Origin of the sequence: Bacillus sp. SA1-12 (assembly GCF_000981385.1) — a bacterium.
Classification (GTDB): domain Bacteria; phylum Bacillota; class Bacilli; order Bacillales; family Bacillaceae; genus Metabacillus.
The window spans coordinates 1-57,671 of record NZ_LATZ01000009.1; the positions used below are offsets into that span (position 1 = coordinate 1).

Below are 57,671 nucleotides of genomic sequence, written 5' to 3' on the forward strand. Positions count from 1 at the left end.
CAACAGTTCCAATAGTCCCTCTGTAAGAACTGTACTTCCGTGATTTTCTTTTGAACTTATCTCCTTTGAGTCCGAGTTTATTCATGATGCGTTGCACCTTTTTATGATTCACTTTAGAACCGCGATTTTTCAATTCTAGCTTGATACGACGATAACCATAATTGCCATTATTTTCATCAAAAATAGATTGAACAGTTTCCTCAAGTACGTGATCTGGATTTTTTTTCTTCATTACTTTTATATGATAATGATAGGAAGACTCCGGAATACCGACTATTCGTAAAACATCCTTTAATTTGAAGATTTCTTTGAGTTCGAATGATAACGCTGCTTGTGCTTTTCGAGATAGCCTTCCGGATCCATCTGAAAAGCTCGCAACTTTTTTAGGTATTCTACCTCTAAACGCAGAAGTTCGTTTTCTCTCTCCAATTTTTGTTCGTACGTCATTTCCTTTTCTTCTGCAACTTTTTTATTTCTTTTGTTCTTATTAAGATCAGACATGGATTGCCGTCCTTTCGGTCTATCCAGGGCCTCAGGACCACCCTCCAAAAAAACTTTCTTCCAAGAAGCTACCATAGAAGGGTTGGTTAGTCCAAATTGAAGGGCTGTATCAGTCTCTGAAGAACCTGTTCTTTTCATAAAGCTTAATACATCTAGCTTAAATTGAACAGAATAAGTTTCCTTGTTCTTCTTTCTCATTAACCCTTTCTCCCCAAATTTTTCGTAAGCTTTTACCCATCTCAAAATACGTGTAGAGTCTTTCATATTATACTTTTGTGCTAATAATCTATATCCCAATTTACCTTCTAAATACTCTTTTACAAGCTTTAACTTAAATTCTTCACTATATTTAGCCACTAAAAAACACCCCAATAATTAGATTTCACTCTAACTTTTGGGGTGCAGTCCACAGCACAGTTGCTTTTTCATTCATTCTGATTTATCCCTTTCGTAAGCGGAAGACTAAATCTTCATCAGGCGTTACATAGACAGTTTGCTGATTTTCGTATATTACGTATCCAGGTTTTGCACCGCTTGGCTTTTTAACATGCCTGATGGCTGTAAAATCTACAGGGACTGAGCTTGAATTTTTAGCTTTACTAAAATAAGCAGCAAGATTCGCAGCTTCCAAGATTGTCTCATCTGTTGGATTTTTACTTCGAATCACAACATGTGAGCCTGGAATATCTTTTGTGTGAAACCAAATATCATCCCTTGCAGCCAATTTGTTCGTCAAATATTCATTTTGCTTATTATTTTTGCCTACAAGAATCTCCGCACCATCACTTGAAAGATAATTCTCCAAACTCGGCTTTTGCAATTTTTTCTTTTTAGGATTTCTCGACTGCCTTTGTTTTAAATAACCGCCTTCTATTAATTCTTCACGGATTTCTTCTAGATCCTTAGGAGAAGCGGATTCGATTTGCTGAATCAATCCTTCAAAATAATTGATTTCCTCGTGTGCAATTTTTATTTGCTCTTGCACAACTTCAACTGAATTTTTAGCTTTTTGGTATTTTGAAAAATATTTTTGAGCATTTTCTGATGGTGTTTTTTGAACATCTAACGGAATGGTGATAGTTGGACTGTTTTCATCATAATAATTGATAACTTCAGCCGTTTTATCTCCCTTTTTCAGGGCATATAGATTTGCTGTTAATAGTTCACCATATACCCTCAACTGATTTGCTTTTTCGGCTTGATCAAGAGTAGTCTCTAATTTCTTGATTTTATTTTCATTTTTTTTCTTTTCATTTACAATAAACCGTTCTAAATCATTTCCCTGTTGCTTTACACGGTCTCTTTCCGCTTTTCCATAATAGTAACGATCAAGTAATTCTGAAATTGTCGGGAACAATTTGTTCTCAACCGATTCCAGGTGTGTGAGATTCAAGATATAAAAAAGTTCGCGATTATGCGGGTAGAAAATCTGTGGTTGAATCTGATGATTATTAAGTTCTCCTATCATCGATAAAAATACTTTTGGAATGGTTGTCCGATTGACCAACCCCGCACGATAAATCACTTCTTTTGCAAATAAAGGGGAGACACCAGCAAACTGCTGAACAAGCTGACTGTCAATTTTTCCGGAATTAAAGTCTAGTTTTTTCAAAACTGTTTCTTCATCTGCGTCAAATGGATTTACTTTTCCCTGACTTGGGGGTAATACGTACTCGTTACCTGGCAACACAGTTCTATGTCGATTAACAGCAGGTGAAATATGCTTCACACTATCTAAGATTATATTCCGTTCTTTATCAACGAGAATAATATTGCTATGTCGCCCCATTATTTCTACCATTAATCGCTTCTCTGTTAGATCCCCGAGCTCATTGCGACTTTTTATATCAATTATAATGATTCTTTCCATTTCGAGCTGTTCAATATTTTCAATCACACCGCCTTCAAGATGTTTCCGCAAAAGCATACAGAACATAGGGGGCTCACTAGGATTTTCATAACTCTCATTTGTCAAATGAATTCTTGCATAGCTGGGATGTGCGGAAAGAAATAAACGATGATTTTTCCCTCCTGCCCTAATTTGAAAGATGAGGTCATATTTATATGGCTGATAAATCTTTGTAACTTTTCCATTAGTAAGTGTATCTTTTAATTCTTTCGTTATGGCATATGTAAATAAACCATCAAATGACATGGCATAAACTCCTTCTGACAACGTGCATCGTTTGTATACGAATGAGCGTGTATCTAACAAAATTTTAGTTTCTTAATTATAGCATGTTTTTGGACGAGTCTGAATAAGTTGTGTTATAGCGGTAAAGAGCGACTGAACTCTAAAGCTGCCATAGCATCTCAAAAAGCTAAAACCAAAAGGAGCAAGACTTATAGCGAGATATAGCTGTAATCAAAGGCAAAATTTTTTTGTTTAAGGGGTGTGTAAAGGATTCATGAAGTGGCATGAAATGAGATCAGAAGAGGTAATCAATTCTATTGATACGGATGGTGAATTAGGACTTACTAGCAAGGAGGTTCATAAAAGGGAACAGAAATTTGGTTACAATGAATTAAAAGAGGCTGACCGCCCTTCGGCAATTATTGTGTTTTTAAGTCAATTTAAGGACTTTATGGTTTTAGTTTTATTAGCAGCAACACTAATCTCTGGATTACTGGGAGAATATATTGATGCTATTGCAATCATTGCTATTGTAATTGTTAATGGCATACTAGGATTTTTTCAAGAGCGAAAGGCGGAAAGGTCACTTGAAGCCTTAAAAGAGCTTTCGGCGCCACAGGTAATGGCTTTAAGAGATGGAGAGTGGATGAGAGTTCTCTCAAAGGAGCTTGTTCCTGGTGATGTTGTAAAATTTACAAGTGGTGACAGAATTGGTGCAGATATGCGTTTAATCGAATCAAAAAGCTTAGAGGTAGAGGAATCTGCTCTTACAGGTGAATCACTTCCTGTTCAAAAATCAACTCAGCCCATTACTGGTAAGGATGTTGGGATTGGTGACCTAACAAACATGGTCTTTATGGGGACTCTTGTAACAAGAGGGTCAGGCCTGGGAATTGTTGTAGGTACAGGGATGAATACTGCAATGGGCCAAATAGCTGATCTTCTTCAAAATGCCGAAACAATGGAAACACCTCTGCAGCGCCGTTTGGAGCAGTTAGGAAAAATCCTGATTGTTGTAGCCCTTTTCTTAACGGTGCTTGTTGTAGGAATTGGCGTACTTCAGGGCCATGACCTTTACAATATGTTTTTGGCGGGGGTATCATTAGCCGTCGCTGCAATTCCAGAAGGTTTGCCTGCCATTGTAACAGTCGCTCTTTCACTTGGAGTTCAGCGGATGATTAAGCAAAAATCAATAGTTCGTAAATTGCCAGCTGTAGAAACATTGGGCTGTGCGTCCGTTATTTGTTCTGACAAAACAGGAACGATGACGCAAAATAAAATGACAGTTACACATGTTTGGTCAGGTGATAGGCAATGGAATGTAAGCGGTACGGGCTATCATCCGCATGGAGAGTTCCTCCATAATGATCGAGCTGTGGATGTAGCTAAAACGAAAACCTTACAGCAAATCCTAACATTTGGCGCTCTATGTAATAGTGCATCCATCATTGAAAAAGAAGGAGATTACCGATTAGATGGTGATCCGACAGAAGGGGCTCTATTAGTTGCTGCGATGAAGGCCGGCCTTCATAAGGAAGTATTGTTGAGAAATTTTGAAGTAATTGAGGAGTTTCCGTTTGATTCAGCACGAAAAATGATGAGTGTGATAATTAAAGATAAAGCTGGCAAGCGATTTGTTGTAACAAAAGGAGCACCAGATGTTCTCCTTGGCTTATCAAAAGACATCTTATGGAATGAAAAACAAGAAAAGCTAGATCGAGAATACGACACAAAGGTAAAAACAGCTATAGAGTCTCTTGCTTCTCAAGCGTTAAGAACTATCGCCATCGCGTTTAAACCACTGCAAACAACTGACAAGGTAAATACAAGTTTTGAAGCAGAAAAAGATTTAGTCTTTATTGGTTTACAAGGTATGATTGATCCACCGCGTCCTGAAGTAAAACAAGCAGTAAAGGAATGTCGTGATGCAGGAATAAAGACAGTCATGATTACTGGTGACCATGTCATAACAGCAAAAGCTATTGCAAAACAATTAAATATTCTTCCCGCCAATGGCATGGTGATGGAAGGAAAGGATTTATCAGCACTATCCGTTGAGGAGCTGGAGGAAGTTGTTGATGATGTCTATGTATTTGCACGGGTTTCACCTGAGCATAAGTTAAAAATCGTCAAAGCGCTACAAAACAGAGGCCATATCGTCGCAATGACAGGTGATGGTGTCAACGATGCACCAGCTATTAAAGCAGCAGATATCGGCATATCTATGGGAATAACAGGAACAGATGTTGCAAAAGAAGCATCTTCGTTAGTATTGGTCGATGATAATTTTGCTACCATTAAGTCAGCGATTAAAGAAGGCAGAAATATTTACGAAAATATTCGTAAATTTATTCGTTACCTGTTAGCTTCTAATGTTGGTGAAATTCTTGTGATGTTATTTGCTATGCTTCTTGCCCTACCGCTGCCTCTCGTTCCTATTCAAATCCTTTGGGTGAATTTAGTGACAGATGGGCTTCCAGCGATGGCTCTTGGCTTAGATCAGCCAGAAGGCGATTTAATGAAACGAAAACCGCGTCATCCAAAAGAAGGTGTATTTGCTAGGGGGCTAGGCTGGAAAGTAGTATCCAGAGGATTTTTAATCGGTATTGCAACATTAGCCTCCTTTATGATCGTGTATTACCGTAATCCAGACGAGCTTGCTTATGCTCAAACCATTGCCTTTGCAACTCTAGTTATGGCACAGCTTATCCATGTATTTGACTGTCGTAGTGAAAAATCTATTTTTGAACGAAATCCCTTTGAAAATATATATTTGATTTGGGCGGTTATTTCTTCGATTCTCCTAATGCTTGTAGTGATCTATTATCCACCGTTGCAACCAATCTTCCATACGATTCCGATATTGCCTAGAGATTGGTTATTAGTTTTAGGATTATCCGCTATCCCAACTTTTTTACTTGCAGGATCACTTTTAACAAGAAAATCGGCATAGAATATGATATAATCCTCTAGGGGGTGACCCGAAAAGTCATCCCCTTTGCTAGTTGGCTAAAAAACATGATATTTTATTAATAGGTAATGTTAGTGGTTTTGGACAACAAAGGCGCTTGCGCTTTTCTTATAGAAAGTGATGTGGTACATAATGGTAGTAAGTATGACTGGTTTTGGCCGTTCAAGCAAAGAAATCGATTCATGTCTTGTTACGGTTGAAATCAAGTCAGTTAACCATCGTTTTTTAGATATCAGTCTAAAAATGCCGAAACAGTTCATGAGCATGGAAGATAAGATAAAAAAGCTTATCTCTAAATCAGTGAATAGAGGACGGGTTGAAGTTTACATCAATTTTGAAGGCGAATCTCTTGCACATCGGTCTATTCAAATTGACTGGGCCTTGCTAACACAGTATAAGCAATCATTGCAGCAATTGAAGGAACGGTTTTCTCTGAATGATGAAATTACGTTAAGTCAGATTCTTTCACTAGGTGAGGGAATTGACGTTCGTGAAGAAGCAACGATAAGTGAGAAAATCGAATCTGTGCTTTTACAAACTGTTGAGGAAGCTGTTAAACAGTTATCCGATATGAGACAAATTGAGGGTGAGCAACTTGCGTTCGATGTTAAAAAGCGACTTGCGGCTATGAGAGAAATCGCAGCTAATATTGACAAATTGGGACCAAAAGTTGTCGATCAATACCGGGAACGAATTGAAAAACGTGTAAAAGAATTTGTTGCTGGCAAGATTGATGAAAATCGAATTTTAACAGAAGTGGCTCTTTTTGCAGATAAAGCAGATATAAGTGAGGAAATAACGAGAATACATAGTCATATCCATCAGTTTCATGAATCATTACAAGAAGAAGGCCCCATTGGCAGAAAACTTGATTTCCTTGTTCAGGAGCTGAATAGAGAAGCAAATACAATCGGTTCCAAAGCAAATGATGGAAAAATCGCAAAAGATGTTGTCGAATTAAAAAGTATTATTGAAAAAATAAAAGAACAAGTCCAAAATATAGAATAGGTTTATTCTATCTTAACTGGCAGTTAATCTCTCTTTTTATAGATAAAGAAAAGCTTTGAAGTTAGAGAAAACATACTGCCTGTAAAGATCGGATAAGTTTCGCTAACCATCAGTGGGGAGAAACCTACTGATGGAAGTCTCACTTTATAAACCTTTGATTATAAATGGGCTAATAAGGCAAAAATAGATTTGTCCTTAAGTAGGGGGAGCATACATATGAGCATTAAACTAATAAATATCGGGTTTGGAAACATTGTTTCAGCAAACCGTATCATTTCGATTGTTAGTCCTGAATCAGCCCCAATTAAAAGAATTATTCAAGATGCCAGGGACAGAGGGATGTTAATAGATGCAACATATGGACGCCGAACTAGAGCTGTTGTCATAATGGATAGTGATCATATTATACTTTCAGCGGTACAGCCGGAAACAGTTGCACAAAGGCTATCTAATAAAGATGAGCTATCAGATGAAGGGTAGGGAGTAGAAATTTGATAAAAGAAAGAGGATTATTAATCGTCCTATCAGGACCTTCTGGTGTAGGAAAAGGAACGGTTAGAAAAGAGTTATTTTCACAAGAGGATACTGCATTTGAATATTCCATTTCAATGACAACAAGAAAGCCCCGTGAAGGAGAAGTTGATGGTGTCGATTATTTCTTTAAAACTAGAGAAGAATTTGAGAAATTGATCGCTGAAAATAAACTGTTGGAATGGGCGGAATACGTTGGAAATTATTATGGGACACCTGTTGATTATGTAGAGAAAACATTAAGTGAAGGGAAAGATGTGTTTCTTGAAATAGAAGTACAAGGTGCCCTGCAGGTTCGAAATTCATTTCCGGAGGGGTTGTTTATTTTTCTTAGCCCTCCCAGCTTAAATGAATTGAAAAACCGGATTGTGACAAGAGGAACAGAATCAGAGGAATTAATTAACAATCGTATGAAAGTAGCTAAAGAGGAAATTGTCATGATGGATGCATATGATTATGTTGTAGAAAATGATAATGTCTTATTAGCTTGTGATCGTATAAAAGCGATCGTGACAGCAGAGCACTGTCGTCGTGAACGTGTAGCTCCGCGCTATAAAAAAATTCTGGAGGTTGAATAATATGTTATATCCATCTATCGATGTCTTAATGAATAAATTAGATTCTAAATATACGCTTGTAACTGTAGCTGCTAAACGTGCGCGGGAAATGCAGGAGCTAAGTGATCAGCAAATAGCAAAGCCTGTATCATATAAATATGTTGGGAAAGCTTTAGAAGAGATTAATGCAGGACTTTTAAATTATCAAAGACCAGAGAAATAAATCTTTAAAAAAATAACAACCTTATTATAGGTTGTTATTTTTTTCAGGAAGCGAAAAGGTTTGAAAATATGATTAGGGAATCCGTTATTAAAGTAGGTGGAGAGAATGATAGCTGGAAAGAAAATTTTATTATGTGTCAGCGGGGGAATTGCTGTATACAAAGCCTGTATCCTAACAAGTAAATTAGTGCAAGCTGGCGCTGAAGTGAAGGTTATTATGACCGACTCTGCGATGGAATTTGTTTCACCGTTAACCTTTCAGGCGCTATCACGGAATGATGTTTTTTTTGATACATTTGATGAAAAAAATTCAAAGGTCATCGCACATATTGATTTAGCCGACTGGGCAGATATCGTCATAGTTGCTCCTGCAACGGCGAATACGATCGGCAAGCTTGCAAATGGCATTGCTGACGATATGCTGACAACGACATTGCTGGCAACAACTGCAAATGTATGGATCGCACCAGCTATGAATGTACATATGTACGATCACCCAGCGGTAAAGAAAAATATCAGGACACTTTTTGATTATGGTTATCAGTTTATTGAGCCAAGTGAAGGCTACTTAGCTTGTGGTTATGTTGGAAAAGGAAGACTTGAAGAACCTGAGAAAATTGTTGCCCTCCTAAATAGGCATTTTGAAAAACTCGATTTAGGCATGCCGTTAAAGAATGTAAAGATATTGATTACTGCAGGACCTACAAGAGAAAAAATTGATCCTGTACGGTATTTTACAAATCATTCTTCGGGAAAAATGGGATATGCCATTGCTGAAGTAGCTGAAATGCTCGGAGCAAATGTTACATTAATTACCGGTCCTACTAATCTTGTACCTCCAGAGAATGTAACAACGATTCAAATTGAATCTGCAAAGGAAATGTATGAAAGCGTGATGGCATACTTTCCGCATACAGATGTTGTAATCAAATCTGCTGCAGTTGCAGATTATCGTCCACGTTATACCTATGATCAAAAACTAAAAAAACAACAGGATAATCTTGAGGTTGAAATGGAGAGAACAACTGATATCTTAAAAGAATTAGGAAAGCAAAAACAACATCAGCTTTTAGTAGGATTTGCTGCAGAGACGAGCAATATAGAAGAATATGCAAAGAAAAAGCTCGAAACAAAAAATCTTGACTTAATTGTGGCAAATAATGTAACCGCTAAGGGAGCTGGCTTTGGAACAGACACAAATATTGTAACAATTTTTGAGAGAAACTTAGGAAAACTTGAGCTTCCGCTAATGTCAAAGCATGATGTAGCAAAAAAGCTGTTAGAAAAAATAGATATGCTTTTAAGGGAGCAAGTTAGATGAAATATGCAAGTGTCATTGTTGATGTTCCAGCCATGCAAACAGACCGGGCATTTGATTATAAAATTCCTGATGAGTGGCAAGAGCTAGTAACACCAGGGGTAAGAGTCATCGTTCCCTTTGGTCCGAGAAAGGTTCAAGGATTTGTCATTGAGACAAAGGCCCATTCAGATTTCAAACGGATTAAAGCTATTTCCGAACTATTGGATTTAACACCATGTTTAACAACTGAGCTCCTTCAACTTGGCCAATGGTTAACGGAGAAAACATTATGCTTTAAAATTTCTGCATTTCAAGCCATGCTGCCTGCTGCCATGAAAGCGAAATACGGTAAGGTTTTAAGAGTTATGGCAGAGGATGTATCCAATTTAGCAGAAGACCTTCAGCCATTTTTTCTAAGAAGTATGCAAGTTGATTTAAAAGAAATCGAACAAGCGGTTCCGCTCAAAATCATTCAAAAGGAAATTGCACTTGGGCATGTTGAGGTTTTTTATAAGGTTAAACAAAAAGCGAATAAAAAGACCATAAAGCATATCAAACGCAATGAATCTTTCTCCAAATTAGCTGAAATTGTGAAAGAACTTCCTGCTAATGCGAAAAAACAAAGCGAAATCATTGCCTATTTCGTTGAAAATCAAATAAATGAAATCCCATTGCAAGACTTATTGACAGAGTTAAATACGTCAGATAGCTCAGTAAAAGCTCTTTTAAAAAAAGGGATCCTTATTGAAAAGCATAAAGAAATTTACCGTGACCCGTTTCAAGATAAAGTGTTTAAAAAAACAAGCAGCTTGCCTTTAAATCTTGAACAACAACAGGCAATAACACCAATCTTAAAAACAATTAAAGAGAATAGCCATGATGTCTTTCTAATGTACGGAGTTACAGGAAGCGGAAAAACAGAGGTGTATTTGCAGTCAATTGAAGAAGTGCTTAAAAACGGCAAAGAAGCGATTGTTCTTGTTCCGGAAATTGCCCTAACCCCGCAGATGGTGGATCGATTTAAAGGCCGCTTTGGATCAAAAGTGGCAGTCCTTCACAGCGGACTTTCTACTGGTGAAAAATATGATGAATGGAGAAAAATTCAACGGAAAGAGGTTCAGCTTGTAGTCGGGGCACGATCTGCCATCTTTGCCCCATTTGAAAATCTCGGAATGATTATTATCGATGAAGAGCATGAATCAAGTTATAAGCAAGAAGAAAATCCGCGCTACCATTCCCGTGATGTTGCCATATATCGTGGACAGCTTCACAACTGTCCAGTTGTGTTAGGCAGTGCAACTCCGACTCTAGAATCCTTTGCACGAGCAAAAAAGGGTGTTTATAAACTCCTCTCCTTAAAAGAGAGAGTAAATAAACGATCAATGCCAAGTGTTGAAATTGTCGATATGCGGGAAGAATTAAGAAATGGCAATCGAAGCATGTTTTCAACAGCTTTAATTGATAAATTAACCGATAGGCTGAAAAAGGGAGAACAATCAGTGCTATTTCTTAATCGAAGAGGTTATTCCTCCTTTGTCATGTGCCGTGATTGCGGCTATGTTATTCAATGCCCGCACTGTGATATCTCCCTCACCTATCATCGGCATGGACAGCAGCTAAAATGTCATTATTGTGGGTATGAAGAACAGATGCCTTCGGTTTGCCCAGAGTGCCAAAGTGAGCATATTCGTTTCTTTGGAACGGGAACACAAAGAGTCGAGGAAGAACTAGTCAAGGTTTTACCGCAATCGCGTATCATTCGAATGGATGTGGATACAACAGTAAGAAAGGGTGCCCATGAAATGCTATTAACTCAGTTTGGTAATAAAGAGGCGGATATTTTATTGGGGACACAAATGATTGCAAAAGGTCTTGATTTTCCTGATGTGACACTTGTTGGTGTTTTAGCTGCAGATACAATGCTTAATCTTCCCGATTTTCGTGCAGCCGAAAAGACCTTTCAGTTGTTAACTCAGGTGAGTGGCAGGGCAGGAAGACATGAACTGCCTGGAGAGGTCATTATTCAAACATATGCACCTGAGCATTATAGCATTCAGTTAGCAAGCCAATATGATTATGATTTGTTTTATCAGCAAGAAATGCTAACTAGAAAAAATCTTTCCTATCCGCCGTATTACTATCTTGCTCTTTTAACTATTTCTCATCCGGAAATAACTAAAGTTGTAGCTGTCACTGAACAAATCGTTCAGTTTTTAAGAAGGAATGTTGAAAACGAAACGAAAATACTTGGACCGGTTGCTTCACCTATCCCGCGGATCAAAGATAGATATCGATACCAATGCATGGTAAAATACAAGCGGGAAAAAAACTTATATGAAACATTAAGAAAAATCATTGAACACTATCAGCAAGAAATGAGTTCAGATCAATTAATTATTTCCATCGATTTAAGCCCTAATACAATGATGTAACGATAGTCTGAAAAATGATCAATCGCTTTTGCGACTAATTTACGATGTACATGAACAGTTATGAAATAGATTCTGATTCAAAAAAGTACAATGTATTTGTAGCTGAACAATTTGCTTATGCTTTTAAATAGTTTGGAGGAATTTTTTTGGCAGTGAAACCTATTGTTATGTTTCCGGCAGAAGTTTTAGAAAAGCCCTGTGAAAAGGTAACGATTTTTGACCGGAAGCTGACAAAGCTTTTAGCAGATATGTATGATACGATGATTGAAAATGATGGTGTTGGATTGGCAGCACCCCAAATAGGAAATTCAAAACAAATTGCCATCGTTGATATTGATGATCATCATGGAACAATTGAATTAATTAATCCCGAAATTCTTGAGGAGCACGGGATACAGACAGGCCCAGAAGGATGTTTAAGCTTTCCTGGATTATTCGGGGAGGTTACAAGAGCGAATTATGTAAAGGTAAGAACGTTTACCCGCAAAGGAAAAGTTAAAATTATTGAAGCTGAAGGGTTTCTTGCTCGGGCCATTCAGCATGAAATTGACCATCTTAATGGAGTATTATTCACATCAAAGGTAGAAAAGTATTTAGATGAAAAAGATTTGGAAAGTACGGAAGGATGAATAGGATGACAAAAATTGTATTTATGGGAACACCTGACTTTTCAGTGCCGATTTTACGCAGGCTTGTGAAAGAGGGCTATGACATTGTTGGAGTCGTTACCCAGCCTGACAGACCAAAAGGGCGAAAAAAGGCATTAACTCCTCCGCCTGTTAAGGTTGAAGCAGAGAAACATCAAATTAAAGTGCTGCAGCCCGAAAAAATTCGGGAGGAATTAGATGATGTCCTTTCATTAGAACCTGACCTCATCGTCACTGCAGCATTTGGACAGTTATTACCAAAAGAACTACTAGATGCACCCAAATATGGCTGTATAAATGTTCATGCTTCATTATTACCAGAATTACGCGGTGGAGCTCCGATTCATTATTCTATTCTGCAAGGGAAGACTAAAACAGGGATCACGATCATGTATATGGCTGAAAAGCTTGATGCAGGTGATATTTTAACACAGGTTGAGGTAGAAATTGAGGAACGGGATACAGTAGGTACTCTGCATGACAAGCTTAGTAAAGCCGGAGAAAATCTGTTATCAGAAACAATTCCGTTATTACTCGACGGCAAGCTCACCCCGCAAAAACAGGATGATTCTAAAGCGACATTTGCATCAAATATTAAACGGGAACAGGAAAAGGTTGATTGGACAAAGTCTGGGGAGGAGATTTATAACCAAATCCGTGGATTAAACCCTTGGCCTGTTGCGTTTACTACACATAACAAGCAAACGATGAAATTGTGGTGGGGCGAAAAAATGCCAAATAAAAATGATTCTGAGCCTGGAACAATAATTGGGATGGACCATGATGGTTTTGTAGTAGCAACAGGAAATCAAACTGCGATAAAAATCACTGAACTTCAGCCATCAGGTAAAAAGAAAATGAGCGGAGAAGATTATTTGAGAGGTTCGACAATTTCCGTTGGGGAAAAGTTAGGCGATGACAATGAAAAAACAACAAACTAATGTCCGTGATGTAGCAGTCGAAACTTTATTACAAATAGAAAAAAATCAAGCTTATAGCAACTTGCTTTTAAATACCATGATTAATAAGTATAAAGTTAATGAGAAGGATATCGCCTTATTAACGGAACTTGTTTATGGGACCCTTCAAAGACGCGAAACATTAGACTATTTTTTAGCCGGTTTTTTAAAAAAGGCAAAAAAAATAGAGGTATGGGTACAGATTTTATTACGAATTTCTATCTATCAAATGGTCTATCTAGATCGTATTCCTGAAAGAGCAGTTTTATTTGAAGCAGTTGAAATAGCGAAAAAACGCGGGCATAAAGGGATCGCTTCATTTGTTAATGGTGTGCTTCGGTCTGTTCAACGAGAAGGCATTCCAAACCTTGAAGAATTGAGAGATCCAATTCTGAATCTTTCAATTAAAACAAGTCATCCATTATGGATGGTGAAAAAATGGGTAGAACAATTTGGCTATGAAGAAACAGAAAAAATGTGTGAAGAAAATTTAGTTCCTCCATCACAAACAGCTCGTGTAAATCAAACAAAAATAACGGTTGAAGAGCTGTTGGAAGAGTTACAAAATAAAGGGATCGGGATTGAGCGCGGCGACCTATCAGAAGATGCAATAAAAGGTCTTAAAGGTAATCTTGCTTTAACGGAAGCATTTAAAGAAGGAAAACTTACTATTCAAGATGAGAGCTCCATGTTAGTAGCAAGGGTTCTGAACCCTCAACCCGGAGAAAAAATTTTAGATGCTTGTGCTGCACCTGGGGGGAAATCCACACATTTAGCGGAACGTATGAAGGGAACGGGAATCGTACATTCTCTGGATTTACATGAACATAAAGTTAAGCTGATTAAACAGCAAGCTGACCGATTGCAATTGCAAAATATTGAAGCAGAAGCTTTAGACAGCAGAAAAGCGGGAGAACGGTTTGAAAAAGAGAGTTTTGATCGTATTTTAGTCGATGCCCCGTGTTCAGGATTCGGCGTAATCCGAAGAAAACCTGATATTAAATATACGAAAACTGGTGAAGATGTTAATAGGCTTGCTGCTCTGCAACACAGTATATTACAAGCTGTTGCCCCTTTATTAAAGAGGAATGGTGTGTTAGTTTATAGTACATGTACAATTGATCATGAAGAAAATACTGATGTTGTTCAAAAGTTTTTAGAGGATCATCCAGACTTTGAACGTGATGAAAGCATAACAGATACCTTGCCGAAAAGGCTTCATCCATATATCAAAAATGGTGAGATACAGCTGCTGCCGCATTATTTTGGATCAGACGGTTTTTATATAGCATGTTTACGAAAGAAGGGTTAAAATTGGATCAGATAAAAGCAACAAGAATGAAAAAAGACAGCAAAGAAATAAGCAATAGTCCCTCGATTTATTCACTTGAATTGCATGAATTAGAGGAATGGTTAAAAGAGAAGGGGGAAAAAGCTTTTCGCGCGAACCAAATCTTTGATTGGCTTTACATCAAACGAGCGTCAAGCTTTGAAGAAATGTCGAACCTTTCTAAGAGCTTAAGGGCGTTATTAAGTGAACATTTCACATTAACAACATTAAAAACCCTTATTCAACAAACGTCTAAGGATGGTACAATAAAGTTTTTATTTGAATTGCATGACGGCTATTCAATTGAAACTGTATTAATGAGACATGAATATGGCAACTCAGTTTGCGTTACCACACAAGTAGGCTGTCGAATCGGTTGTACGTTTTGTGCATCCACACTTGGAGGACTTAAAAGAAACCTAGAAGCAGGAGAAATCGTTGCTCAAGTCGTAAAAGTACAACAAGCGCTTGATGAATTTGACGAACGAGTTAGCCATGTTGTCATAATGGGGATTGGTGAACCATTTGATAATTACGATGAAATGATGTCCTTCTTAAAAATAATCAACCATAATAAAGGATTAAATATTGGCGCTCGCCATATTACCGTATCAACAAGCGGTATTATCCCTAAAATTTATAAATTTGCTGATGAAAAGCTGCAAATTAATTTTGCTATTTCGTTACATGCACCAAATACCGAATTACGTACAAAGTTAATGCCGATTAATAAAGCATACAAACTTCCTGATTTAATGGAAGCTGTAAGATACTATATTGATAAAACCGGAAGAAGGGTCAGTTTTGAATATGGTTTGTTCGGCGGTGAAAACGACCAGGTTGAACATGCTGAAGAGTTAGCACGTTTAGTAAAAGGTTTGAAGTGTCACATAAACTTAATTCCAGTTAACTATGTACCTGAACGAAATTATGTTCGTACACCTAAAGAACAAATTAAATTATTTGAGGATACGCTAAAAAAGCATGGTGTAAACGTAACAACAAGAAGAGAACAAGGTCATGACATCGATGCGGCTTGCGGACAACTTCGAGCTAAGGAGCGTAAAGAGGAGACGAGGTGACCATGGTGGAAACTTTTTATTTGTCTGACAGGGGAAGGGTTAGACCGCATAATGAAGATTGTGTTGGAGTTTTTGAAAATGAGGCTGGTGTTTTAGCGATTATAGCTGATGGTATGGGAGGTCATCTGGCTGGTGATATTGCAAGCCAAATGACCATCTCATGCTTTAAAACCTTATGGGAGCAAGCTGAGTCTATTGCAAGTCCACAAGATGCTGAGGCTTGGTTTGCTGACAAAGTTTTGGAAGTAAATAAAGCTGTTTATGAACATTCAATATCAAATCCGGAATGTCAGGGAATGGGCACTACGATCGTTGGAGCGATTGTTACTTCTAGCTTTGCCACAATCGGACATATTGGGGATAGTCGCTGCTATTTATTAAATAATAGCGGCTACAAACAAGTGACACAAGACCATTCACTGGTAAATGAACTAGTAAGATCAGGTCTAATATCAAAAGAAGATGCAGAACATCATCCGCGAAAAAATGTCTTGTTACGATCTTTAGGCACCGAACAAACGGTTGAATTAGATGTATTTACAATTGAATTTGAACAAGATGATGTGCTTCTATTATGCTCCGATGGATTATCGAATAAAGTAACTGATCAGGAAATGCAGCTTGAGCTTTCAAATAGCCAACCACTTCCAGAAAAGGCGAAAACGTTAGTGGAATTAGCAAATGAAAATGGCGGAGAGGATAATATATCTCTTGTGATTGTAAGAAAGACGGCAAATCATGAATTAGGTGAAAAGCCGTGCTAATAGGAAAAAGAATTAGTGGTCGTTATAAAATTCTGGAAGTCATTGGCGGAGGCGGGATGGCAAATGTTTATCTGGCCAAAGACATGATTCTGGAAAGAGAAGTTGCAATGAAAGTGTTGCGATTTGATTTTTCTAACGATGACGAATTTATTAAAAGGTTTCGAAGAGAAGCGCAGTCTGCAACAAGCTTAGCCCATCCTAATGTGGTTAGTATTTATGATGTCGGTGAAGAAGATGGTATATATTACATTGTGATGGAGTATGTAAAAGGTCAAACCTTAAAGCAATACATACAACAATTTGCTCCGATTCACCCAAGAGAAGCAGCGAATATCATGGTACAAATTGTTTCGGCCATTCAACATGCGCATGACAATCATATCGTTCACCGTGATATCAAACCGCATAACATTCTAATTGATCATCATGGCAATGTAAAAGTAACCGACTTTGGAATTGCCATGGCGCTTAGTTCAACCACAATCACGCAAACAAATTCCGTGTTAGGTTCAGTTCATTATTTATCACCTGAACAAGCACGAGGTGGTTTAGCAAATAAAAAATCGGATATTTATTCTATTGGAATCGTTTTATTTGAGCTTTTAACTGGAAGGCTGCCATTTGATGGTGAATCTGCTATTTCCATAGCCTTGAAGCATTTGCAATCAGAAACACCGTCTCCAAAAAGATGGAATCCTGATATCCCGCAAAGCATCGAAAATATTATATTAAAAGCCACAGCGAAAGATCCCTTTCATCGATATGATTCGGCTGAAGAAATGGAAAAGGATATTGAAACTGCATTTGACGTAAGCAGATTGTCAGAGCCTAAGTTCACCATACCTGATGATGATGAAGCAACAAAGGCTATACCTATAATTACAAATGAAACAATGGAAAAGCATAAGGCAGATGATACGATAGTTCATACACCAAATGACGAACAAAAGCCTGAAGTGAAGCAGGATAATAAGCAAAAGAAGCATAAACAGAAAAAAGAAAAGAAGCCGAAAAAAAGAAAAAGCAAGCTTGCCATTTTTATTATTACCACTTTTATCGTTTTAATAATAGGAGGTATTGCTGCTTTTACGATCCTTCCTCCACTCCTGCTGCCTAAAGATATTGAAGTGCCTGATGTAACCGGGGAAACCTATGATGAAGCAGTAAAAACCCTTCGTGAAGAAGGATTTGAAATAGCAGAGCCTGTCCAAATATCAGATGAAGAAATTCAAGAGGGGCATGTAATAAAAACAAATCCTGAAGCGTCTGAAATAACAAAGGAAGGTTCAATGATTACGATTTATGAAAGTACTGGTAAAGAAAAAGTTATGCTTGATGATTATGTAGGAAGAAATATTGACCGGGTAAAATCAATTCTTGAAATGAAAGGTTTTACAAATATTGACGTTAAAGAGGAACCAAATGAAATCCAGCCTGCAGGAACAATATTAGCCCAATCTCCTGAAGTAGGAGATGAAGTGATTCCATCTGAGGACTCAATAGAATTTACGGTAAGTTCAGGACCTAAACTTTTGAAAATCGATAATCTTGTCGGTAAAAAGAAGGATCAGGTTGATGAGTATATAAGTTCAAATGGGTTTTACTCAACTGAAACTGAAAGCTATTCACCTAATGTTCCACAGGGCCATCTCATTTCACAAACTCCTAAAGCAGGAGAAGAGGTTGTTCCAAAGGAGACCACGCTGCAGCTAGTCTATTCATTAGGCCCGGAACCGGAACCGCCAAAAACGGTATCAGAAGTTGTTGAGATTCCATACGAGCCTGAACAAGAAGGACAGGAGCTAGAAGTTTCTATTTATATTGATGATGTGGACCATTCCATTTCAGATCTATATGAAACTTTTAAAATTACAAGCCCGCAAACGAAAAGATTAGAATTAAAAATAGCTCCGGGTGATGAAGGATACTATCAGATATTAATTGACAGTAAAGTTGTGACCTCTAAAATTATCCCATATCCAGCAGAATAATAATGTTATTATCTTACGGAAAAGCGATGGTTTTAGGTATAGCAGTATCATTTATATCACAAACTTTTACTATTGAATTTTAAATAAAATTAAAAGATTATCTATTTGCCAAGGAGGTTATTCATGCCACAAGGGAAAATTGTGAAGGCTCTTAGTGGTTTTTACTATGTCCAGGACAACGATCGATTAATCCAATGCAGAGGAAGAGGTGTATTTCGCAAAAATAAAATCACTCCCTTAGTAGGAGATGAGGTTAAATATCAGGCCGAAAATGATCAAGAGGGATATATTCTCGAGGTTTTTGATCGTAAAAATGAACTTGTAAGACCGCCGATTTGTAATGTAGATCAGGCCATTCTCGTTTTCTCAGCAGTTGAACCGGATTTTAGTCCATCACTGCTTGATCGTTTTCTGGTTTTGATTGAAGCAAATGAAATTGAACCAATAATTGTTATCAGTAAAACAGATTTAATTCAAACGAAAGATGTAGAAGAGAAAGTACTGAACTATGCTAACGATTATCGTAAAGCAGGATATAAAGTTTTACTCACATCAACGAGTGAATCAAATGCCAATCAAGAGCTCCAGCCAATTTTAAATGAAAAAATATCTGTTTTTGCAGGACAATCAGGTGTAGGTAAGTCTTCTTTATTAAATGTATTAAGACCTGATCTGGATCTAAAGACAAATGATATTTCAACACATTTAGGACGGGGACGTCATACAACAAGACATGTTGAGCTTATCGCAGTAGGCTCGGGTTTTGTTGCTGATACACCTGGCTTTAGTTCCTTAGATTTTACAGGTATTGAAGTGGAGGATCTGACCTACTGTTTTCCTGAAATGAAGGAAAGAAGCAGTGACTGTAAGTTTCGTGGCTGTACACATGTTAAAGAACCTAAGTGTGCAGTTAAAAATGCTGTTGAAAATGGGGAAATACCTAAATATCGTTATGAGCATTATTTAACTTTTATTGAAGAAATTAAAGATAGAAAGCCGAGGTACTAATTATGATAAAAATTGCACCATCTATCCTATCGGCAAATTTCGCTAAATTGGGAGAAGAGATTACAGATGTAGAAAAAGGAGGGGCTGATTACATTCATGTCGATGTAATGGATGGACATTTTGTCCCTAACATTACCATCGGACCTTTAATTGTCGAAGCCATTCGCCCAGTTACAAAACTGCCGTTAGATGTTCATCTTATGATTGAGAAACCTGACCTATATATTCAAGACTTTGTTCGTGCAGGCGCTGATATCATAACTGTACATGTTGAAGCATGCAAACATCTTCACCGGACTATTCAATTAATAAAATCACTGGGGATAAAAGCTGGGGTTGTCTTAAACCCCCACACACCGATTGAGTCAATCCAGCATGTGCTGGAGGATATTGATATGGTTTTACTTATGACGGTAAATCCAGGTTTTGGAGGACAAGCTTTTATTCCGCAAGTATTGCCTAAAATCAAACAGCTTTCTGCTATCATAAAGGAAAGGCAACTTTCCATCGAGATCGAGGTTGATGGCGGTATTAATGAAGAAACAGCTAAACTCTGTGTAGAAGCAGGTGCTACCGTACTTGTTGCAGGATCAGCCATTTACAACAAAGCTGACCGCCATCAAGCGATTCATAGTCTAAAACAAGCTATCCATTCTTAAAGTGAGTCTTCCATTAGTGGAGAGACTTTCCCCCACTAAAGGCTGGCGAAACTTATCGCGCTTAAACTGCCATGGTCTTATGTTTCGCCTGGCTTTGACAACAATCATTATCGGTTCTTTATGGGCTCTTCATCATCATTCTAATATCTGATTAGAAAGTGTTACTGCCCAGTTAGGATGGGATAATCGAATAATCATCTATGGATAAAAGTCTAAAAACCTACTCATTCTAATAAAGTCTAGATTTACTTTATTGAATGGAGGGGTTTATCATATACGTTTTCATTGATGATATTGCGATTATTGAACGTGCGTTACATGCAGCCATTCTAAATAGTACTGATTATGAAGAAATCGATCAATTTGAATCAGTCCTAAAAAAACTTAAAAAAAATCCAACTGCAGCACAACAGGATGGCTTCCGCTATGATTATAATGATAATTCATATTATTAATTCTTAAAGACTATGTTCCGTAATACAGGGAAGGTGATAGGTGATATGCCGGTTCCATCACTTCACACTTATCTTTTACAAAACAAAATGGGGCTGTCTCAAAGTGTATCCTTTTGAGACAGCCTCACTTTTTTATATACATATAAACAGGCACAACCAACATGGGGATGACCAACTGCTTCTTCACGTCCTGTAGCAATGTCAGCGCGTGCACATCTGTACTTCGAGACAGTCCAATTGTTTTGTCGCATTTTATCATATTTATATAAAACGTTTTTATTAAAGGAGCAAATATGAAAACCATAGCACTTGTTGCCGGGGGACCAAAAGAATACCTCCCGAAATTAACCGACTATCATCACCAAAATGTTACTTGGGTAGGGGTCGATAAAGGAGTTTTATACTTAAAGAATTCAGGTTTACCAATAGCGTATGCTTTTGGAGATTTTGATTCGATATCTGATCGCGAAAAAAAGGAATTAACAAGCAGCTTACCAAATATATCTTTGTATTCTGCTGAAAAGGATAAAACGGATACAGAGCTTGCCTTAGATTGGGCGTTGCAGCAACAACATGAGAAAATTCTTCTATTTGGGGTAACTGGCGGAAGGATTGATCATCTGCTTGGAAATATCCATCTCCTTATAAAAGCAATAAGCTGTAAGACCAATATTGAAATAATCGATCGTCAAAATCATATCACCCTCTTCGCTTCTGGAACATATACAATAAAGAAGCACAAGGATTTGAAGTATGTCTCCTTTATTCCGATCAGTCATGAAATAAAAGGTATGACACTGGAAGGGTTTAAATATCCATTGAAAAATTGTCATATTGCCTTAGGGTCAACATTATGTATTAGTAATGAACTCATAGATGAACTAGGTACTTTTTCATTTCATGACGGCATATTATTAATGATAAGAAGTCGAGATTAAGCCTTGTGGACTTTAGGTGAGGAAAGGTTTCAGCGTCATTTTTTTTCCACAGACTGAATATAATGCTACAGAACTGATTTTATTTATTGTACCTTGGCGCATTAGCACCTTTAAACAAGTATGTTTAATGATTTGGTTGAGGAGGGAAACAATGAAATTTTATACGATTAAGCTGCCGAAGTTTTTAGGAGGAATTGTTCGGGCGATGCTCGGTTCGTTTAAAAAAGATTAAGAAAAAAGCACCGTCATTTCGGTGCTTTTTTCTTAGCTTATTCGTTTTATATTTAATGAATATGAAACATAGCTGCTTTGAAAGCAGACTAAGATAAGCTATCATTTCATGTTTTGTGACTTTTTGAGAGAGCTTAATAGTAATTAAACTCGCTCAACTTTACCTGATCTTAAAGCGCGAGCAGATACATATACTTTTTTAGGTTTACCGTTAACTAAGATGCGAACTTTTTGAAGGTTTGCGCCCCAAGTACGTTTGTTAGCGTTCATTGCGTGTGAACGTGAATTACCTGAGCGAGTTTTTCTACCAGTAACAACGCATTTACGTGCCATGTTATTCCCTCCTTACTACAAAAAAACCTAACGAATTTTACATGAATCATGTACATAGTCATGAGATACTTTAATAATTTATCATAACTGTTTCAAGAATGCAATACTTCTGAAGAAAGCTTTCAAGAATTTTTCCTTGACATCGTAATTCTAAAATAGGTTGTATATAATAATAAGTGACTAGAACTGCCAGTTGTCAAAATCGCTGCTTCTTTTCATTTGATCATGCTTATAGTAAAATAAATAAGAATAGCCAGTGCGAACAATTCCAAGGGGGGAACTGATCATGTCCATTGAATTAAAAACGAAGTACGGACAAATTGATATATCAAACGAAGTCATTGCAATAGTTGCAGGTGGTGCAGCAATTGACTGCTATGGTATTGTTGGAATGGCATCAAAGAATCAAATAAAAGATGGTCTTACAGAAATTCTTAGAAGAGAAAACTTTAGCAGAGGCGTAATTGTGCGTCAAGATGACGACTCCATTCATATTGATATGTATATTATCGTCAGCTATGGTACAAAAATTTCTGAAGTCGCTCATAACGTTCAGACGAAAGTTAAGTATACGTTAGATCAGACGGTCGGACTTGCTGTAGATTCGGTTAATATTTTTGTTCAAGGTGTTCGTGTAGCGAACCCGTAGTTAGGAGGAAATGACCTGTGTCAATAACAACTTTAGATGGTAAGCGTTTTGCTGAGATGATCTTGCAAGGTGCAAACCGCCTGTCAATGAATGCAAAATTAGTCGATGCATTAAACGTTTTCCCAGTTCCTGATGGTGACACTGGAACAAATATGAATTTATCAATGACATCAGGGGCAAAAGAAGTCGAAAATAATCAATCAGATCATATCGGGAAAGTTGGCCATGCGCTTTCTAAAGGGTTGCTGATGGGAGCACGAGGAAATTCGGGCGTCATCCTATCTCAATTATTTAGAGGTTTCTCAAAATCAATCGAATTGAAAACAGACATTAATAGCATTGAATTTGCAAAGGCGCTTCAGGCAGGTGTAGATACAGCTTATAAAGCCGTTATGAAACCAGTGGAGGGCACAATTTTAACCGTTGCAAAGGATGCTGCGAAAGCAGCGGTGCTTGCTGCAGAAACAGAGTCTTCCATCGACAAGTTAATGGAAGTAACGTTAAAAGAGGCGGATGCTTCATTAAAGCGTACTCCTGACTTGCTCCCTGTACTCAAGGAAGTTGGTGTTGTTGATAGTGGAGGTCAAGGTTTAGTCTTTGTTTATGAGGGTTTTTTAGCTGCTTTAAAAGGAGATAAGCTTTCCGCCACAACAGTATCAACACCATCAATGGATGAACTAGTAAACGCGGAACATCATAAAAGTGTACAAAGTCACATGAATACAGAAGACATAGAATTTGGCTATTGCACAGAATTTATGGTCCGTTTTGAAGATGGTAAAACACCATTCAACGAAGAAAAATTTAGATCTGATTTAAGTAAATTTGGCGATTCTTTACTTGTTATCTCCGATGATGAGCTTGCAAAAGTACATATACATGCAGAATATCCAGGTGAAGTTCTTTCATATGGTCAAAAATATGGAAATTTAATCAATATGAAGATCGAAAATATGCGGCAACAGCATATTAATATTGTTGGAGAAAAACCAAAAGCTGCTCAAACAACAGAAACGAAGCAGGAAAAAATGAAATATGGCGTCGTAACTGTTTCAATGGGCAAGGGGATTGCTGATTTATTTAGAAGTATCGGTGCAAATGAAGTAATTGAAGGTGGTCAAACGATGAATCCGAGTACCGAGGATATCGTACAAGCCATTAAAGACGTACATGCGGAAAATATTATCATCCTTCCAAACAATTCAAATATCGTAATGGCTGCACAACAAGCAGCAACTGTTGTTGAGGAAAATGTGATAGTGATTCCTTCTAAATCAGTGCCACAGGGTATGGCCGCGCTGCTTGCCTTTAACCCAACGGCAGAACCAAATGATGTTTCAGCGGTCATGAATGATGCATTATACAGTGTAAAAAGCGGTCAAATTACCTATGCAGTACGTGATACAAATATTGAAGGCCTTGATATTGCAAAAGGTGATTTTATGGGAATATTGGATGGAAAGATTGTCATTACGGATAAAACCCAGCTATCAGCTTCGAAAAAGCTTTTAACAGAGATTGTCACAGATGAGGATGAGATTTTAACCATCATTCAAGGTGAGGATGCGAGTGAAGATGAACTCGAAGAGCTCGTTCAGTTTGTTGAAGAACAATTTGAAGATATCGAGGTTGAAACACATAAAGGTGATCAGCCTTTATACTCTTATATCTTTTCAGTAGAATAATGAGGATCAAAAACCCGGCGAGTTGCCGGGTTTTTGATATTTCAAAACAGAAAGGTCCATCATTTTTTTATTTTAAGAAATTCCAGGAAAACGAATCTAGTACTGCATATACGAAAATCTGTTAAACTTATAGCAAAGTGTATGGACAAACATAAATAGAAATCGTACAAGGAGGTAAGCTGTCTTCCACAGAAAAAATCCATAAGCTGCATGTACTGGGAGGCAAATATGATCGTGAAAAAAAGACTAAAAGACCCTGTATCAGCTATAAGAGGGGTTGGAGATGAAACGAGGGACCTCTTAAATGATATGGGAATTAATACAATTCATGACCTGCTAGAGTATTTTCCATATAGATATGATGATAATAGTTTGAAAGATCTTGCAGATGTCAAGCATGATGAGCGGGTAACTGTTGAAGGAAAAGTACATAGTGAGCCTTCTCTTACGTATTTTGGAAAAAAAAGGTCCCGTCTGACGTTTCGTTTATTAGTGGGCCGTTACTTAGTTTCAGCCGTTTGTTTTAATCGCCCGTATTATAAAAATAAATTAACGATTGATTCCACTGTTACCGTTACAGGTAAATGGGATAAACATAGACAAACGATATCTGTTCAGGAATTGGGATTTGGACCAAAGCAAGCAGTGACAGGGATAGAACCAGTGTATTCAATTAAAGGAAAACTGACAGTTAAAGGAATGAGAAAATTTGTCTCCCTTGCTTTAAAGGAATATTTTAATGATGTAGAAGAAATGATACCTGGTGAGCTATTGCAAAAATATAAGCTGCTAACGCGAAAGGAAGCTCTAACGGCCATTCATTTACCCGATGGTCCTGAGATATTAAAGCAAGCAAGAAGACGTTTTGTATATGAAGAATTTCTCCTTTTTCAATTGAAAATGCAAGCATTGCGTAAAGCCCAAAGAGAGCAAGTAAGCGGGATATCCCATTCTTTTTCAAAAGATAAGCTTGAACGGTTCATTCACGCTTTACCATTTCCGCTTACAAATGCACAAACACGAGTGATCAATGAAATTATTACAGATATGCAGTCTCCTTATAGAATGAATCGTTTGCTCCAAGGAGATGTTGGGTCTGGCAAGACGGTTGTTGCAGCAATAGCCATCTATGCGGCAGTCCTATCAGGCTATCAAGGTGCGCTAATGGTTCCAACCGAAATTTTAGCAGAGCAGCATGCAGAATCATTGCTAACCATTTTTGAACCATTTAATGTAAATGTCGCATTGTTAACAAGCTCAGTAAAGGGCAAGAAACGCCGTGAACTGCTGGAAAAAGTAAAAAATAATGAAATTCAATTATTAGTAGGAACCCATGCCCTGATCCAGGACGATATTGAATTTCATAGACTTGGCTTAGTCATTACTGATGAGCAGCATAGATTTGGTGTTGAACAAAGGAGAATGCTGAGAGAGAAGGGGGAGAATACAGATGTGTTATTTATGACCGCAACTCCGATTCCCCGCACATTAGCCATAACTGCATTCGGTGAAATGGATGTTTCCGTTATAGATGAACTGCCAGCGGGTAGAAAAGCAATCGAAACCTATTGGGTAAAGCCATCTATGCTTGAAAGGATTTTAGCTTTTATTGAAAAAGAGGTTGCTAAGGGGCGGCAAGCCTATGTCATTTGCCCGCTAATTGAAGAATCTGATAAGCTGGATGTACAAAATGCCCTTGATGTTCATAGTATGCTCACCCATTATTATAAAGGAAGATTTAAAGTAGGGCTGATGCATGGAAGACTTACCTCAGATGAAAAAGATGCGGTTATGCGAAGTTTTAGCCGAAATGAAGTGAATATTTTAGTCTCTACTACGGTGGTTGAGGTAGGGGTAAATGTCCCGAATGCCACGACAATGGTAATCTATGATGCAGAGCGCTTTGGCTTGTCCCAGCTTCATCAGCTGCGCGGCAGGGTAGGAAGAGGAAGCGAACAGTCCTATTGTATTTTATTGGCTGATCCTAAATCGGAAACTGGAAAAGAAAGAATGACCATTATGACAGAAACAAATGATGGGTTTGTCTTATCTGAAAGGGATTTAGAGTTAAGGGGTCCAGGCGATTTCTTTGGAAAGAAGCAAAGCGGCATGCCGATTTTTAAAGTTGCTGATATGGTTCATGATTACCGGGCACTTGAGGTTGCAAGGCAGGATGCTGTTGAACTAATTCAATCAAATGCCTTTTGGAACGAGGATAAATTTGAAGGGTTAAGAATGTATTTACATGAAACAGGTATTTTAGATGGAGAAAAATTAGATTAATAGAAAATTGAAGAATTGATTATTTATTATCAAATGATTTCTAGCCATTTCTTAATAAGACGTCCATTGAGGGGAGATAAAGCACCCATATAATGGGCGTCTTATGCATTTTATCCTAGCATTTACTCCTGCATTTCTTTCTTGCAATCTGTTTTCTTTCTCTATATACTACTATTAGTACCTAGTCTTAATAGTTCGGATGGTGTCTTAGAAATTATGAGAAAGAATAAAAAAGAGAGACAGCGGTTATTACAAGAAACAATAAGTGAAACACCATTTATAACAGATGAGGAATTAGCAGATAAATTTCAAGTAAGCATTCAAACAATTCGATTAGATCGGTTGGAATTATCCATTCCGGAATTAAGGGAACGAATTAAACATGTTGCGGAAAAAAGGCTCGACGATGAAGTGAAATCGTTGCAAATTGAGGAAATTATTGGGGAAATAATCGATCTTCAGCTAGATGAATCGGCAATCTCAATTTTAGAGATTAAAAAAGAGCATGTTTTTAGCAGAAATCAAATTGCTCGTGGACATCATTTATTTGCTCAAGCGAATTCATTGGCAGTTGCTGTTATCAACGATGAACTAGCTTTAACAGCAAAAGCGAATATCCGATTTACAAGACAAGTAAAAGAAAATGAGCGTGTGATTGCAAAAGCAAAGGTTGTAAATGGCGATTCTGAAAAAGGGCGTACAATTGTAGAAGTTAACAGTTATGTAGGTAATGAATTAGTATTTTCCGGTGAATTTGACATGTATCGCTCAAATCTGGCACAAAGGTAGGTAACATAAAATGAAGCTAGCGATTGATGCAATGGGTGGAGATCATGCTCCTAAATCAGTAGTTGAGGGGGTTATAAAGGCTATTTCCGCTTTTCCTGATTTAGAGGTAACACTTATTGGCCAAGAGGATAAAATTAAACAGTACTTAACAGAGCAAACGAGAATTAATGTGATACATACAGATGAAGTCATTGAAGCGACAGACGAACCGGTACGAGCAGTAAGAAGAAAAAAGAACGCGTCAATGGTGCTCATGGCTAACGAAGTAAAGGAAGGTCGTGCAGACGGGTGTATATCTGCTGGTAACACTGGTGCATTAATGACTGCGGGATTATTTATAGTCGGACGAATCGAGGGGATTGAACGTCCGGCCTTGTCACCGACATTACCAACCTTGGATGGAAAGGGTTTTTTATTTTTAGATGTCGGTGCGAATGTAGATGCAAAACCAGAGCATTTATTTCAATATGCACTGATGGGTTCGATCTATGTTGAAAAGGTGCGGGGAATTCATAATCCGCGTATAGGGTTATTAAATGTTGGAACTGAAGATAAAAAAGGGAATGAATTGACAAAACAGACATTTGAGCTTTTAAAAAGCTCGCAGTTAAATTTTATTGGGAATGTGGAATCAAGAGATTTAATGGAATCAGTTGCAGATGTTGTTGTAACAGATGGTTTTACAGGTAATATCGCCTTAAAGTCAATTGAAGGAACGGCTTTATCCGTCTTTTCGATGATGAAATCGGCGTTAACAAGCAATCTTAAGTCGAAAATTGCCGCAGGAATGTTAAAACCTGAATTTAAAGGGATAAAACAAAAAATGGATTATTCGGAATATGGCGGTGCCGCATTATTTGGCTTAAAGGCTCCTGTAATAAAAGCACACGGCTCCTCCGATGCGAATGCAATTTATAATGCAATCCGTCAAACTCGTGAAATGGTATCGTACAATGTTACGGAAACTATTCATGCTTCGCTTAGGAGCACAAAGTAAAAGTTAAAAGTGATAAGGAATAAAAGAAATGGGAGGGAAGCTTTATGACAAAAATAGCATTTATTTTTCCTGGACAAGGGTCGCAATCAGTAGGAATGGGGAAAGAGCTATTTGATCATGTTGAAGAATCAAAAGATATTTTTGAACAAGCTGATAATCGATTAGGGGAAAAGCTTTCAGAGCTTATTTTTGAAGGCCCTCAGGATACATTAACATTAACATATAATGCGCAGCCCGCTTTGCTCACCACGAGCATTGCGATTTTAGAACATTTTAAACAGTATGGGATTAAGGCTGACTTTGTTGCAGGACATAGTCTTGGCGAGTATACAGCACTTGTTGCAGCTGGTGTTTTAAGCTTTGAGGATGCAGTATATGCTGTGAAAAAACGCGGAGAGTTTATGGATGAAGCTGTTCCAGCCGGTCAAGGTGCAATGGCAGCAATATTAGGCTTAGCTTCTGAAGACCTTGAGGCTGTTACTTCTGAGGTAACGAATACAGGTCATTCTGTTCAATTGGCGAATTTGAATTGTCCTGGGCAAATTGTTATATCAGGAACAGCTGAAGGTGTGGAACAGGCGTCGGCAATTGCAAAAGAAAAGGGAGCAAAACGTGCCATCCCTCTTGTTGTAAGCGGGCCGTTTCATTCAGAATTAATGAAACCTGCAGCTGATCAGTTGCAAAACGTATTAAGTGAATTAAACTTTCAGGACGCAGTCATTCCAGTTATTGCGAATGTAACAGCCGATCAAGTAACGAAACAAGAAGAAATTAAGGAATTACTTGTAAAGCAGTTATACTCTCCAGTAAGATGGGAAGAATCTGTAAAAACAATGATTGAAAATGGCGTAACCACGTTTATTGAAATTGGCCCTGGTAAAGTATTGTCAGGTCTTGTGAAGAAAATTGATCGTTCTGCTGCCGTTTATGCGATTTCAGATCTAGAAACAATGAAATCAACTGTTGAAAAGCTAAAGGGGGAGTAAATATGCTAGAGAACAAAGTAGCGTTAGTTACAGGGGCATCACGTGGAATTGGCAGAGCAATTGCTCTTGATTTAGTAAAAAATGGCGCAAGTGTTGCTGTCAATTATGCAGGAAATGAAGCGAAAGCTAATGAGGTTGTTGATGAAATTAAAGCAGGTGGCGGAAACGCATTTGCTATAAAAGCTGATGTGGGTAATAGTGAAGAAGTCACTCAAATGGTAAAAGAAGTAATTAACCAATTCGGACAATTAGATATCCTTGTTAATAATGCTGGTATCACTCGTGATAATTTATTAATGAGAATGAAGGACAATGAATGGGATGATGTTATAAATACAAATCTAAAGGGTGTCTTCCTATGTACGAAAGCTGTTACTCGCCAAATGATGAAGCAGCGGAATGGACGTATCATTAATATCACTTCTGTAGTTGGTGTCAGCGGCAATCCAGGACAAGCAAATTATGTAGCAGCAAAGGCCGGTGTTATCGGTTTAACGAAAACGACTGCAAAGGAGCTAGCTTCAAGAAATATTACAGTAAATGCTGTTGCACCTGGCTTCATTACAACAGATATGACAGATGAGCTATCTGAAGAGATGAAGGCGGAAATGCTTAAGCAAATTCCTTTAGCAAAACTAGGAGAGCCAAGTGATATTGCTAATATTGTTACTTTCCTTGCTTCAGATAAGAGTAAATATATAACTGGTCAAACAATGCATGTAAATGGCGGAATGGTCATGTAAAAAAGCTTGTTTCTCACTCATTATATTGCTATTCTATTAAAGCACTAACCCTTGACATTATTTATAAAACCTCTTAGAAAAGATTTAAAAAATGCTAATAGGAAACCTAGTTTTTCAAGGGAAAATAACTTATAATACTTGAGGGGAGGTGAAGGAAAATGGCAGAAGTATTAGATCGTGTAACAAAGATTATCGTAGACCGTTTAGGTGTTGATGAGGCTGAAGTAAAATTAGAGTCTTCATTCAAAGATGATCTTGGTGCAGATTCCCTAGATGTAGTTGAGCTTGTTATGGAACTTGAAGATGAGTTCGATATGGAAATTTCTGATGAAGATGCAGAAAAAATTAGTACAGTGGGTGACGCTGTTAACTACATAAATAGCCAACAATAATGTTGTGTTAAAGTCCCGTATTTTTGCGGGGCTTTACCCCTTTTATTATGTTTTTTTAATGGAAAAATGGAAATTGATGAACTATTAGTTTGCTTTAGCGCCTTTTTGCCGGGCAGCACGAAATAGGCAATTGGATTTATTGTTATTTTTTACTGCCTTTTGGTTTATAAGCCTCTCCATAATTAAAGGTATTAAGCCCTTTTATTATGGAGCGTCTTATATTAATGAGGCTAAAAAAGAGCGCTTCCGCTTTTATTGGAGGATCATATGCCTAGACATATAAATTATAAAGAGAAAAGAACCTTTGCAAGAAAGGCAGAGGAATTCAAAAAATTTCAGGAGCGTATTGGTCATACATTCAAGAATGAAAAGCTTTTATATCAAGCTTTCACTCATTCATCATATGTGAATGAGCATCGTAAGAAGCCTTATGAAGATAATGAAAGGCTTGAGTTCTTGGGAGATGCAGTACTGGAGCTTACAGTCTCACAATTTCTTTATAAGAAGTATCCGATGATGAGTGAAGGAGAACTGACAAAGCTGCGTGCTGCAATTGTTTGTGAACCTTCCCTAGTTTCGTTTGCTAATAATCTTTCATTCGGCACACTAGTCTTGCTTGGAAAAGGGGAAGAAATGACTGGGGGACGTGCACGTCCTGCATTATTAGCAGATGTATTTGAAGCATTTATCGGTGCTTTATACTTAGATCAGGGCTTAGATGCTGTCGTACAATTTTTAGAAAAGTTCGTGATTCCTAAGATTGATGAAGGTGCTTTTTCGCATGTGATGGATTTTAAAAGTCAATTGCAAGAATTTGTTCAAAGGGATACAAAAGGCATACTAGAATACAAAATCCTTCAAGAAAAAGGGCCAGCCCATAATCGGGAATTTGTATCAACAGTCTCTTTGAATGGTGAAATTTTTGGAACCGGCAGCGGAAGGTCGAAGAAAGAAGCAGAGCAGCATGCCGCACAAGAAGCATTATCAAAGCTACAACAGCTAAATAACTAGCATAACTAGGGGCAGATTTAGAAAAGCATGTACTTCCTATTCTATCATTTCCATTACGAAAAATGATTTATAGTGATGAACATGACATAGCTAAAGTTGTCCCTTTTTTATGACTTATATTAAATAGAATGTGATAAAATATGAGAGGCTTTATCATAATTTAAACATGTCTTCGCTATATAAAACTTAAAAATACAACATTAGCGTGATTGAAAGATTGGGTTTTTTTCAAATATTATTGTTAAAAGGATAAGAAAGTGAATGCTGAGATCAGTTGTTCATTTTAAAGTTCGAAGTGAGAACCTTCTTTGTTTTTTGAATTATGGCCATTTAATGAACCTGAGCGTATGCTCTATGTTGAATGGAAAGGATACGCGAGTCTTCCGTGGGAGCAACGGGACAGGGAGATCTTTTGGCAGGCGTTCAACCTGAGGAGTCTTCAGGACCACACTCGGAAAGCGAGTGCCTGTAACGGAAATCAACAGGCAAGAATAACAAAGAAGTTTTATTAAAAACAACAATCAATTAGAAAAAAGCCATAGATGAAAGAAATCACATATCAAATTGAAAAGAGTAAGGAGGAAATCACAATGTTCCTCAAACGGTTGGATATTGTAGGATTCAAGTCCTTTGCTGAACGGGTAACGGTTGATTTTGTAAAAGGTGTAACTGCTGTAGTTGGACCAAATGGCAGCGGGAAAAGTAATATTACCGATGGAATTAGATGGGTGTTAGGAGAACAGTCAGCTAAATCACTTCGGGGAGCAAAAATGGAGGATATTATTTTTGCAGGAAGTGATTCTAGAAAAGGGTTAAATGTTGCTGAAGTAACATTAACCTTGGATAATGAAGATCATTTTCTTCCAATTGATTATCATGAAGTTAGTGTGACAAGACGTGTCTTTCGTTCTGGAGAAAGCGAATTTTATATTAATAAGCAAAGCTGCCGCCTGAAAGATATTGTGGACTTGTTTATGGATTCTGGTCTTGGAAAAGAAGCATTTTCCATTATAAGCCAAGGGAAGGTTGAAGAAATCCTTAGCAGTAAAGCTGAAGAACGAAGAAGTATTTTTGAAGAAGCTGCTGGAGTGCTAAAATATAAGTCGCGAAAAAAGAAGGCTGAGTATAAGTTAGCAGAAACACAGGAAAACCTTAATCGCGTCCAGGACATTTTATACGAGCTCGAAAGTCAGGTTGAACCTTTAAAAATTCAAGCATCCATTGCAAAGGATTATCTGCAAAAAAAAGAAGAACTTGAACAAATTGAAGTAGCGCTGACAGTATATGAAATCGAAGAGCTTCATCAAAAATATGAGGCACTGGCAAAATCAGTTGATGAAGGAAAAGACCATGAATTAAAACTATGTGCCACAATGCAAAAGAAGGAAGCAGAAGTGGAGAAAATGCGGGATCATCTTACTGCTTTAGATGAGTCCATTAACGACTTGCAGCAGGTACTACTATTAGCGAGTGAAGAATTAGAAAAACTCGAGGGAAGAAAAGAAGTTCTTAAAGAACGGAAGAAAAATGCCCATCAAAATAAGGCGCAGTTAGAAAAGTTGATAGAAGAGCTAAATGATCGAGTTTCACAGTTAAAAAGAGAAAAAAAAGAGCAGGAAGAGTTCTTATTAACTTATAAAAATGAGCTGCAAACAATTCAAGATCAATTAACTGAGAAGCAGCAGATTATGACAACTTATGATCAAAATATCGAGGAATTAATTGAGGGATTAAAAAGTGAATATTTTGAACTGCTTAATGAACAAGCAGCGGCCCGAAATGAAATTCATTATATTGATGAACAGCTAAACCAGCAAGAACGGAAAAGCACTAGACTGCAAGATTCAAATAAAAGGTATATTACCGAGAGACATGAAATAGTTGAAAGAAAGACAAAAATTGAAGCAAAATATTCGCTTATTGAGAGTCAGTTATCTGATCAAATAAAGAACTTCCGCGATGCACAAGCCAAACTAGAAAACTTAAAAAATGCATATCAAAAGAAAGAATCTGCTTTATATCAAGCTTATCAAATTCTTCAGCAAACACGTTCCAGAAAAGAGGTACTAGAATCCATGCAGGAGGACTATGCGGGATTCTTTCAGGGTGTTAAGGAGATTTTAAAAGCAAAGGAACAGCTTGGAGGCATTCACGGGGCGGTTGCTGAGTTACTGTCAACAGATAAAAACTATGAAACGGCGATTGAAATTGCGTTAAGCAGTTCGATGCAGCATGTTGTTGTTGAGAATGAAGCAGCAGCAAGGAAAGCAATACAATACTTAAAGGAGCATTCTTTTGGACGGGCAACATTTTTACCGTTATCTGTTATAAAGCCTCGTTCAATCGTCCCTCATGATCTTAGAATGATTGAAACCCATCAAGCATTTGTTGGCATTGCAACTGATCTAGTAAACTATCAACCGCAATTTAAAGCAATTATTGGAAATCTGCTTGGAACCGTGGTTGTTACTACTGATCTCAAGGGTGCAAATGAAATCGCAAAGTTAATGAATTATCGCTATCGACTTGTTACTCTTCAAGGTGATGTTGTGAATCCAGGCGGATCAATGACGGGCGGAGCAGTTAAACAAAAAAATAACTCTCTTTTAAGCCGAGGGAGAGAATTAGAAACAATTCAAGAGAAACTAGCGGAAATGGAAGAAAAAACAGCTCTGCTTGAACAAGATGTGAAGGCGACAAAGCAAACGATCCAAAATAATGAAGATCTTCTTGAAGAACTTCGCGCAAAAGGTGAAAAACTACGCTTAGAAGAGCAAATGATTAGAAGCGAAATAAGAGAAATTGAAATCAATGAAAAGAATGTTAATGACCATTTAAAATTATATGATGCTGAGCGAGAATCGTTTGAGACCGAAAAGGAACGATTTTCAGCAAGAAAAAAAGAGCTTAGTCTAAGTTTGGAAAAAATGGGAGCAACACTGGAAAAGCTGGAGAAGGAAATTGAGGAGCTATCAGAGAAAAAAGTATCACAACAAACTTCAAAGGATGAGCTCCAAAGTGAATTGACCGAATTAATGGTTGTCTTTGCAAGTAAGAAGCAAGTGTATGAAAACCAAAAAGAAAAGGTTGTTCGTATAAACCAGGATCTTGAAGAATCACTGCAGAAATATAATGAATCAAAAGAGGACTATTCCTTCCTTTCAAATGAAATGAATTCAAGCTCATCTGGTGAAGAAAAGTTAGAAGAGGCTGCTAAGAAAAAGCTGCAAGATAAAAATAAAACAATCGAGTTAATTTCTTCGCGGCGTGACGAACGAGTCCAGCTACAAGCAAAACTTGAGGATGAGGAGCGCGAGTTAAAAGAGTTAAAGCGTCAGGATAAACAGCTTCAGGACAGCTTAAAGGATGAAGAGGTTAAGCTTAATCGCTTAGATGTTGAATTAGACAATCGCCTTAACCATCTACGTGCGGAATATTTATTAACCTTTGAAGCGGCCAAGGAGAGATATACGCTTGAGGTGGAAATCGATGAAGCTAGAAAGCGGGTAAAGTTAATCAAGCTTGCAATCGATGAGCTAGGAACGGTAAACTTAGGAGCGATTGAAGAATATGAACGGGTAAATGAACGCTTTACCTTCTTGTCTGAGCAACGAAATGATTTGACAGAGGCTAAAGATACACTCTACCAGGTCATTGATGAAATGGATGAAGAAATGAAAAGAAGATTTGAGCAGACTTTCAATGCTATTCGTTCCCATTTTGAATCAGTCTTTCAGGCGCTTTTTGGCGGCGGCCGGGCTGAATTAAAACTGACAGACCCAAATGATTTATTAAACACTGGTGTTGAGATTGTGGCACAGCCGCCAGGTAAAAAGCTTCAAAATCTTGGCCTCCTTTCAGGGGGAGAACGCGCACTCACAGCCATTGCGCTTTTATTTTCGATTTTAAAGGTGAGACCAGTTCCATTTTGCGTGCTTGATGAAGTTGAAGCAGCACTAGATGAAGCAAATGTTCATCGCTTTGCCCAGTATTTGAAAAAGTTTAGCAAAGAAACACAATTTATCGTGATCACACACCGTAAAGGAACGATGGAGGAAGCGGATGTCCTGTATGGAGTTACGATGCAGGAATCAGGTGTCTCTAAGCTTGTATCTGTAAGACTTGAAGAAACAAAAGAATTAGTACAATCCTAGCCGAAAGGACGAACAAGTATGAGTTTTTTTAAAAAACTTAAAGAAAAGATTACAAAGCAAACAGATTCTGTAACAGAAAAGTTTAAAGAAGGCCTCACGAAGACAAGAGATTCATTTGCTGGAAAAATGAATGATCTTGTTGCGAGATACCGTAAAGTCGATGAAGAGTTTTTTGAGGAGCTTGAAGAGCTTTTAATTAGCGCAGATGTTGGTGTAACGACGGTTATGGATCTCATTGATGAACTGAAGATGGAAGTAAAACGTCGCAATATCCAGGATACGAAAGAAGTTCAAGCAGTAATTTCAGAAAAGCTCGTTGAAATTTATCAGGGGGATCAAGTTGAGGAAGACAACAAGTTAAATCTTGAGCCAGATCGATTAAATGTCGTACTTTTTGTTGGAGTCAATGGGGTAGGAAAGACGACAACAATTGGAAAATTGGCACACAAGCTTAAAAGTGAAGGAAACTCAGTTTTGTTAGCTGCTGGAGATACATTTAGAGCAGGGGCAATTGAGCAGCTGGAAGTATGGGGAGAACGGGTTGGCGTTGATGTGATCAAGCAATCTGAAGGCTCCGATCCAGCGGCTGTTATGTACGACGCAGTACAGGCTGCAAAGGCACGAAAAGTAGATGTTCTTTTATGTGATACAGCAGGAAGACTTCAAAACAAGGTGAATCTCATGAAGGAATTGGAAAAAGTTAAGCGTGTCATTGAAAAAGAAATACCTGGTGCACCACATGAGGTATTACTTGTACTGGATGCTACAACTGGTCAAAATGCCATGACACAAGCAAAACAATTTTCTCAAGCAACAGATGTATCGGGAATTGTGTTAACCAAATTAGACGGTACTGCAAAAGGCGGTATTGTCTTAGCGATTAAAGGCGAGCTGGACATTCCTGTAAAACTAGTTGGCCTTGGAGAAAAAATGGACGATCTTCAGGAATTTAATACAGAACAATATGTATATGGTCTTTTCTCTGGCATTATAGAAGCACAAGAGAAAGAGGATTAATAAAAAAGAGCTAACTTTTCAAGTGATTTTAAAAGTTAGCTCTTTTCCGTTTACTATCTAAAATAGAACCGTCCGTGTTGTTAATTCCTCTGAGTAATCGATAAAATCAAATGGCAAACAAAATAATCCCTGCTCCGATCCACCTATATAAAAGTAAAGGCATAGCCTCCTAAAATTAATAATGAACCTAATAAAGCGGCTGTAAGTATGTTCAGGGACAAAAGCCTGTACTGTACCTATAGTTCCACATAATATTGCTGTAACTAGAACGATTAGGATAAATCAAGCAATTTTTCATTCTCTTGTCCTCAAATTTTTCAAAGCTCCATCTATTTTATATTTCTGAAATACTACGCTCCAGCAACGATTATAACTTGACAAGCAAATCTGACATATGTAGACTAATAACATGTAAAGGTAATTCACTTAACAAAGGGGTGAAACGGCATGATGCTTGAAAAAACGACAAGGCTAAATTACCTGTTTGATTTCTATCAATCATTGCTAACGCCTAAACAAAAGAGCTATATGTCGTTATACTATTTAGATGATTTCTCCCTTGGTGAAATTGCGGAAGAATATAATGTTAGCAGACAAGCAGTATACGATAACATTAAACGTACTGAAGCAATGCTGGAGCAATACGAAGAGAAGCTATTATTATTTCAAAAATTTCAAAAGCGTCAAGAGCTATTGACCAAGCTTCGAGAGTTTTCGGTTTTTAAAGAGCAAAACGCCGAAATCGAGTCATTGCTAAATGAACTTGAGAAATTAGATTAGGAGGCGGCATTATGGCATTTGAAGGATTAGCCGACCGACTGCAAAATACGATGGCAAAAATTCGCGGTAAAGGGAAGGTATCTGAGGCTGATGTTAAAGAAATGATGCGGGAGGTTCGCCTTGCGCTGTTGGAAGCCGATGTTAACTTCAAAGTCGTTAAAGACTTTATTAAGCGTGTAAGTGAACGTGCTGTTGGTCAAGAAGTCATGAAAAGTTTAACCCCTGGCCAACAAGTCATAAAAGTTGTTAAAGAGGAACTAACTGAGTTAATGGGTGGAGAGCAAAGTAAAATTGTTGTTTCGAATCGCCCGCCAACAGTCATTATGATGGTTGGTCTGCAAGGTGCTGGTAAAACTACGACAACAGGAAAGCTTGCAAACCTATTACGGAAGAAATTCAATCGTAAGCCATTGCTTGTTGCAGCTGATATTTATCGTCCTGCTGCAATCAAACAATTGCAGACATTAGGCAAGCAGCTGGATATGCCTGTTTTTTCTTTAGGGGATCAAGTTAGCCCAGTTGAAATTGCAACCAAGGCACTTGAATACGCAAAAGAAGAGCATCATGATTATGTTATTATCGATACAGCAGGGCGTCTGCACATTGATGAAAATTTAATGGCAGAGCTGGAGCAGGTAAAAAGCATTGCCAAGCCTGATGAAATTTTCCTCGTAGTCGATGCGATGACAGGTCAGGATGCAGTAAATGTTGCAAAAAGCTTTAATGAACAACTTGGATTGACAGGCGTAGTACTGACCAAACTTGATGGTGATACACGCGGGGGTGCAGCCTTATCGATTCGTTCTGTTACAGATACACCGATTAAGTTTGTAGGTCTCGGCGAGAAGCTTGATGCATTAGAAGCATTCCATCCTGAACGAATGGCATCCAGAATCCTTGGCATGGGTGATGTATTAACTTTAATTGAAAAAGCTCAGACAAATGTTGATGCTGAAAAGGCGAAAGAGCTTGAGCAAAAAATGCGGACAATGTCCTTTACATTTGATGATTTTCTTGAACAGCTTGGCCAAGTGCGAAACATGGGTCCTCTTGAAGACCTTATTGGCATGCTTCCAGGTGCCAATAAAATGAAAGGGCTGAAAAATCTTCAGGTTGATGAAAAGCAAATTAGTCATGTTGAGGCAATTATCAAATCAATGACTGCGCAGGAAAAAATCAATCCTGAGATTATGAATGCATCACGTAAAAAGCGAATAGCAAAGGGCAGCGGTACATCTGTTCAGGAAGTAAACCGGCTTTTAAAGCAATTTGATGATATGAAAAAAATGATGAAGCAAATGACCAGTATGTCAAAAAACAAGAAAAAAGGCTTTAAATTCCCGTTTATGTAATAAAAGGCGGAGGCGCCGGAGCTAGACACCAAAACTAGGTACAAAAAACACTTTTTTCAAAGGAATTTTCTTCTGACAAGAAAAAAACCTTTACATCATATCACTTATTTGATAATATACTATCTTGTTGAAACATTTTCGGAGGTGCTTTATAAAATGGCAGTAAAAATTCGTTTAAAACGTATGGGAGCAAAAAAATCTCCTTTTTATCGTATTGTAGTAGCAGATTCTCGTTCACCACGTGATGGACGTTTCATCGAAGTAGTTGGAACATACAATCCAGTTGCTCAACCTGCAGAAGTTAAAATCAACGAAGAGTTAGCGTTGAAATGGATGCAAAATGGTGCGAAACCTTCTGATACAGTACGTAACTTGTTCTCTAAACAAGGCATTATGGAAAAATTCCATAACGCAAAATACAGCAAGTAATGACTGTGAATGAGATGAAAGAGTTAATCGAAGCAATTGTTAAGCCGCTTGTTGACTCACCAGAACATGTTGAAATAACAGAACTGGAAACAGAGAACCAAATTACGTATCGCCTTTCTGTTCATAAAGAAGATATTGGCAAGGTAATTGGAAAACAAGGCCGAATAGCAAAAGCAATTCGAACTGTTGTTTATGCAGCGGGATCTAATTCATCTAAAAGAATTCAACTAGAAATTAATGACTAAAAAAGGGTGAGGAAGGTTCCTCCCCTTTTTTTGTATCAATAGAATAGCATGCTTCGCCTTAATACTCGCTTTCGCTTTTCTGTTCAAGAAGAGAGTTTTACTATTGTGCCTGGTATAGTGTTTAGCTACAGTCCCTGGCCTTTAGGCTTTAGAGAGGCGCTTCCGCTTATAGGTATATAGCTCAAGTAGGGGAGGAACAATAATGAATATACTCCACCGCGTAATTGTGAAACAGATATTAACCGAAACTAGTAAAAAGTCATTGATCGAGGAGTTTACTAACAAGAAACAAATGCTGGTGCAAGAATGTGATCAATTATACTTTGAATATAAAAAGGTTGAAAAAACGAGCAAGCAGCTTGCAAGTCAATTTTTAAAAGAGATTGATAAAAGACGGGAGAAAATTAAACTTGTTGAATTTCAGCTTCAACAAGCTAATACATTGCCAATAGGCAGTGAGCTAAAGGAAAAGGAAGTTGAAGCGATTTTTGAAGTAAATATAGGTGATAATTGGAATGAATTAATGAAAGAAAAAACAATTGTCATTAAAGATGGAATTGTAGATCAAATACGCCTGAGGTGATCATGATGGCCGAAAAATGGTTTAATGTTGGAAAAATCGTTAACACGCATGGAATTAGAGGAGAAGTTCGCGTGATTTCGAAAACAGATTTTGCTGAGGAAAGATATGAACCTGGCAACAAACTATACATATTCAAGGAAGGCTCTAATGACTCAATTGAGGTTGTAATCGAAAGCCACCGCGTACATAAAAATTTCGATTTACTAACCTTTGAGGGAATGCATTCTATACAGGATGTTGAGCATTTTAAAGGATCATTACTAAAGGTCAATGAAGAGCAGTTAACAGAGCTGGATGAGGGTGAATTTTATTTTCATGAAATTATAGGGTGCAAAGTGTACTCTGATGAGGAAGAAGAAATTGGAACGATTCGTGAGATCTTAGCAACAGGGGCAAATGATGTCTGGGTGATAAAAAGAAAGACAGGTAAGGATCTGCTTATTCCCTACATCGAAGAGATTGTTAAGGACATTGATGTAGAAAACAAAAAAGTGATCATTACTCCAATGGAAGGGTTAATAGACTAATGAAAATTGATTTTATGACACTTTTTCCAGAGATGTTTCATGGTGTTTTAAATGAATCGATTTTAAAAAAGGCGCAAGAAAAAAAGGCTGTGCAGTTTCGTGTAATTAACTTTCGTGATTACTCTTCAAATAAACATCTTACCGTAGACGATTATCCTTATGGCGGCGGAGCAGGTATGGTACTGAAGCCGCAGCCTATCTTTGACGCTGTAGAAGCGATTAGACAGGAGACTGATTCTACCCCAAAAGTGATTCTTGTTTGCCCGCAAGGAGAGCGTTTTACACAGGCCAAAGCTGAACAATTAGCCACAGAACAACATCTGTTGTTTGTTTGCGGCCATTATGAAGGCTATGATGAAAGGATTAGAGAACATCTTGTTACAGATGAGATCTCGATTGGAGATTTTGTATTAACAGGAGGAGAGCTTGCCTCAATGGTTATTGCAGATAGCGTTGTTCGCCTGTTGCCTGGTGTGCTTGGTAATGAGGATTCCCCTGTTTTGGATTCATATAGTTCAGGTCTGCTGGAGCATCCTCACTATACAAGACCTGCCGATTTTCGCGGTATGAAGGTTCCAGAGGTGCTTTTATCGGGGAATCATAAGCTAATCAAGGAGTGGCGTGAGAAGGAGTCACTGCGTAGAACCTTTGAACGAAGACCAGACTTATTAAAATCATACCCTTTAACAGAAGAACAAAAATCGTTAATAAAACAATGGGAAAATGAGAACTAGCTATTGCAGCAAATGCGTCTATATGGTATGATAAATCTCGTGACTTCCTGTCAAACAAAAGTTTATAAGATAAATTTTTCGCTGCAGAAGTCTTTTAAAACGATGTTCCGCTGCAATTAGAAGATTGGTAAGAGCATCTGTTGGAAGGAGTTGAATACGATGCAAAAACTAATTGAAGAAATCACAAAAGAACAATTAAAAACTGATCTGCCTGCATTCCGTCCTGGTGATACTGTACGCGTACACGTTAAAGTTGTTGAGGGTACTCGTGAGCGTATCCAGGTGTTTGAAGGTGTTGTGATTAAGCGTCGTGGTGGTGGAATTAGTGAAACATTTACAGTACGTAAGATTTCTTACGGAGTAGGTGTTGAGCGTACTTTCCCTGTACACACACCAAAGATCGCGAAATTAGAAGTTATCCGTCGCGGTAAAGTTCGCCGTGCTAAACTTTACTACCTACGTCAATTACGTGGTAAAGCTGCACGTATCAAAGAAATCCGATAAGATTGCTTAGCGTATGCTAAGTCTCAATATATGGGGTGCAACTTGCTTGTGCTGTCCGTATAGTTGATAAGGAGCTTGTTCATGAACAAGCTCCTTTTTCATCTAAATGGCATCTGATAAAGTGAGTTGTCTCAAGATATCCCTTTATATTGTTCTTAGATGAATTGCTCGATTGTCATGCCTTTTTATGGGGTATAGTAATAAGTAGACTGTGGTCATAATGATTGCTAGAGTAGGTGAAAGTATGACAAAAAAGAAAAATGAACTGCTCGAATGGATAAAAGCGTTAGCCATTGCCGTTATCTTAGCGGCTGCCATAAGGTATTTCTTTTTTGCCCCAATCATAGTTGATGGGCACTCAATGATGCCAACCTTACATACACAAGACAGAATGATAGTGAATAAATTTTCATATAAAATGGGTGAGCCTGAACGCTTTGATATTGTTGTTTTTCATGCTACTGTCGATAAAGATTATATTAAAAGAGTAATCGGCTTACCAGGGGATCATGTTGAGTATAAAAATGATTCACTTTATATTAACGGTAAAAAGTATGAAGAACCTTATCTTGATGAATATAAAAATCAACTAGTAGATGGTCCATTAACTGAGCCTTTTGATCTTGAAAGCATTATTGGACAAGAAACCGTGCCGGAAGGTCATATTTTTGTAATGGGAGATAATAGAAGGCAAAGTAAAGACAGCCGGCATATTGGGACTATTCCAATGGAAGAAGTTATGGGAAAAGCAAGCTTGGTTTATTGGCCGATCTCAAGCTTTAGATTTGAGTAATGAAAAGAAGGTGTTTTTTATGACAATTCAATGGTTTCCAGGGCATATGGCAAAAGCAAGAAGACAGGTAACAGAAAAGCTAAAATTAATAGATATTGTCTTTGAGCTTGTAGACGCGAGAATTCCAATGTCTTCGCGGAATCCAATGATTGATGAAATTGTGTCATCAAAGCCTCGTATCGTTTTATTAAACAAAGCAGATAAAGCTGATGAAGCGATAACAAAGCAATGGCTTGAATATTTTAAAGAAAAGGGGATTCCTGCCCTTGGGATTGATGCGCAAACAGGGACAGGACTAAAACAAATAACTCAATTATCAAAGGAATTATTAAAAGAGAAGTTTGATAAGATGGCTGCAAAGGGAATCAAGCCTCGTGCAATACGTGCACTAATCATCGGAATTCCAAATGTTGGAAAATCCACCTTGATTAATCGGCTTGCAAAGAAAAATATTGCAAAAACCGGTGACAGGCCTGGTGTAACGACAGCTCAGCAATGGGTCAAGGTCGGAAAAGAGCTTGAGCTATTGGATACACCTGGTATTCTTTGGCCAAAATTTGAAGACCAGTTAGTCGGACTTAAGTTAGCTACAACTGGTGCTATTAAAGATGCCATTCTGAATTTGCAAGAGGTTACGGTATTTGCATTAAATTTTTTAAAGGACCACTACTCACATCGACTTAAGGAGCGTTTTGATCTTGAGGAGCTGCCTGATGAGATTGTTCCTCTTTTTGATGTCATCGGAAAAAAAAGGGGTTGTATCATGCCGGGTGGTTATATTGATTATGATAAAACCTCAGAACTTGTTTTAAGAGAAATCCGCACCGATAAATTAGGTAGACTCTCCTTCGAAACACCGAAACAATTTACCGAGAACATTAGTTAGTCCAACGGCTCGCAACATTGCGGGTCTTTTTGTATTTTTTCTTTTTGGCAAACCTTGAAATGAATGGGAAGCTAGAATTCCTCCTTTCGAGAGAAGTCGGACTGGAAGAAATCGGTGAAGTACCGATTGCCATATCAATTTATTAAGGCCATGTTAAAGCTTATAGCTATGGAGGGGCTCCAGACAACCACTAAAGATGAGTGCTACCTGCACGGGCGATCAACAGACTAGTTTAATAAAGCTTTATTTTAAAAATCGATCCTTTAGTAAGTTTCTTTTCTAATTAATTTGTTTTTAAATAGGTTCTTTGGCGAAAATTTTTTAAGGTTGACTAATTAGAGCTGGTTGCGAGACTTTTGCATAGAGCAGCAACAGGTGGCTTATGCAGCGTTTACGCAGAAGAGGTTCACCGCCTCAGTGGAAAACGAGCATCTCTGGCTGCAATTAACCACTCCGCAAATGAGGAAATAGCAACAAAGTATACGGAAACAGTCTTTTAAAAAAATAAATCCTTTAAGAAAAGCTCCTATACTTTTAATAAAAAGATATAATGGTAAAGGAGTATGTGTGAGGAGTTAATAGAGATGAATTTAACTACAAAGGAAATACAAGAAAAATTAGAGAGGATTACGAATGTAAACGATCCTTTTTTAGAGAAATGTAAAACAGATTCAAGAAAAGGTGTTCAGCAGCTAGTTCAAAAATGGTGGAAAAGTTATGAACAGGAAAAAGCTTTGCAGGAACAGTTCTACGGTATGCTTAACTATGAAAGAAAAGCGAATAGCCAAGGCTTTCACTTAATTGCAGGTGTTGATGAGGTTGGAAGAGGACCGCTCGCAGGTCCTGTTGTGGCAGCGGCAGTCATTTTAAAAGAAGAGTGTTACATACCAGGGTTAACAGATTCAAAAAAATTAACAGCGGCTATGAGAGAGAAGTATTTTGATAAAATAAAAACGAATTCAAAGGCAATAGGTATTGGCATCGTTCATGCAGAAGTCATTGATGAAATAAATATATACGAAGCTACAAAGCTTGCCATGATACAAGCAATAAAAAAATTAGAGATTGATCCTGATTTTTTATTGCTTGATGCGATAAAGCTTGATTTACCAATTTCTCAGGAATCAATTATCAAGGGTGACGCTAAAAGCGTATCGATTGCTGCAAGCTCAGTTATTGCAAAGGTGACGAGGGACCGGATCATGCAGGATTTAGCAAAGCGTTTGCCTGAATATGGTTTTGAGCAGCATATGGGATATGGTACTAGATACCATTTGGAAGCATTACAAAGATATGGAGTTACAGAATATCATCGCAAAAGCTTTGCACCCGTTAAGGAATTACTATAAAGCATATAAGAGTAGAGTCGCTGACAGAAGCCCCAGCAAGCTTATCTTAAAGGAATTTCAGTTAAAGGTTATTATCCAGTAAAAAACATTTAAATCGTTTCTTAAAAGCCTCTTTAGCGCTTTACAGAGGCTTTTAGCTATGTCTATCGTGCTATATTTCCCTCTATGTCTTTTAATATCTTCAATCAACCTATTTTAATAAAATAAAAATTAATTTTCTTAGAGGAGTATACTATTTTGTGTCGAATGGTAGACAAGGCGAAAACTATTATATAAAATGAAAGCGCAGTATATTTTTTATTCTTGTAAATTGGTTAGGAGGATGGCAAATGAATATCCATGAGTACCAAGGGAAAGAACTCTTACGTAAATACGGAGTTTCTGTACCTAACGGACGAGTGGCTTTTTCTGTAGATGAAGCAGTTGAAGCTGCAAAAGAACTTGGAACAGACGTAGTAGTGGTAAAAGCTCAAATCCATGCAGGTGGACGCGGTAAAGCCGGTGGAGTAAAAGTTGCTAAAAACCTTGAAGAGGCTCGTACATATGCTGAAGAAATTCTGGGGAAAACATTAGTAACACACCAAACAGGCCCAGAAGGCAAAGAAGTAAAGCGCCTGCTTATTGAAGAGGGCTGCGATATTAAGAAGGAATATTACATTGGTCTAGTTTTAGACCGTGCTACATCCCGCGTTGTACTAATGGCTTCTGAAGAAGGCGGAACAGAAATTGAAGAAGTAGCAGAGAAAACTCCTGAAAAAATCTTTAAAGAAGTAATTGATCCTGCAGTAGGATTACAAGGCTATCAAGCTAGAAGAATTGCATTTAATATTAACATTCCAAAAGAACTTGTTGGACAAGCTGTTAAATTTATGATGGGCTTGTATAAAGTTTTTGTAGAAAAGGATTGCTCAATTGCAGAGATCAATCCATTAGTTGTAACAGGTGATGGAAAAGTAATGGCCCTTGATGCAAAATTAAACTTTGATTCAAATGCATTATATCGCCATAAAGATATCGTTGAATATCGTGATCTTGAAGAAGAAGATCCAAAGGAAATTGAAGCTTCTAAATACGATTTAAGTTATATTTCTTTAGACGGTAACATTGGCTGTATGGTAAATGGTGCTGGACTTGCAATGTCTACAATGGACATTATTAAATATTACGGCGGTGAACCTGCAAACTTCCTTGATGTTGGGGGCGGTGCAACTGCGGAGAAAGTAACAGAAGCGTTTAAAATTATTCTTTCCGATCAAAATGTTAAAGGAATTTTCGTTAACATCTTTGGTGGAATCATGAAGTGTGATGTTATTGCAGAAGGTGTTGTAGAGGCAACAAAACAAGTAGGTTTAGAGATTCCGCTTGTCGTTCGTCTTGAAGGTACTAACGTTGATTTAGGAAAGAAAATTTTAAATGAGTCTGGCTTAAATATTACTTCTGCAGAGTCTATGGCTGACGGCGCACAAAAAATCGTTTCATTAGTAGGGTAAGAAAGGCAGGGGACAAACATGAGTGTATTTATTAATAAAGATACTAAAGTAATCGTACAAGGAATCACAGGGTCAACAGCCCTTTTCCATACGAAACAAATGCTTGAATATGGTACTAAGATTGTTGGTGGTGTCACTCCAGGAAAAGGCGGAACTGAAGTAGAGGGTGTACCAGTTTTCAATACAGTTCAAGAAGCAGTTAAAGTTACAGGCGCAAACGCTTCAGTTATTTACGTACCTGCTCCTTTCGCTGCAGATGCAATTATGGAAGGCGTAGACGCTGAATTAGATTTGGTAATTTGTATCACTGAGCATATTCCGGTAATGGATATGGTTAAGGTTAAGCGTTATATGGAAGGTAAGAAAACTCGTCTGGTTGGCCCTAACTGCCCAGGTGTGATCACGCCTGAGGAATGTAAGATCGGGATTATGCCTGGTTACATTCATAAAAAAGGTCATGTAGGTGTTGTTTCACGTTCAGGAACACTTACATATGAAGCTGTTCATCAATTATCACAAGCAGGTATTGGTCAATCTTCAGCTGTAGGAATAGGCGGGGACCCAGTAAATGGAACAAACTTTATCGATGTACTTAAAGCTTTTAATGAAGATGAAGAAACGTATGCAGTTATCATGATTGGTGAAATTGGCGGAACTGCTGAAGAAGAAGCTGCTGAATGGGTAAAAGCAAATATGACAAAACCGGTAGTTGGCTTTATCGGTGGTCAAACAGCACCTCCTGGAAAACGAATGGGACATGCTGGTGCAATTATTTCAGGCGGTAAAGGTACTGCTGAAGAAAAAATTAAAACAATGAACGCTTGCGGTATTAAAGTTGCTGAAACACCTTCTGTTATGGGAGAAACACTTATTTCAGTACTTAAAGAGCAAGGGTTATTTGAAAAATGTAAAACACATTAAGCAGATTCTTATTGAAGGAAAGGGACAGGTTTTCACCTGTTCCTTTTCCTCGTGCTTATAAAATAAATTATTAATAGTAGGTAAAAAAAGATCAATTAGGAGGCAAAATGGATATAGTTACAAAAACACTCTTTGCATTATCACATTGTAAAGGAATTAGTTCGCTTCTTCTGTACAGGTTATTAAAGCTTGATCCAACATTAACTATTATTCACTCTCTAAAGGAAAGCGAATGGTCCGGTTATTTCAATATTACAAAAGAAAAAGCTTACACAATTAAAAGGGAGTTTGCTTCATTGCAAGTTGACGCGCTTCTAGAAACATATAAACAACAAATCTGTTTTGTCCCCCTTTATGATAATAACTACCCGCCTCTTTTAAAGGAAATCTCAGATCCTCCCCCAATCCTGTATTATAAGGGAGATATACGTCTTACACATCAACGGTATCTCATAAGTGTAGTTGGGACAAGGTATCCAACGAACTATGGTCAAACAGCTTTGGAGCACCTTTTAAAGCCGCTGATTAGGGAAGATTGGATTATTGTAAGCGGTATGGCAAAGGGAATTGATACGATAGGACATGAAACAGCTATAAAAAATGGCGGGAAAACAATAGCAGTCATTGCAGGAGGCTTATTTTTTCTTTACCCTAAACAAAACATCCCATTAGCAAAAACACTCATGGAATCACATCTAATCCTCTCAGAACATCCTCCAGTTACACCACCTCAAAAGTGGCATTTTCCAATGAGAAACAGAATAATAAGTGGATTATCATTAGGAACGATTATAATACAAGCAAAGAAACGAAGCGGGTCATTAATCACCGCTCACCAGGCATTGGAACAAAACCGAGAGGTATTTGCTGTACCAGGGTCCATATTTGACGAAAATAGCTCTGGTGCAAATGAACTTATACAAAGCGGAGCAAAATTAATTCAACATGCATCAAATATTATAGAAGAATTTTCATTTTCGATTGATTAAATTTTTGATAAAGGTACAAAATTAACATAATAAGCGAGACTTCCATCAATAGGGGGACTCAAATTTTCGGATGTACATGTGCCGACTTTTCTTATGACGTAGCGAATTTAGTTGACCATTCCCGCTTATCTCCTTATTTTCTTTGAAACTTGAGTAGAGAGTCCTGTTTTTAGGATTGAAATAAATTCGTAAGAATTTGTCATTTAAGTGAAAATATTCATGTTCATTCATATTAAATTAGTATATGATAAGGGTAATTTCTTTATTTGTGTTTGACAAATTGCATGGGAATATTTAATAATAGTGGAGATTTATATTGTGAAACATCTTTCAAATAAGGATTTTAAATTGTTCCTATAAATCTTTATCAAAATCTATGTTCAAGCTCATTTATGATGTTGCCACTATGCTGATCGAAGACAGCAAGCGAAAATCAACACACAATTTTTAAAAGAGCGTAATGAAAAAGTAGAGAATAACAATCCAAACTTTACGTAGGTAAGTGAAGGAGACATTTACATTCATGCAATCTTTCAAAAAATGAAAAATAAAATAAATAAGAAGTATTAAAGAGAGAATACCTCTTAAGGAGGACAATATGCATGTCGGACTATTTAGTCATTGTTGAATCACCTGCAAAGGCGAAAACAATTGAACGTTATTTAGGAAAAAAGTATAAAGTAAAAGCCTCAATGGGGCATGTTCGTGATTTACCTAAAAGCCAAATCGGTGTTGATATTGAACATAACTTTGAACCAAAGTACATTACGATTAGAGGCAAGGGGTCTGTTTTGAAGGAACTAAAAACGGCAGCTAAGAAGGCTAAAAAAGTATTCCTTGCAGCCGACCCTGATCGTGAAGGGGAAGCGATTGCATGGCATCTGGCACACAGTCTTGATGTCGATATACATTCTGACTGCCGCGTTGTATTTAATGAAATTACCAAGGATGCAATCCAGGAATCATTTAAGCATCCGCGTTCCATTAATATGGATCTCGTCGATGCTCAACAGGCGAGACGTGTTCTTGATCGACTTGTCGGCTATAAAATAAGTCCAATACTCTGGAAAAAGGTAAAAAAAGGTCTGAGTGCCGGAAGAGTACAATCAGTAGCCGTTCGCTTAATCATAGACCGTGAAAATGAAATTAAAGAATTTGTTCCAGAGGAATATTGGTCTATCGAAGGACAATTCTTAAAAGGTCAAAAAGAATTTGAGGCAGCGTTTTACGGGGTTAATGGAAAAAGAATAGAGCTAAAATCAGAAGCTGATGTGAAAGAGATTTTAAAAGAAATAAGCGGAAACAAATTTAATGTTGAAAAAGTAACAAAAAAAGAACGAAAACGTAATCCCGCTGTTCCATTTACAACTTCGACTTTACAACAGGAAGCTGCGCGTAAATTAAACTTTCGGGCAAAAAAAACAATGATGATTGCTCAACAGCTATACGAAGGAATTGATTTGGGCAAGGATGGAACTGTTGGTTTAATTACCTATATGAGAACAGATTCAACAAGAATATCTGAAACAGCTCAAACAGAAGCAGCACAATATATAAATGATAAATATGGTAAAGAGTTCCGTGGCTCCCAATCAAAATCAGCTAAGAAAAATACAAATGCTCAAGATGCACACGAGGCAATTCGCCCGACCTCGACTTTACGTGATCCTGCATCAATGAAAGTATTCTTGAGCAGAGACCAACTTAGACTTTATAAGTTGATTTGGGAACGGTTTGTTGCTAGCCAAATGGCACCTGCTATTTTGGATACAATGAGTGTTGATTTAACAAATAATGGAGTACTGTTTAGAGCAAATGGCTCGAAAATAAAATTCCCAGGTTTCATGAAAGTGTATGTAGAAGGAAGTGACGATCAAACAGAAGAAAAGGACCGATTGCTGCCTGATTTAAAAGAAGGAGATGAAGTCTTTTCGAAAGATATTGAACCAGCTCAGCATTTTACACAGCCGCCTCCTCGTTATACAGAGGCACGCTTAGTAAAAACATTAGAAGAGCTGGGGATTGGGCGCCCTTCAACATATGCTCCAACACTTGATACAATTCAAAAACGCGGTTATGTGGCACTTGATAATAAACGTTTTATTCCAACAGAGCTTGGCGAAATTGTCTTAGAACTCATTATGGAGTTCTTCCCTGAAATCATTAATGTCGAGTTTACTGCAAATATGGAAAACAGTCTTGATAATGTTGAAGAAGGCAATATAGAATGGATTAAAATTATCGACGATTTTTACAAAGATTTTTCTCCAAGACTTGAAAAAGCCGAAAATGAAATGGAAAAAATCGAAATTAAAGATGAACCTGCTGGTGTAGACTGTGAAGAATGTGGACATCATATGGTTTATAAAATGGGTAGATACGGTAAATTCATGGCTTGCTCTAATTTTCCTGATTGCCGGAATACAAAGCCGATTGTTAAAGAAATTGGCGTTAAATGCCCGAGTTGTGAAGATGGTATGATTGTTGAGCGAAAATCAAAGAAACGCAGAATTTTTTATGGCTGCAGCAATTACCCGGAATGTGAATTCCTTTCGTGGGACAAACCAATTGCAAGAAGTTGTCCAAAATGTAACAATATGCTTGTGGAGAAAAAGCTGAAAAAAGGCGTTCAAGTACAATGTATGGAATGTGACTATAAGGAAGAACAACAAAAGTAGGTGAGCGCTTTAGGCTCACCTCTTTTATGTGATTAAATGGAGGGTAATGCATCATGTATCAAGATCAGGTAGTTAATGTAATAGGTGCAGGCTTAGCTGGAAGTGAAGCAGCATGGCAGTTAGCAAAAAGAGGTATTCAAGTTCGTCTATATGAAATGCGACCAGTGAAACAAACACCTGCACATCATACAGACAAATTTGCGGAATTAGTCTGCAGTAACTCGTTAAGAGCAAATACACTAACAAATGCAGTAGGTGTTTTAAAGGAAGAAATGAGAATTCTTGACTCTGTTATTATTAAAGCTGCTGATGAATGCGCAGTTCCAGCCGGGGGAGCTTTAGCAGTAGACCGTCATGAATTTGCTGGAAAGGTAACAGAGCTTGTAAAAGGACATCCCAATGTTACGGTTATAAATGAAGAAGTTGGAGAAATCCCAAGCGGTCCAACTATCATTGCGACAGGCCCGCTTACGTCAAAAAATCTCTCAGAGCAATTAAAAACATTAACAGGTGAAGAATATCTATATTTTTATGATGCTGCAGCACCAATTATTGAAAAAGATAGTATTAATATGGATAAGGTTTATTTAAAATCCCGCTATGATAAAGGGGAAGCTGCATATCTAAACTGCCCAATGACAGAGGAAGAATTCGATCGTTTCTATGAAGCCTTAATTTCAGCTGAAACTGTTCCGTTAAAGGAGTTTGAAAAGGAGATTTTCTTTGAAGGATGCATGCCGATTGAGGTAATGGCACAACGAGGCAGAAAAACCATGCTGTTTGGTCCATTAAAACCTGTTGGTTTAGAAGACCCGAAAACAGGGAAAAGACCTTATGCAGTTGTTCAATTGCGACAGGATGACGCAGCAGGTACCTTATATAATATAGTAGGTTTTCAAACACATCTTAAATGGGGTCCGCAAAAAGAAGTTCTTTCTCTGATCCCTGGACTTGAAAATGCGGAAATTGTTCGATATGGCGTAATGCATCGTAATACCTTTATTAATTCACCTAGATTGTTAAAGGCAACTTACCAGTATAAAGACCGTGAGGATTTATTCTTTGCAGGACAAATGACCGGTGTTGAAGGATATGTAGAATCGGCCGCATCAGGCTTGGTTGCCGGATTAAATGCTGCTCACCTTTTACTTGGAAAAGATTTAATTGAATTTCCGAATGAAACGGCGATCGGCAGCATGGCAAAATACATTACAACGGCAAATCCGGATAATTTTCAACCAATGAATGCAAACTTTGGTATTTTTGCAGAATTACCTGAGCGGATTAAAAGTAAAAAAGAACGAAATGAAATGCATGCAAATAGAGCGCTAGAAACAATTCAAAAAATTTCGAAAAATCTATAGAAATCATTTGCAAGGGCTACTAAAGTTATGTTAACATTTAGTAGCCCTTGTGAGGTGTTATCATGGAAAATGTTAAGAATTATTTAAATTTCTTCATTGAATATTTACAAATTGAGAAAAACTATTCACAATATACAATTGTGAATTATTCCAATGATATCGAGGATTTTTTTTCCTTTATGAAAGAACAAGTGATCCTACAGCTAGAAGAAATTACATATAATGATACACGATTATATTTAACCCAGTTACATAAGAGAAAGTATTCTAGAAAAACAATTTCAAGAAAAGTATCATCATTAAGAAGTTTTTTTAAGTTCCTTGTTCGTGAGGAAAAATTGACTGAAAATCCTTTTGCATTGGTGTCTTTACCAAAAAAAGAGCAAAAAATTCCCGAATTTCTTTATGAAGAGGAAATAGAAAAATTATTTACAGTCTCGGATTGTACCACCCCATTAGGGCAAAGGAATCAGGCGCTTATTGAGGTTCTGTATGGAACGGGGATACGTGTCAGTGAGTGTTGTAATATCCGCTTAACAGATATTGATTTGTTTATAGGAACGGTTCTTGTACATGGAAAGGGAGGCAAACAAAGATATGTACCCTTTGGAAGCTATGCTCAGGATGCGATAGAACGCTTTATTAACGAAGGTAGGAAAAAGTTGATTAGTAAGCACACAGTAACAGATCAACATTCCTATTTATTTGTCAACCATCGCGGCGGACCGCTGACTGATCGCGGAGTTAGACACATCTTAAATGAAATGATTAAGAAAGCATCCTCTACTCTTCATATCCACCCGCATATGTTTCGGCATACCTTTGCTACACATATGCTAAATGAAGGTGCAGATATGAGAAGTGTTCAGGAACTGTTAGGGCATGCACACTTATCTTCGACCCAAGTATATACCCATGTTACAAAAGAGCATCTAAAAAGAATTTATTTGTCCCATCATCCTCGAGCTTAATGCAGGATACTTAGGAGGTAAAAACCATGTCTCAATTTCATGCGACAACAATATTTGCTATACATCATAATGGTAAGGCCGCAATGGCAGGCGATGGTCAAGTGACGTTTGGCAATGCAGTTGTAATGAAGCATACTGCAAAGAAGGTCAGAAAAATATTTAATGGAAAAGTTATTGCTGGCTTTGCAGGTTCTGTTGCTGATGCCTTTACATTATTCGAGCTTTTTGAAGGCAGACTTGAAGAGTATAACGGTAATTTACAGCGAGCAGCAGTTGAGCTGGCAAAAGAATGGCGCAGTGATAAGGTATTAAGAAGGCTTGAAGCAATGCTTATTGTTATGAATGAAGAACATCTTTTGCTTGTATCTGGCACAGGAGAAGTCATTGAACCAGACGATGGTATTTTAGCAATCGGTTCAGGCGGAAATTATGCTTTATCTGCTGGCAGAGCGTTGAAGCGCTATTCAGGAGATAGCCTTTCTGCAAGAGAAATCGCAGAGGGTGCATTAACAATTGCTGGTGAAATTTGTGTTTATACAAATCAAAATATCATTGTAGAAGAGCTTTTATAAGGGAGGGAAAAGGGATGAATAAAGAGCTGACACCAAAACAAATTGTAGAACGATTAGATCAATATATTATAGGGCAAAAGGATGCTAAGAAGGCTGTTGCTGTTGCTCTTAGAAATCGATATCGCAGAAGTCTGTTGAATGAAAAGCTGCGTGAAGAGGTAGTCCCGAAAAATATTTTAATGATTGGTCCCACAGGTGTTGGGAAAACGGAAATTGCTAGAAGAATAGCTAAGCTTGCACGCGCGCCATTTATTAAAGTTGAAGCGACAAAATTTACTGAAGTTGGATATGTAGGCAGAGATGTAGAATCAATGGTACGCGATTTAGTTGAAACAGCAGTACGTTTAGTTAAGGAAGAAAAAATGCTCGGTGTCAAAGGAATGGCAGAGGAAAACGCAAATAAGCGTTTAGTTGAGTTGTTAGTCCCAGGAAAAAAGAAGCAATCTGCCGCTAAAAATCCGCTGGAAATGCTATTTGGAGGAGCAGGCAGCCAAGTAAATGAGCAGGATGATAACACAGAAGAGTCATCACTCCAAGAAAAACGCCGCCGAATTGCTCATCAGTTAGCGTTAGGTGAATTAGAGGATCACTATGTCACTGTTGAGGTTGAGGAACAGCAAGCATCCATGTTTGACTTACTTCAAGGTTCAGGTATGGAGCAAATGGGAATGAATATGCAGGATGCTTTAGGAAGCCTAATGCCGAAGAAAAAGAAAAGACGTAAGCTTACTGTAAGAGAAGCAAGAACCGTTCTGACAAATGAGGAAGCAAGTAAATTAATTGATTTAGATGAAGTTACTCAGGATGCTGTCATACGTACAGAACAATCAGGTATTATTTTTATCGATGAAATCGATAAAATTGCCGGAAAATCAAAAGGCGGATCAACTGCAGATGTTTCTAGAGAGGGAGTACAACGTGATATTCTTCCGATAGTTGAGGGATCAACCGTTGTAACAAAGTATGGTTCTGTTAAAACAGATCATATATTGTTTATAGCTGCAGGAGCTTTTCATATTGCAAAGCCATCTGATTTAATCCCTGAACTTCAAGGTCGTTTTCCTATCCGTGTTGAATTAACAAAGCTTAGCGTTGATGATTTTGTGAAAATATTAGTAGAACCCGATAACGCATTATTAAAACAATATCAAGCTTTAATTGAAACAGAAGGTATACAATTAGAATTTTCTGACGATGCTATACGTAAAATAGCTGAAGTTGCATATGAAGTGAATCAGGATACAGATAATATTGGAGCAAGAAGGCTACATACAATTCTTGAACGTTTATTAGAAGATTTAAGTTTTGAAGCACCAGATATAAGTTTAGAAAAAATCGTGATTACACCACAGTATGTAGAAGATAAGTTAGGTAAAATTTCAAAAAATAAAGATCTAAGTCAATTTATTTTATAGGATTAGTACGTTTATTTTTAAGTGCATACAGTTGGAAACAGAGCGTATGCCTGTTTTCACAAAGTGAATAATTTAATATGTTACAGGAGGAACCGATTATGGCTCTATTACAAAAAACACGTAAGATTAATGCAATGCTTCAGAGAGCAGCAGGCAAACCAGTTAACTTTAAGGAAATGGCAGAAACGCTTAGTGAGGTAATTGAAGCAAATATCTTTGTAGTCAGCCGCAGAGGTAAATTACTTGGATTTGCAGTTAATCAACAAATCGAAAACGATCGTATGAAAAAAATGTTAGAAGATCGCCAATTTCCAGAAGCCTATACAAACAATCTCTTTAATATTACCGAGACATCCTCAAATATTGATGTTGAAAGTGAATACACAGCTTTCCCGGTAGAAAATCGTGATTTATTTAAAAATGGATTAACGACAATTGTACCAATAATAGGCGGTGGAGAGCGTTTAGGAACTTTAATCCTTGCAAGAGTGCAGGAGCAATTTGAAGATGAAGATTTAATTCTTGCAGAATATGGTGCTACAGTTGTTGGTATGGAAATTCTGCGTGAAAAAGCAGAAGAGATTGAAGAAGAGGCACGCAGTAAAGCTGTTGTACAAATGGCAATAAGTTCTTTATCATATAGCGAACTAGAGGCCATTGAACATATTTTTGAAGAATTAAGCGGAAATGAAGGGTTGTTAGTTGCAAGTAAAATTGCAGATCGTGTGGGAATTACACGTTCGGTTATCGTAAATGCTCTTCGCAAGCTTGAAAGCGCAGGTGTAATTGAGTCCCGTTCATTAGGGATGAAAGGAACTTACATTAAAGTTTTAAATGACAAATTCTTATTAGAGCTAGATAAATTAAAAACAAATTAATAGAACAAAAGCTTAAGGCGCATTGATTGCCTCTGGCAAGTAAGCCGCTCATGGATAAAAAAAGGTAGACTTAACCTTCAATTCATGAGCGGCTTTTTGACTTTTAGAGGGAGTGTTATGCGCTGGCAAACAAACTTGGAGCGTCCTGTTATGCTGACTGTACCTGAACGGCTTATGGTTCTATGTTGGATATAGTGTGATCTTTTATCAAAAAAAGTAAATAAAAGGCTGACTCAAAAGGGCTGGTCCCATCAAACAAACACTCTATATGGACATTCTATATAAGTATATTCGATGATGAGGATTTGGCCCTTTGTTTTTGAGGAGTTCCCTCATACATTCCTTAACTATATTTTTAATTCGTTATTGATTTGGCTAATTAGGGCAAAGGAGAAAAGAACCGTGAAAAAAACTGGAATGTTTACTGGGAAAACAAAAGCGCATAGTAATGGGAAAATATAACATGAATATAGTTGTCGAAAAATGTGATAATCTGTTTTAAGAATCAGTACTTATGGAAAATAAAAAGACAATACCTTCGATAATGGCAAACTCAGCGAAAGTTGGGGACGCAAAGCCACGGGCCTAATGAGAATTTCTTTATGGTAGCCGGGTTACCGAAAAGGATTGGAAGTGCCTTTTATTGAGGAACTAATGCCTGCCAATCTTATTTTGTTAGGCATTTTCTATTATGTTGCCTAACAAGGTCGCCTTTTAGATTGAGTATGGGGAGAAGTATTCTTCTTTGCGTGTCAAAATAAATTAGGTATTTAATCACGTGACACTTTTTAAAATGAGGCAAAAAACATTTTTTCGATTAGTAAAAAAGTCCTTAATTTAAAATAGATTGAATGATTCTGCATTCATGAGAAAATTAATTACTGATTTACTTTCTGGAGAAAAAAAGATTGAAGTAATAGGAACTGCGAGAAATGGCCAAGATGCAGTTAAGAAGGTTGAATTATTAGATCCGGATGTTATTCCGATGGATATTGAAATGCCAATTATGAACGGACCATGGAAGAATTTCCAAAACCGGTTATTATGTTGTCCAGCACCATAAACGAAGGTGCCCAAAATACGATTTTATCATTGGAGTTTGGAGCATTTGATTTTATTGCAAAGCCTTCCGGGGCTATTTCATTAGACTTATTTAAAGTAAAGGAAGAGCTAATCAAAAAGTCCTTCTTGCAAAGTCAGATAACATTTGCAAGTTACATAATGATCCAGGAATGGACAAATGGGTGATCAAGGAAAAAGGATATAGGAAAAAGGACTCGTATAATGAGAGTGGACCGGTATTTATCCCGAAAGCAATTTCTATGAAACCGATTATTTGTATAGGGACCTCTGCAGGAGGGCCAGAGCATTGCAACAGGTACTGCCCAAATTGCCAGCTGACATAAATGTGCCAATTTTCATAGTCCAACATATGCCATCTGGTTTCACAAA

General features: G+C 37.6%; 55 protein-coding genes, 1 pseudogene and 1 riboswitch (1 of these 57 running past the window's edge). Of the genes and pseudogenes, 52 read left to right on the plus strand and 4 right to left on the minus strand.

Going from position 1 to position 57,671, the window contains the following annotated elements; translation table 11 throughout:
• The 3 genes from WQ54_RS07975 to WQ54_RS07985 all read right to left on the minus strand — a co-directional run.
• Positions 1–232 (minus strand): IS3 family transposase (locus WQ54_RS07975; protein WP_046514583.1); only part of this gene is annotated, 232 nt, incomplete at its 3' end.
• A 59-nt stretch (positions 233–291) separates the two neighbouring features.
• Positions 292–858: a helix-turn-helix domain-containing protein gene (locus tag WQ54_RS07980; protein WP_046514586.1), complete on the minus strand. Its 567-nt coding sequence runs from the start codon at positions 856–858 to the stop codon at positions 292–294.
• A gap of 82 nt (positions 859–940) precedes the next feature.
• Positions 941–2,656 (minus strand): NFACT RNA binding domain-containing protein, encoded by a 1,716-nt coding sequence (locus WQ54_RS07985; protein ID WP_046514588.1) that lies wholly within the window; start codon positions 2,654–2,656, stop codon positions 941–943.
• Positions 2,657–2,909: 253 nt separating this feature from the next.
• Between WQ54_RS07985 and WQ54_RS07990 the strand changes: the two genes are divergently transcribed.
• The 18 genes from WQ54_RS07990 to spoVM all read left to right on the plus strand — a co-directional run bounded on the left by WQ54_RS07990 (position 2,910) and on the right by spoVM (position 21,721).
• The gene (locus tag WQ54_RS07990) at positions 2,910–5,588 is read left to right on the plus strand and encodes a calcium-translocating P-type ATPase, SERCA-type (RefSeq protein WP_046514591.1); all 2,679 of its coding nucleotides are present in this window, start codon (positions 2,910–2,912) and stop codon (positions 5,586–5,588) included.
• A 150-nt stretch (positions 5,589–5,738) separates the two neighbouring features.
• Positions 5,739–6,614 carry a YicC/YloC family endoribonuclease gene (locus tag WQ54_RS07995; RefSeq protein ID WP_046514594.1) on the plus strand — a complete coding sequence of 292 codons (876 nt, stop codon included), beginning with the start codon at positions 5,739–5,741 and terminating at the stop codon, positions 6,612–6,614.
• A gap of 216 nt (positions 6,615–6,830) precedes the next feature.
• On the plus strand, positions 6,831–7,094 hold the full coding sequence (remA, locus tag WQ54_RS08000) for an extracellular matrix/biofilm regulator RemA (RefSeq protein ID WP_026559405.1): 264 nt from the start codon (positions 6,831–6,833) through the stop codon (positions 7,092–7,094).
• Positions 7,095–7,108: 14 nt separating this feature from the next.
• On the plus strand, positions 7,109–7,723 hold the full coding sequence (gmk, locus tag WQ54_RS08005; RefSeq protein WP_046515029.1) for a guanylate kinase: 615 nt from the start codon (positions 7,109–7,111) through the stop codon (positions 7,721–7,723).
• A 1-nt stretch (position 7,724) separates the two neighbouring features.
• A complete protein-coding gene (rpoZ, locus tag WQ54_RS08010; RefSeq protein ID WP_046514597.1) occupies positions 7,725–7,925 on the plus strand; it encodes a DNA-directed RNA polymerase subunit omega in 201 nt (66 codons plus the stop codon).
• A 105-nt stretch (positions 7,926–8,030) separates the two neighbouring features.
• On the plus strand, positions 8,031–9,245 hold the full coding sequence (coaBC, locus tag WQ54_RS08015) for a bifunctional phosphopantothenoylcysteine decarboxylase/phosphopantothenate--cysteine ligase CoaBC (RefSeq protein ID WP_046514599.1): 1,215 nt from the start codon (positions 8,031–8,033) through the stop codon (positions 9,243–9,245).
• Positions 9,242–11,656, plus strand: a complete 2,415-nt coding sequence (gene priA / locus WQ54_RS08020) for a primosomal protein N' (protein WP_046514602.1) — start codon at positions 9,242–9,244, stop codon at positions 11,654–11,656. The genes coaBC and priA overlap by 4 nt, the downstream gene beginning before the upstream one ends.
• Before the next feature lie 146 nt (positions 11,657–11,802).
• Entirely contained in the window at positions 11,803–12,285 is a 483-nt protein-coding gene (gene def / locus WQ54_RS08025; protein ID WP_046514610.1) for a peptide deformylase, read from the plus strand.
• 5 nt (positions 12,286–12,290) lie between these two features.
• Positions 12,291–13,244: a methionyl-tRNA formyltransferase gene (gene fmt, locus WQ54_RS08030; protein ID WP_046514613.1), complete on the plus strand. Its 954-nt coding sequence runs from the start codon at positions 12,291–12,293 to the stop codon at positions 13,242–13,244.
• Positions 13,219–14,574 carry a 16S rRNA (cytosine(967)-C(5))-methyltransferase RsmB gene (rsmB, locus tag WQ54_RS08035; RefSeq protein WP_084821901.1) on the plus strand — a complete coding sequence of 452 codons (1,356 nt, stop codon included), beginning with the start codon at positions 13,219–13,221 and terminating at the stop codon, positions 14,572–14,574. The genes fmt and rsmB overlap by 26 nt, the downstream gene beginning before the upstream one ends.
• Before the next feature lie 2 nt (positions 14,575–14,576).
• Positions 14,577–15,674: a 23S rRNA (adenine(2503)-C(2))-methyltransferase RlmN gene (rlmN, locus tag WQ54_RS08040; RefSeq protein ID WP_197089567.1), complete on the plus strand. Its 1,098-nt coding sequence runs from the start codon at positions 14,577–14,579 to the stop codon at positions 15,672–15,674.
• Between the two features lie 5 nt (positions 15,675–15,679).
• Entirely contained in the window at positions 15,680–16,438 is a 759-nt protein-coding gene (locus WQ54_RS08045) for a Stp1/IreP family PP2C-type Ser/Thr phosphatase (RefSeq protein WP_046515037.1), read from the plus strand.
• A complete protein-coding gene (pknB, locus tag WQ54_RS08050; RefSeq protein ID WP_046514617.1) occupies positions 16,432–18,429 on the plus strand; it encodes a Stk1 family PASTA domain-containing Ser/Thr kinase in 1,998 nt (665 codons plus the stop codon). The genes WQ54_RS08045 and pknB overlap by 7 nt, the downstream gene beginning before the upstream one ends.
• 123 nt (positions 18,430–18,552) lie before the next feature.
• The gene (rsgA, locus tag WQ54_RS08055) at positions 18,553–19,437 is read left to right on the plus strand and encodes a ribosome small subunit-dependent GTPase A (protein WP_046514620.1); all 885 of its coding nucleotides are present in this window, start codon (positions 18,553–18,555) and stop codon (positions 19,435–19,437) included.
• 2 nt (positions 19,438–19,439) lie between these two features.
• Entirely contained in the window at positions 19,440–20,096 is a 657-nt protein-coding gene (rpe, locus tag WQ54_RS08060) for a ribulose-phosphate 3-epimerase (protein ID WP_046514623.1), read from the plus strand.
• Between the two features lie 257 nt (positions 20,097–20,353).
• A complete protein-coding gene (locus tag WQ54_RS08065; RefSeq protein ID WP_156177820.1) occupies positions 20,354–20,551 on the plus strand; it encodes a hypothetical protein in 198 nt (65 codons plus the stop codon).
• Positions 20,552–20,844: 293 nt separating this feature from the next.
• On the plus strand, positions 20,845–21,489 hold the full coding sequence (locus WQ54_RS08075; RefSeq protein ID WP_046514630.1) for a thiamine diphosphokinase: 645 nt from the start codon (positions 20,845–20,847) through the stop codon (positions 21,487–21,489).
• Positions 21,490–21,640: 151 nt separating this feature from the next.
• Positions 21,641–21,721, plus strand: a complete 81-nt coding sequence (spoVM, locus tag WQ54_RS08080) for a stage V sporulation protein SpoVM (RefSeq protein ID WP_003328987.1) — start codon at positions 21,641–21,643, stop codon at positions 21,719–21,721.
• A 143-nt stretch (positions 21,722–21,864) separates the two neighbouring features.
• On the opposite strand, the gene rpmB is transcribed toward spoVM, so the two are convergent.
• Positions 21,865–22,053 carry a 50S ribosomal protein L28 gene (gene rpmB / locus WQ54_RS08085; RefSeq protein WP_046514638.1) on the minus strand — a complete coding sequence of 63 codons (189 nt, stop codon included), beginning with the start codon at positions 22,051–22,053 and terminating at the stop codon, positions 21,865–21,867.
• 286 nt (positions 22,054–22,339) lie between these two features.
• Here rpmB and WQ54_RS08090 point away from each other — a divergent pair, with 286 nt between their 5' ends.
• From WQ54_RS08090 to WQ54_RS32500, 34 genes and pseudogenes are all read left to right on the plus strand, one after another.
• Positions 22,340–22,702, plus strand: coding sequence for an Asp23/Gls24 family envelope stress response protein (locus WQ54_RS08090; protein ID WP_046514644.1), 363 nt, complete (start codon positions 22,340–22,342; stop codon positions 22,700–22,702).
• A gap of 17 nt (positions 22,703–22,719) precedes the next feature.
• Positions 22,720–24,387: a DAK2 domain-containing protein gene (locus WQ54_RS08095; protein ID WP_046514647.1), complete on the plus strand. Its 1,668-nt coding sequence runs from the start codon at positions 22,720–22,722 to the stop codon at positions 24,385–24,387.
• A 234-nt stretch (positions 24,388–24,621) separates the two neighbouring features.
• Complete coding sequence (recG, locus tag WQ54_RS08100) at positions 24,622–26,670, plus strand: ATP-dependent DNA helicase RecG (protein WP_046515042.1); 2,049 nt, start codon at positions 24,622–24,624, stop codon at positions 26,668–26,670.
• 216 nt (positions 26,671–26,886) lie between these two features.
• On the plus strand, positions 26,887–27,459 hold the full coding sequence (gene fapR, locus WQ54_RS08105) for a transcription factor FapR (RefSeq protein ID WP_046514649.1): 573 nt from the start codon (positions 26,887–26,889) through the stop codon (positions 27,457–27,459).
• A 10-nt stretch (positions 27,460–27,469) separates the two neighbouring features.
• Entirely contained in the window at positions 27,470–28,456 is a 987-nt protein-coding gene (gene plsX / locus WQ54_RS08110; RefSeq protein WP_046514652.1) for a phosphate acyltransferase PlsX, read from the plus strand.
• A 44-nt stretch (positions 28,457–28,500) separates the two neighbouring features.
• On the plus strand, positions 28,501–29,442 hold the full coding sequence (gene fabD / locus WQ54_RS08115; protein ID WP_046514654.1) for an ACP S-malonyltransferase: 942 nt from the start codon (positions 28,501–28,503) through the stop codon (positions 29,440–29,442).
• 2 nt (positions 29,443–29,444) lie between these two features.
• Entirely contained in the window at positions 29,445–30,185 is a 741-nt protein-coding gene (fabG, locus tag WQ54_RS08120; protein ID WP_046514657.1) for a 3-oxoacyl-[acyl-carrier-protein] reductase, read from the plus strand.
• 158 nt (positions 30,186–30,343) lie between these two features.
• Positions 30,344–30,577, plus strand: a complete 234-nt coding sequence (gene acpP, locus WQ54_RS08125; protein ID WP_046514660.1) for an acyl carrier protein — start codon at positions 30,344–30,346, stop codon at positions 30,575–30,577.
• 267 nt (positions 30,578–30,844) lie between these two features.
• Complete coding sequence (gene rnc, locus WQ54_RS08130) at positions 30,845–31,588, plus strand: ribonuclease III (protein ID WP_046514663.1); 744 nt, start codon at positions 30,845–30,847, stop codon at positions 31,586–31,588.
• A gap of 590 nt (positions 31,589–32,178) precedes the next feature.
• Positions 32,179–35,742: a chromosome segregation protein SMC gene (gene smc, locus WQ54_RS08140; RefSeq protein ID WP_046514669.1), complete on the plus strand. Its 3,564-nt coding sequence runs from the start codon at positions 32,179–32,181 to the stop codon at positions 35,740–35,742.
• A gap of 18 nt (positions 35,743–35,760) precedes the next feature.
• Entirely contained in the window at positions 35,761–36,759 is a 999-nt protein-coding gene (gene ftsY, locus WQ54_RS08145) for a signal recognition particle-docking protein FtsY (protein ID WP_046514671.1), read from the plus strand.
• 447 nt (positions 36,760–37,206) lie between these two features.
• Positions 37,207–37,539 carry a putative DNA-binding protein gene (locus WQ54_RS08150; protein WP_046514673.1) on the plus strand — a complete coding sequence of 111 codons (333 nt, stop codon included), beginning with the start codon at positions 37,207–37,209 and terminating at the stop codon, positions 37,537–37,539.
• Positions 37,540–37,550: 11 nt separating this feature from the next.
• Positions 37,551–38,891, plus strand: coding sequence for a signal recognition particle protein (ffh, locus tag WQ54_RS08155; RefSeq protein WP_046514675.1), 1,341 nt, complete (start codon positions 37,551–37,553; stop codon positions 38,889–38,891).
• A gap of 156 nt (positions 38,892–39,047) precedes the next feature.
• Positions 39,048–39,320 carry a 30S ribosomal protein S16 gene (gene rpsP, locus WQ54_RS08160; protein WP_046514680.1) on the plus strand — a complete coding sequence of 91 codons (273 nt, stop codon included), beginning with the start codon at positions 39,048–39,050 and terminating at the stop codon, positions 39,318–39,320.
• A 14-nt stretch (positions 39,321–39,334) separates the two neighbouring features.
• Positions 39,335–39,565 carry a KH domain-containing protein gene (locus WQ54_RS08165; RefSeq protein WP_046515044.1) on the plus strand — a complete coding sequence of 77 codons (231 nt, stop codon included), beginning with the start codon at positions 39,335–39,337 and terminating at the stop codon, positions 39,563–39,565.
• 202 nt (positions 39,566–39,767) lie between these two features.
• Positions 39,768–40,148 carry a YlqD family protein gene (locus WQ54_RS08170; protein WP_046514683.1) on the plus strand — a complete coding sequence of 127 codons (381 nt, stop codon included), beginning with the start codon at positions 39,768–39,770 and terminating at the stop codon, positions 40,146–40,148.
• Positions 40,149–40,153: 5 nt separating this feature from the next.
• Entirely contained in the window at positions 40,154–40,675 is a 522-nt protein-coding gene (rimM, locus tag WQ54_RS08175; RefSeq protein ID WP_046514686.1) for a ribosome maturation factor RimM, read from the plus strand.
• Entirely contained in the window at positions 40,675–41,409 is a 735-nt protein-coding gene (trmD, locus tag WQ54_RS08180) for a tRNA (guanosine(37)-N1)-methyltransferase TrmD (protein WP_046514689.1), read from the plus strand. The genes rimM and trmD overlap by 1 nt, the downstream gene beginning before the upstream one ends.
• 159 nt (positions 41,410–41,568) lie before the next feature.
• The gene (rplS, locus tag WQ54_RS08185) at positions 41,569–41,913 is read left to right on the plus strand and encodes a 50S ribosomal protein L19 (RefSeq protein WP_046514692.1); all 345 of its coding nucleotides are present in this window, start codon (positions 41,569–41,571) and stop codon (positions 41,911–41,913) included.
• Between the two features lie 244 nt (positions 41,914–42,157).
• Positions 42,158–42,706 carry a signal peptidase I gene (gene lepB, locus WQ54_RS08190; protein ID WP_046514694.1) on the plus strand — a complete coding sequence of 183 codons (549 nt, stop codon included), beginning with the start codon at positions 42,158–42,160 and terminating at the stop codon, positions 42,704–42,706.
• Between the two features lie 19 nt (positions 42,707–42,725).
• Positions 42,726–43,592 (plus strand): ribosome biogenesis GTPase YlqF, encoded by an 867-nt coding sequence (gene ylqF, locus WQ54_RS08195; RefSeq protein ID WP_046514697.1) that lies wholly within the window; start codon positions 42,726–42,728, stop codon positions 43,590–43,592.
• A gap of 356 nt (positions 43,593–43,948) precedes the next feature.
• Positions 43,949–44,092, plus strand: coding sequence for a hypothetical protein (locus tag WQ54_RS33485; protein ID WP_156177822.1), 144 nt, complete (start codon positions 43,949–43,951; stop codon positions 44,090–44,092).
• Positions 44,093–44,176: 84 nt separating this feature from the next.
• Complete coding sequence (locus tag WQ54_RS08200; protein ID WP_046514701.1) at positions 44,177–44,941, plus strand: ribonuclease HII; 765 nt, start codon at positions 44,177–44,179, stop codon at positions 44,939–44,941.
• A 329-nt stretch (positions 44,942–45,270) separates the two neighbouring features.
• Complete coding sequence (gene sucC / locus WQ54_RS08205; RefSeq protein WP_046514704.1) at positions 45,271–46,431, plus strand: ADP-forming succinate--CoA ligase subunit beta; 1,161 nt, start codon at positions 45,271–45,273, stop codon at positions 46,429–46,431.
• A gap of 18 nt (positions 46,432–46,449) precedes the next feature.
• On the plus strand, positions 46,450–47,352 hold the full coding sequence (sucD, locus tag WQ54_RS08210) for a succinate--CoA ligase subunit alpha (RefSeq protein WP_046514707.1): 903 nt from the start codon (positions 46,450–46,452) through the stop codon (positions 47,350–47,352).
• 107 nt (positions 47,353–47,459) lie between these two features.
• The gene (gene dprA, locus WQ54_RS08215) at positions 47,460–48,341 is read left to right on the plus strand and encodes a DNA-processing protein DprA (protein ID WP_046514709.1); all 882 of its coding nucleotides are present in this window, start codon (positions 47,460–47,462) and stop codon (positions 48,339–48,341) included.
• Between the two features lie 602 nt (positions 48,342–48,943).
• Positions 48,944–51,019: a type I DNA topoisomerase gene (gene topA / locus WQ54_RS08220; RefSeq protein WP_046514712.1), complete on the plus strand. Its 2,076-nt coding sequence runs from the start codon at positions 48,944–48,946 to the stop codon at positions 51,017–51,019.
• Positions 51,020–51,072: 53 nt separating this feature from the next.
• Positions 51,073–52,383, plus strand: a complete 1,311-nt coding sequence (gene trmFO / locus WQ54_RS08225; protein ID WP_046514714.1) for an FADH(2)-oxidizing methylenetetrahydrofolate--tRNA-(uracil(54)-C(5))-methyltransferase TrmFO — start codon at positions 51,073–51,075, stop codon at positions 52,381–52,383.
• Between the two features lie 62 nt (positions 52,384–52,445).
• Entirely contained in the window at positions 52,446–53,354 is a 909-nt protein-coding gene (xerC, locus tag WQ54_RS08230) for a tyrosine recombinase XerC (RefSeq protein WP_046514716.1), read from the plus strand.
• A 26-nt stretch (positions 53,355–53,380) separates the two neighbouring features.
• Positions 53,381–53,926 (plus strand): ATP-dependent protease subunit HslV, encoded by a 546-nt coding sequence (gene hslV / locus WQ54_RS08235; protein WP_046514719.1) that lies wholly within the window; start codon positions 53,381–53,383, stop codon positions 53,924–53,926.
• A 14-nt stretch (positions 53,927–53,940) separates the two neighbouring features.
• A complete protein-coding gene (gene hslU / locus WQ54_RS08240; protein WP_046514722.1) occupies positions 53,941–55,341 on the plus strand; it encodes an HslU--HslV peptidase ATPase subunit in 1,401 nt (466 codons plus the stop codon).
• Positions 55,342–55,439: 98 nt separating this feature from the next.
• Positions 55,440–56,219, plus strand: coding sequence for a GTP-sensing pleiotropic transcriptional regulator CodY (codY, locus tag WQ54_RS08245; protein WP_046514724.1), 780 nt, complete (start codon positions 55,440–55,442; stop codon positions 56,217–56,219).
• Between the two features lie 536 nt (positions 56,220–56,755).
• Positions 56,756–56,841: riboswitch (cyclic di-GMP riboswitch) on the plus strand.
• Between the two features lie 243 nt (positions 56,842–57,084).
• Positions 57,085–57,401, plus strand: a pseudogene (locus WQ54_RS32495) (response regulator); the annotation flags it as partial.
• A gap of 187 nt (positions 57,402–57,588) precedes the next feature.
• Positions 57,589–57,671, plus strand: partial view of a CheB methylesterase domain-containing protein gene (locus WQ54_RS32500; protein ID WP_231597478.1) — the start only. 445 nt of this gene lie beyond the right edge of the window; the window shows 83 of its 528 coding nt (coding positions 1–83); it begins with the start codon at positions 57,589–57,591; the stop codon falls past the right edge of the window.

Coding starts and splice junctions, on each gene's coding strand:
- WQ54_RS07985 (WP_046514588.1), bottom strand. CDS start 2,656: ATGTCATTTGATGGTTTATTTACATATGCCATAACGAAAGAATTAAAA.
- WQ54_RS07990 (WP_046514591.1), top strand. CDS start 2,910: ATGAAGTGGCATGAAATGAGATCAGAAGAGGTAATCAATTCTATTGAT.
- WQ54_RS07995 (WP_046514594.1), top strand. CDS start 5,739: ATGGTAGTAAGTATGACTGGTTTTGGCCGTTCAAGCAAAGAAATCGAT.
- remA (WP_026559405.1), top strand. CDS start 6,831: ATGAGCATTAAACTAATAAATATCGGGTTTGGAAACATTGTTTCAGCA.
- rpoZ (WP_046514597.1), top strand. CDS start 7,725: ATGTTATATCCATCTATCGATGTCTTAATGAATAAATTAGATTCTAAA.
- coaBC (WP_046514599.1), top strand. CDS start 8,031: ATGATAGCTGGAAAGAAAATTTTATTATGTGTCAGCGGGGGAATTGCT.
- priA (WP_046514602.1), top strand. CDS start 9,242: ATGAAATATGCAAGTGTCATTGTTGATGTTCCAGCCATGCAAACAGAC.
- fmt (WP_046514613.1), top strand. CDS start 12,291: ATGACAAAAATTGTATTTATGGGAACACCTGACTTTTCAGTGCCGATT.
- rsmB (WP_084821901.1), top strand. CDS start 13,219: ATGACAATGAAAAAACAACAAACTAATGTCCGTGATGTAGCAGTCGAA.
- rsgA (WP_046514620.1), top strand. CDS start 18,553: ATGCCACAAGGGAAAATTGTGAAGGCTCTTAGTGGTTTTTACTATGTC.
- rpe (WP_046514623.1), top strand. CDS start 19,440: ATGATAAAAATTGCACCATCTATCCTATCGGCAAATTTCGCTAAATTG.
- WQ54_RS08065 (WP_156177820.1), top strand. CDS start 20,354: ATGGAGGGGTTTATCATATACGTTTTCATTGATGATATTGCGATTATT.
- WQ54_RS08075 (WP_046514630.1), top strand. CDS start 20,845: ATGAAAACCATAGCACTTGTTGCCGGGGGACCAAAAGAATACCTCCCG.
- spoVM (WP_003328987.1), top strand. CDS start 21,641: ATGAAATTTTATACGATTAAGCTGCCGAAGTTTTTAGGAGGAATTGTT.
- rpmB (WP_046514638.1), bottom strand. CDS start 22,053: ATGGCACGTAAATGCGTTGTTACTGGTAGAAAAACTCGCTCAGGTAAT.
- WQ54_RS08090 (WP_046514644.1), top strand. CDS start 22,340: ATGTCCATTGAATTAAAAACGAAGTACGGACAAATTGATATATCAAAC.
- fapR (WP_046514649.1), top strand. CDS start 26,887: ATGAGAAAGAATAAAAAAGAGAGACAGCGGTTATTACAAGAAACAATA.
- plsX (WP_046514652.1), top strand. CDS start 27,470: ATGAAGCTAGCGATTGATGCAATGGGTGGAGATCATGCTCCTAAATCA.
- fabD (WP_046514654.1), top strand. CDS start 28,501: ATGACAAAAATAGCATTTATTTTTCCTGGACAAGGGTCGCAATCAGTA.
- fabG (WP_046514657.1), top strand. CDS start 29,445: ATGCTAGAGAACAAAGTAGCGTTAGTTACAGGGGCATCACGTGGAATT.
- acpP (WP_046514660.1), top strand. CDS start 30,344: ATGGCAGAAGTATTAGATCGTGTAACAAAGATTATCGTAGACCGTTTA.
- rnc (WP_046514663.1), top strand. CDS start 30,845: ATGCCTAGACATATAAATTATAAAGAGAAAAGAACCTTTGCAAGAAAG.
- smc (WP_046514669.1), top strand. CDS start 32,179: ATGTTCCTCAAACGGTTGGATATTGTAGGATTCAAGTCCTTTGCTGAA.
- ftsY (WP_046514671.1), top strand. CDS start 35,761: ATGAGTTTTTTTAAAAAACTTAAAGAAAAGATTACAAAGCAAACAGAT.
- WQ54_RS08150 (WP_046514673.1), top strand. CDS start 37,207: ATGATGCTTGAAAAAACGACAAGGCTAAATTACCTGTTTGATTTCTAT.
- ffh (WP_046514675.1), top strand. CDS start 37,551: ATGGCATTTGAAGGATTAGCCGACCGACTGCAAAATACGATGGCAAAA.
- rpsP (WP_046514680.1), top strand. CDS start 39,048: ATGGCAGTAAAAATTCGTTTAAAACGTATGGGAGCAAAAAAATCTCCT.
- WQ54_RS08165 (WP_046515044.1), top strand. CDS start 39,335: ATGAAAGAGTTAATCGAAGCAATTGTTAAGCCGCTTGTTGACTCACCA.
- WQ54_RS08170 (WP_046514683.1), top strand. CDS start 39,768: ATGAATATACTCCACCGCGTAATTGTGAAACAGATATTAACCGAAACT.
- rimM (WP_046514686.1), top strand. CDS start 40,154: ATGGCCGAAAAATGGTTTAATGTTGGAAAAATCGTTAACACGCATGGA.
- trmD (WP_046514689.1), top strand. CDS start 40,675: ATGAAAATTGATTTTATGACACTTTTTCCAGAGATGTTTCATGGTGTT.
- rplS (WP_046514692.1), top strand. CDS start 41,569: ATGCAAAAACTAATTGAAGAAATCACAAAAGAACAATTAAAAACTGAT.
- lepB (WP_046514694.1), top strand. CDS start 42,158: ATGACAAAAAAGAAAAATGAACTGCTCGAATGGATAAAAGCGTTAGCC.
- ylqF (WP_046514697.1), top strand. CDS start 42,726: ATGACAATTCAATGGTTTCCAGGGCATATGGCAAAAGCAAGAAGACAG.
- WQ54_RS08200 (WP_046514701.1), top strand. CDS start 44,177: ATGAATTTAACTACAAAGGAAATACAAGAAAAATTAGAGAGGATTACG.
- sucC (WP_046514704.1), top strand. CDS start 45,271: ATGAATATCCATGAGTACCAAGGGAAAGAACTCTTACGTAAATACGGA.
- sucD (WP_046514707.1), top strand. CDS start 46,450: ATGAGTGTATTTATTAATAAAGATACTAAAGTAATCGTACAAGGAATC.
- dprA (WP_046514709.1), top strand. CDS start 47,460: ATGGATATAGTTACAAAAACACTCTTTGCATTATCACATTGTAAAGGA.
- topA (WP_046514712.1), top strand. CDS start 48,944: ATGTCGGACTATTTAGTCATTGTTGAATCACCTGCAAAGGCGAAAACA.
- trmFO (WP_046514714.1), top strand. CDS start 51,073: ATGTATCAAGATCAGGTAGTTAATGTAATAGGTGCAGGCTTAGCTGGA.
- xerC (WP_046514716.1), top strand. CDS start 52,446: ATGGAAAATGTTAAGAATTATTTAAATTTCTTCATTGAATATTTACAA.
- hslV (WP_046514719.1), top strand. CDS start 53,381: ATGTCTCAATTTCATGCGACAACAATATTTGCTATACATCATAATGGT.
- hslU (WP_046514722.1), top strand. CDS start 53,941: ATGAATAAAGAGCTGACACCAAAACAAATTGTAGAACGATTAGATCAA.
- codY (WP_046514724.1), top strand. CDS start 55,440: ATGGCTCTATTACAAAAAACACGTAAGATTAATGCAATGCTTCAGAGA.